At 42.4% G+C, this 47160-nt stretch carries 43 protein-coding genes and 2 pseudogenes; 30 read left to right on the top strand and 15 right to left on the bottom strand.

All coding sequences use genetic code 11. The annotated features are described in order from the left end of the window. Window positions 1–665: 665 nt before the first annotated feature. From glmM to ABLT31_RS32805, 4 genes are all read left to right on the top strand, one after another. Window positions 666–2027, top strand: coding sequence for a phosphoglucosamine mutase (glmM, locus tag ABLT31_RS32820; RefSeq protein ID WP_367759662.1), 1362 nt, complete (start codon window positions 666–668; stop codon window positions 2025–2027). Window positions 2028–2499: 472 nt separating this feature from the next. Then, window positions 2500–2850, top strand: coding sequence for a hypothetical protein (locus ABLT31_RS32815; RefSeq protein ID WP_367759660.1), 351 nt, complete (start codon window positions 2500–2502; stop codon window positions 2848–2850). 367 nt (window positions 2851–3217) lie between these two features. After that, window positions 3218–3373: a hypothetical protein gene (locus ABLT31_RS32810; RefSeq protein WP_367759658.1), complete on the top strand. Its 156-nt coding sequence runs from the start codon at window positions 3218–3220 to the stop codon at window positions 3371–3373. A gap of 922 nt (window positions 3374–4295) precedes the next feature. Beyond that, window positions 4296–5945 (top strand): glycerol-3-phosphate dehydrogenase/oxidase, encoded by a 1650-nt coding sequence (locus ABLT31_RS32805; protein ID WP_367759656.1) that lies wholly within the window; start codon window positions 4296–4298, stop codon window positions 5943–5945. A gap of 68 nt (window positions 5946–6013) precedes the next feature. On the opposite strand, the pseudogene ABLT31_RS32800 reads toward ABLT31_RS32805, so the two are convergent. The 6 genes and pseudogenes from ABLT31_RS32800 to ABLT31_RS32775 form a co-directional block, all read right to left on the bottom strand. Beyond that, window positions 6014–6478, bottom strand: a pseudogene (locus ABLT31_RS32800) (asparaginase domain-containing protein); the annotation flags it as partial. Between the two features lie 323 nt (window positions 6479–6801). After that, window positions 6802–7203: a CBO0543 family protein gene (locus tag ABLT31_RS32795; protein ID WP_367759668.1), complete on the bottom strand. Its 402-nt coding sequence runs from the start codon at window positions 7201–7203 to the stop codon at window positions 6802–6804. 404 nt (window positions 7204–7607) lie between these two features. Next, window positions 7608–8888 carry a LysM peptidoglycan-binding domain-containing protein gene (locus ABLT31_RS32790; RefSeq protein WP_367759655.1) on the bottom strand — a complete coding sequence of 427 codons (1281 nt, stop codon included), beginning with the start codon at window positions 8886–8888 and terminating at the stop codon, window positions 7608–7610. Between the two features lie 1339 nt (window positions 8889–10227). Continuing rightward, window positions 10228–10647, bottom strand: coding sequence for a CBO0543 family protein (locus ABLT31_RS32785; RefSeq protein ID WP_367759666.1), 420 nt, complete (start codon window positions 10645–10647; stop codon window positions 10228–10230). After that, window positions 10628–10771, bottom strand: coding sequence for a hypothetical protein (locus tag ABLT31_RS32780; protein WP_367759670.1), 144 nt, complete (start codon window positions 10769–10771; stop codon window positions 10628–10630). The genes ABLT31_RS32785 and ABLT31_RS32780 overlap by 20 nt, the downstream gene beginning before the upstream one ends. Window positions 10772–10951: 180 nt before the next feature. Continuing rightward, window positions 10952–11140, bottom strand: coding sequence for a hypothetical protein (locus tag ABLT31_RS32775; protein ID WP_367759653.1), 189 nt, complete (start codon window positions 11138–11140; stop codon window positions 10952–10954). 181 nt (window positions 11141–11321) lie between these two features. Between ABLT31_RS32775 and ABLT31_RS32770 the strand changes: the two genes are divergently transcribed. Then, complete coding sequence (locus ABLT31_RS32770; protein WP_367759651.1) at window positions 11322–11864, top strand: hypothetical protein; 543 nt, start codon at window positions 11322–11324, stop codon at window positions 11862–11864. Window positions 11865–11916: 52 nt separating this feature from the next. After that, the gene (locus ABLT31_RS32765) at window positions 11917–12171 is read left to right on the top strand and encodes a hypothetical protein (RefSeq protein ID WP_367759649.1); all 255 of its coding nucleotides are present in this window, start codon (window positions 11917–11919) and stop codon (window positions 12169–12171) included. Window positions 12172–12460: 289 nt separating this feature from the next. Here the strand turns inward: ABLT31_RS32765 and ABLT31_RS32760 are convergent, their stop codons facing one another. Further along, a complete protein-coding gene (locus ABLT31_RS32760; protein WP_367759647.1) occupies window positions 12461–12631 on the bottom strand; it encodes a hypothetical protein in 171 nt (56 codons plus the stop codon). 407 nt (window positions 12632–13038) lie between these two features. Here ABLT31_RS32760 and ABLT31_RS32755 point away from each other — a divergent pair, with 407 nt between their 5' ends. Beyond that, window positions 13039–13569: a CBO0543 family protein gene (locus ABLT31_RS32755; protein ID WP_367759645.1), complete on the top strand. Its 531-nt coding sequence runs from the start codon at window positions 13039–13041 to the stop codon at window positions 13567–13569. Window positions 13570–14161: 592 nt separating this feature from the next. On the opposite strand, the gene ABLT31_RS32750 is transcribed toward ABLT31_RS32755, so the two are convergent. Then, window positions 14162–14317 (bottom strand): DUF3973 domain-containing protein, encoded by a 156-nt coding sequence (locus tag ABLT31_RS32750; protein WP_367759643.1) that lies wholly within the window; start codon window positions 14315–14317, stop codon window positions 14162–14164. Window positions 14318–15195: 878 nt separating this feature from the next. Then, window positions 15196–15765 carry a hypothetical protein gene (locus ABLT31_RS32745; protein ID WP_367759641.1) on the bottom strand — a complete coding sequence of 190 codons (570 nt, stop codon included), beginning with the start codon at window positions 15763–15765 and terminating at the stop codon, window positions 15196–15198. A gap of 1001 nt (window positions 15766–16766) precedes the next feature. Between ABLT31_RS32745 and ABLT31_RS32740 the strand changes: the two genes are divergently transcribed. The 6 genes from ABLT31_RS32740 to ABLT31_RS32715 all read left to right on the top strand — a co-directional run bounded on the left by ABLT31_RS32740 (window position 16767) and on the right by ABLT31_RS32715 (window position 21595). Next, entirely contained in the window at window positions 16767–17423 is a 657-nt protein-coding gene (locus tag ABLT31_RS32740; RefSeq protein ID WP_367759640.1) for a phosphatase PAP2 family protein, read from the top strand. Window positions 17424–17507: 84 nt separating this feature from the next. After that, window positions 17508–18188: a serine/threonine protein kinase gene (locus ABLT31_RS32735; RefSeq protein WP_367759664.1), complete on the top strand. Its 681-nt coding sequence runs from the start codon at window positions 17508–17510 to the stop codon at window positions 18186–18188. 586 nt (window positions 18189–18774) lie between these two features. Continuing rightward, entirely contained in the window at window positions 18775–19287 is a 513-nt protein-coding gene (locus tag ABLT31_RS32730) for a DinB family protein (RefSeq protein ID WP_367759636.1), read from the top strand. Between the two features lie 315 nt (window positions 19288–19602). Next, complete coding sequence (locus tag ABLT31_RS32725) at window positions 19603–20022, top strand: DUF1036 domain-containing protein (RefSeq protein ID WP_367759634.1); 420 nt, start codon at window positions 19603–19605, stop codon at window positions 20020–20022. A gap of 637 nt (window positions 20023–20659) precedes the next feature. Continuing rightward, window positions 20660–21172 (top strand): DUF1036 domain-containing protein, encoded by a 513-nt coding sequence (locus tag ABLT31_RS32720; RefSeq protein ID WP_367759632.1) that lies wholly within the window; start codon window positions 20660–20662, stop codon window positions 21170–21172. A 117-nt stretch (window positions 21173–21289) separates the two neighbouring features. Continuing rightward, complete coding sequence (locus tag ABLT31_RS32715) at window positions 21290–21595, top strand: LysR substrate-binding domain-containing protein (RefSeq protein ID WP_462976565.1); 306 nt, start codon at window positions 21290–21292, stop codon at window positions 21593–21595. A gap of 419 nt (window positions 21596–22014) precedes the next feature. On the opposite strand, the gene ABLT31_RS32710 is transcribed toward ABLT31_RS32715, so the two are convergent. Beyond that, window positions 22015–23109, bottom strand: a complete 1095-nt coding sequence (locus tag ABLT31_RS32710; protein ID WP_367759603.1) for a chymotrypsin family serine protease — start codon at window positions 23107–23109, stop codon at window positions 22015–22017. 278 nt (window positions 23110–23387) lie between these two features. Here ABLT31_RS32710 and ABLT31_RS32705 point away from each other — a divergent pair, with 278 nt between their 5' ends. The 12 genes from ABLT31_RS32705 to ABLT31_RS32650 all read left to right on the top strand — a co-directional run bounded on the left by ABLT31_RS32705 (window position 23388) and on the right by ABLT31_RS32650 (window position 35915). Beyond that, the gene (locus ABLT31_RS32705; protein ID WP_367759630.1) at window positions 23388–23648 is read left to right on the top strand and encodes a hypothetical protein; all 261 of its coding nucleotides are present in this window, start codon (window positions 23388–23390) and stop codon (window positions 23646–23648) included. 159 nt (window positions 23649–23807) lie between these two features. Further along, the gene (locus tag ABLT31_RS32700; protein WP_367759628.1) at window positions 23808–24836 is read left to right on the top strand and encodes a LacI family DNA-binding transcriptional regulator; all 1029 of its coding nucleotides are present in this window, start codon (window positions 23808–23810) and stop codon (window positions 24834–24836) included. An 18-nt stretch (window positions 24837–24854) separates the two neighbouring features. Beyond that, window positions 24855–25787 (top strand): dihydrodipicolinate synthase family protein, encoded by a 933-nt coding sequence (locus tag ABLT31_RS32695; RefSeq protein WP_367759627.1) that lies wholly within the window; start codon window positions 24855–24857, stop codon window positions 25785–25787. Next, the gene (locus ABLT31_RS32690) at window positions 25784–27574 is read left to right on the top strand and encodes an L-fucose isomerase (RefSeq protein WP_367759625.1); all 1791 of its coding nucleotides are present in this window, start codon (window positions 25784–25786) and stop codon (window positions 27572–27574) included. Before ABLT31_RS32695 ends, ABLT31_RS32690 begins: the two co-directional genes overlap by 4 nt. Window positions 27575–27607: 33 nt before the next feature. Next, window positions 27608–29287, top strand: coding sequence for a ribulokinase (locus tag ABLT31_RS32685; RefSeq protein ID WP_367759623.1), 1680 nt, complete (start codon window positions 27608–27610; stop codon window positions 29285–29287). A 1-nt stretch (window position 29288) separates the two neighbouring features. Further along, window positions 29289–30353: a sialic acid TRAP transporter substrate-binding protein SiaP gene (locus ABLT31_RS32680; RefSeq protein WP_367759621.1), complete on the top strand. Its 1065-nt coding sequence runs from the start codon at window positions 29289–29291 to the stop codon at window positions 30351–30353. 68 nt (window positions 30354–30421) lie between these two features. Beyond that, window positions 30422–30949 (top strand): TRAP transporter small permease, encoded by a 528-nt coding sequence (locus tag ABLT31_RS32675; protein WP_367759619.1) that lies wholly within the window; start codon window positions 30422–30424, stop codon window positions 30947–30949. Between the two features lie 19 nt (window positions 30950–30968). Next, window positions 30969–32258 (top strand): TRAP transporter large permease, encoded by a 1290-nt coding sequence (locus ABLT31_RS32670; protein WP_367759617.1) that lies wholly within the window; start codon window positions 30969–30971, stop codon window positions 32256–32258. Between the two features lie 13 nt (window positions 32259–32271). Beyond that, window positions 32272–33192 carry a ribokinase gene (rbsK, locus tag ABLT31_RS32665; RefSeq protein ID WP_367759615.1) on the top strand — a complete coding sequence of 307 codons (921 nt, stop codon included), beginning with the start codon at window positions 32272–32274 and terminating at the stop codon, window positions 33190–33192. A gap of 18 nt (window positions 33193–33210) precedes the next feature. Next, window positions 33211–34119, top strand: a complete 909-nt coding sequence (locus ABLT31_RS32660) for a dihydrodipicolinate synthase family protein (RefSeq protein ID WP_367759614.1) — start codon at window positions 33211–33213, stop codon at window positions 34117–34119. Between the two features lie 216 nt (window positions 34120–34335). Further along, the gene (locus tag ABLT31_RS32655; RefSeq protein WP_367759612.1) at window positions 34336–35790 is read left to right on the top strand and encodes a PhoH family protein; all 1455 of its coding nucleotides are present in this window, start codon (window positions 34336–34338) and stop codon (window positions 35788–35790) included. Beyond that, window positions 35778–35915, top strand: a complete 138-nt coding sequence (locus ABLT31_RS32650) for an NlpC/P60 family protein (protein WP_367759610.1) — start codon at window positions 35778–35780, stop codon at window positions 35913–35915. Before ABLT31_RS32655 ends, ABLT31_RS32650 begins: the two co-directional genes overlap by 13 nt. Before the next feature lie 260 nt (window positions 35916–36175). Here ABLT31_RS32650 and ABLT31_RS32645 read toward each other — a convergent pair whose 3' ends face one another. Further along, the gene (locus ABLT31_RS32645; protein WP_367759608.1) at window positions 36176–37525 is read right to left on the bottom strand and encodes an FAD-binding oxidoreductase; all 1350 of its coding nucleotides are present in this window, start codon (window positions 37523–37525) and stop codon (window positions 36176–36178) included. Window positions 37526–37634: 109 nt separating this feature from the next. Further along, on the bottom strand, window positions 37635–37982 hold the full coding sequence (locus ABLT31_RS32640; protein WP_367759606.1) for a hypothetical protein: 348 nt from the start codon (window positions 37980–37982) through the stop codon (window positions 37635–37637). Between the two features lie 529 nt (window positions 37983–38511). On the opposite strand from ABLT31_RS32640, the gene ABLT31_RS32635 reads away from it, so the two are divergent. Further along, on the top strand, window positions 38512–39729 hold the full coding sequence (locus tag ABLT31_RS32635) for a D-alanyl-D-alanine carboxypeptidase family protein (RefSeq protein WP_367759605.1): 1218 nt from the start codon (window positions 38512–38514) through the stop codon (window positions 39727–39729). A gap of 503 nt (window positions 39730–40232) precedes the next feature. On the opposite strand, the gene ABLT31_RS32630 is transcribed toward ABLT31_RS32635, so the two are convergent. The 3 genes and pseudogenes from ABLT31_RS32630 to ABLT31_RS32620 all read right to left on the bottom strand — a co-directional run. Continuing rightward, window positions 40233–41327, bottom strand: coding sequence for a chymotrypsin family serine protease (locus tag ABLT31_RS32630; RefSeq protein WP_367759603.1), 1095 nt, complete (start codon window positions 41325–41327; stop codon window positions 40233–40235). 178 nt (window positions 41328–41505) lie between these two features. Continuing rightward, window positions 41506–42018, bottom strand: coding sequence for a tellurite resistance TerB family protein (locus ABLT31_RS32625; protein ID WP_367759601.1), 513 nt, complete (start codon window positions 42016–42018; stop codon window positions 41506–41508). A 363-nt stretch (window positions 42019–42381) separates the two neighbouring features. Further along, window positions 42382–42549 (bottom strand): annotated as a pseudogene (locus ABLT31_RS32620) (DNA/RNA non-specific endonuclease); the annotation flags it as partial. A gap of 479 nt (window positions 42550–43028) precedes the next feature. Between ABLT31_RS32620 and ABLT31_RS32615 the strand changes: the two are divergent. The 4 genes from ABLT31_RS32615 to ABLT31_RS32600 form a co-directional block, all read left to right on the top strand. Then, complete coding sequence (locus ABLT31_RS32615; protein WP_367759599.1) at window positions 43029–44630, top strand: glycosyl hydrolase family 18 protein; 1602 nt, start codon at window positions 43029–43031, stop codon at window positions 44628–44630. A gap of 151 nt (window positions 44631–44781) precedes the next feature. After that, entirely contained in the window at window positions 44782–45012 is a 231-nt protein-coding gene (locus ABLT31_RS32610) for a hypothetical protein (RefSeq protein ID WP_367759597.1), read from the top strand. 160 nt (window positions 45013–45172) lie between these two features. Continuing rightward, window positions 45173–45928, top strand: coding sequence for an RNA polymerase sigma-I factor (gene sigI, locus ABLT31_RS32605; protein ID WP_367759595.1), 756 nt, complete (start codon window positions 45173–45175; stop codon window positions 45926–45928). An 835-nt stretch (window positions 45929–46763) separates the two neighbouring features. Then, window positions 46764–47160, top strand: a 397-nt coding sequence (locus ABLT31_RS32600) for a hypothetical protein (protein ID WP_367759592.1), incomplete at its 3' end; no start/stop codon positions are given.

Below are 47160 nucleotides of genomic sequence, written 5' to 3'. Positions count from 1 at the left end.
AATTATATGCCTATTAACCTTTAAGTTGCCTGTCTAAAAAATATTTTACCATGGGCAACTTTTTTTATGAAGGAAAAAATTAGATTAAAGTGAAATCGCTTTTTTAAACCTAACAGGTAGAAATCATATTAGTTTAAAAAATAATCAATTTTAGTCCTTAAATTATCATATTTTTATCATTTTTTTATGATGTAATTGAGATCATTGACATATAGCCAACAAATCAAGTTGAGGTCTAAAATGTTTGCGCAAGGTTATTAACAATTTCAGCGTTATTAGATGGTTCGTTAAGAGAATAGTACATGAAGATCGGGAGGGTTCATGTTAATGAACATACTTTTTCGTTTTAGTTGCCGAGGCTGCGGAAAGGAGAAGCTTACTGATTCTGTATTATTAAAATGTTGCAATCAACTGATGGAAAACATTGGTTATGTCTTTGTAACTGACCAAGAACTGCGCAGATTAATAAATCAACATTAATGGAAAGTATAGCCTATGATAGACACAACACCAAGCTAGTATGGCCGATGTGGATGATGGGCTTTAGCTCAGAAAAGTGGTCAGTCCCTCACCCTTCTAAAGTTTAAAGCGTGAAAATAAATGAGGTATAGAGAAGTGGGGCTTAACTAGCTTGACAGTAATAGATTGATAGGAGAAGAGAAAAAATGGGCAAATATTTTGGAACAGATGGAGTAAGAGGCGTAGCCAACAAAGGGTTAACTCCAGAACTAGCATTTAAATTAGGGCGATGTGGAGGATTTGTTCTTACTAAGAATAAACAGGATAAACGTCCGAAGGTGATTATTGGTCGAGATACGCGTATATCTGGACATATGTTAGAAGTATCCTTAACAGCGGGGTTACTTTCTATCGGTGTGGACGTCATACGAGTAGAAGTTATATCCACACCAGGTGTTGCTTTTTTGACTCGTTCATTAGATGCTGATGCAGGAGTGATGATTTCGGCCTCTCATAATCCATTTCAAGATAACGGAATCAAGTTTTTTGGTGGGGATGGATTGAAGCTTTCGGATGAAATGGAAGCTGAAATTGAGACATTAATGGATGCAGAAGAGGATCAGCTTCCTCGTCCAGTTGCAGCTGCCGTTGGTACGGTTACGGATTATCGTGAAGGTGGACAGAAATATCTTTCTTATCTGAAGACAACGGTCAAGAATACTTTTCATGGTTTGAAAGTCGTATTGGATTGTGCAAATGGCGCAGCCTATGCTCTTGCTCCTCAGCTTTTGCGTGATTTAGGAGCGGAGACCATAGTTTTTGCTCATCAACCGGATGGTTTAAATATCAACGAGGGGTGTGGATCTACTCATCCCGAAAACCTACAGAAGGTAGTGGTTGAGCAGAAGGCAGATTTAGGACTGGCTTTTGATGGGGATGCGGATCGTCTGATAGCCGTAGATGAGCAGGGGAATATCGTCGACGGGGATCAGATCCTATTTATCCTGGCTGCCGCCATGTCTAAAGATCGTCGTCTAAAGCACAATACCGTCGTCTCTACAGTCATGAGTAATATAGGCTTCTTTAAGGCTTTGCAAACCAACGGACTAGAAGCAAAGCAAACCAAGGTAGGAGACCGCTTTGTCATGGAGGAAATGATGAGCGGAGGATATAACCTGGGTGGCGAGCAATCCGGTCATATTATTATGCTAGACTATAATACCACAGGGGATGGCATGTTATCCGCAATCCAGTTGTTGGATGTCATCAAGACGGAAGGGAAGTCATTGTCCCAACTCGCCTCTCAGATGCGAAAATATCCCCAACTCTTAGTTAACGTACGAGTGGAAGATAAAACGGGATGGGATACCAATGAAACCATTCAAGCAGCCATCCGCTCTGTTGAAGAAAAACTAGGGGATAGTGGGAGAGTCCTCGTCCGTGCCTCGGGAACCGAATCTCTTATCCGCGTCATGAGCGAAGGCCCCAACGAAGATGACCTCAAGCAATATGTAAATGGCATCGCCGACGTCATCAAACAAGAGCTTACACCTGGTGTTTTAGTATAGAGTGTCTGTGTTTTATGTCCTAGTGTTATTTGGGTACAGATCGTCGAAATGGAAGAAAGGACAGAAAGAATGCCCTTCATTCATTGAGTTAACTTTTTTGGCTGATATGGCATCGAAACGAGTTTCTCTACGTTTCAGACAATAACCATTGTTGTCCCCGACCTCGACCACTCCCATATGATGTAGGATATGTGTGTCTGACCTGCGTCTTTAAAATTTAAGCTATAATCAAGGCCTGATCCCATCCCTGCTTGGATGAAGATCAGGCCCTTTTCTATTCTAACGACTAAAGCTAACATTTTCCCCGGGGTCAGACCAAGACTCTGTAGTTAAACGAAGTTAAATTTCATTTTTCCTAAGGCTCTTTAAACTTGATAAAAAATGTGTGTCCTCCTAGGATATTAGCCGTTTCTATATATCTATACTTTTCATTTTATATTAATAGATTAATAGACAAGGGAGTGAACAACTGATGTCCAAAAAATACTCAACTGGCCCGATTGAAAACGAAGGGGCTCCTGGAACTACAATCGCTCAAACTATATTTGTCAAGGTCTACAATGATGGTGACGACAGAGCCAGAGTTAGGATTAAGGTTTATGCCTTAAATGGTGAAAAAGATCGGATCGCTAAAGAAACCATCAACGTAAGAGGGGAATCATCGGGATTTGTTGTAGTCGATGTATCCAATGCTTTTCAATATGTTGTTGAATTTAAAGTAGAGAGAGGAAAAGATGTTGAGCTCAGCGTATTTCCAAAGGATGCAAACAATAGCCTCATCGCTGCCCAAAGGGTATTACACTCCGAACTAAAGAGAGTATAAGAAATGAAGGTAATGACAGAAGGGCGTTATAGGAGTGCAAATCATGAGCATTAAAATTAATTGGAAGAAATAGAGGTCTTTCATCTCCTCCTGGCATACACCACTCTAGAGCTTGCCTTGGCAGGCTTATTTTTTTGCATAAAGATATCCTGCTCACATAGACGGTGGGGATTTTTAGTATTGGTATACGTCCTTCCGATCATAAATTATTTGTTGATGGAGGAGGATAGGAATCGAATAAGCAAAATTACCACTCTTGTTCGACATCATCGCTTTGCACCGATTCAAACCACTTGGGAATCCAAAAAGAAAGTGAATATTTTTTGCATTAACCCAGCAAACTATATTTTATAAAAATAAATTGGAGGTGTTTTCCATTTTAGAGAACGCTCAGGCTGATAAAGTCAACACAAGCGTAATGCTTGGTCTTGCTGAATCTTTAAAGATTATTGAACAAGCAAAAACATTGGATGAAGCGAAACAAAAAATTTTAAATTTAATGCATAAAATAGAACAAAAATAAAGGGTGGGAATACCACTCTTTATTGATGCCTTGAAACTGGCAGTACGCTAAAGTTAACGTGGCAAAGCCCGAGAAAAAAGGCAACACTACCAACGCTTTGTAGAAGAGTAGAGTGTCTGTCACCAACCGGAAAGCATCTTTTTTTAGTAAGAACCTGACAGGTTTGCCAAAATTCTATTGAAATCACCTTTTGGGAGTTAATCTGACTTTACTGTACATCATCCCTTTTTTCTTTAATTTATTTACTGCCTTGTATGGTAATTTTTTATTCATGCCTAAATCTCCTCATTTTCGGATTTAGCAAACTTATTACTCCTTTATTCCTATGCTAGCCCATCAAAAGGGTATAGATGAATGCCTACTATATCCCGGAATTAAAGTTGGCTTTTTGGGAAGTGGAGTGGATGTTTGCTATCCCGAGGAAGGAGATTGCTGGAAAAAAATAAGACCTCCCTTGAGCCTGCAAGCCGGGAGGTTTACTTCATTTGGTCTTCTGGAGCAAAAGGACAGAATTTCAAGAGATAATCGGGGTCATCCGCTTTTTCTATCTAAATCCCCGTCAACGGGGCAGTAATCCTTCCATAATTGAGCTCTAGCCTTTCGGATATTAAGCGGGTATAAAATTTTAGTTCCTTGAGATATTTAGTGACCGAGATAGCGCAACGAGGAGTGGCTATGTGGCTGCTCCTCTTTTTGTTGCTCAATACGATTTGATGCAGGACGGTGCTTCCCTCTTGAATAGTTCCGAATACATTGATTCCCCATATTTGCGACGATAGGCAGATCTTTTATTTAGAGGGAAAAATCCGCTATTAGCAGTCTCTTTAGTCCCTGGCGAATTTCCTAACAATTTTTGTATCATTTGGCGCCTCTTTTTTGCGTATAAGGAAAGTAAAGCTTTGTGAATGGAGGCGAAAATGGAGTGTTATCTTTTTCACTGAAGAATCGGGAGAAGGACCTAAAAAGACTGCATCAAGAGGAATGGGATCTCCTTGTTATCGGTGGCGGAATAATAGGAGCCGGAATCGCATGGGATGCAGCGCTTCGCGGACTGAAAGTGGGTTTGGTGGAAAAAAAGGATTTTGGCTGGGGAACAAGCGGCGGATCCGCCAAACTCATTCATGGCGGACTGCGTTACTTAAAACAAGGGCAACTTCGGCTACTCCATGATGTTGGTAAGGAAAGAGCTATTTTGCATAAATTAGCCCCTCATTTAGTCCATCCCATTCATATGATGTTGCCCCTTTATCGCGGCGGTTCCCTTGGAGAATTCTCCACCTCCCTCGGTTTGTGGATATATGATCGATTAGCAGGCGTTAAAAAAGAAGAAAGGCGGCAGATGCTGTCATGTGAAGAAACTCAGCATCTCGAACCCATGTTTCAAGCCAAAAATCTTCTTGGAAGTGGATATTATGTGGAATATATAACAAACGATGCGAGATTAACATTAGATGTTATTCGTTCAGCGTATACTGCAGGTGCAGTTTGTTTGAATTACACCCAAGCGTTGAGTTTTCATTATGAAGAAAACTGTGTAAATGGTGTCATCGTAAAAGATCTAGCTGGAATCAAAAGATTGGTTAAAGCAAAGAAAATCGTGAATGCTGCAGGGCCTTGGGCAGATCAGCTTTGGGAGATCAACAAATCAAGGAGAGGAAAAAAACAGTGGCTCATAAAAGATGTTCACATCGCAGTCAAGCTTGAAAAAATTCCGATTAAACAACCGCTTTATTTTGATACACAAGACGGTAGAATGATATTCGCTATACCGCGTGACACCATTGTTTATATCGGAGCAACGGATACCCTATACAGTGACTATACGGATCACCCTACGGTTTCAAGAGAGGATTCCCGGTATCTTCTCCAAGCGATACAGAAGGTTTTCCCTCGGGTGAAGCTTCAATCGTCGGACATTATATCCAGCTGGGCGGGGGTACGTCCTTTCACTCAGTCACGAAAAGATCAAATACTTATCGCGTCATCAGGCTTAATTACAATAGCAGGTGGAAGGTTGGCCGAATTTCGTAAAATGGCTCAAAAGGTGGTCGACCTTATATGCAGGCAGCTTCATGTTGAGGAAAATCTATCATACGGTCCTTGCATCACCGAGCTGTCGCCAATCATGGGCGGAGGGGCTGACGGAGGTGAGGGATATGCCGAGTGGAAAAAAGAATGGCTGGATCGAGTTGCGAAAGCAGGGCTTCCTGCTCACCAGGCAGAGGAATGGATTGCTGCCTACGGTATGTCTGCAGAAAATATTATTGAAGAACTGGGCATTCGTCTAAATCCCCAACGGAAGATCAGTGAAGTGGAAGCCTATGAGGCGGTTTTGCAATACAGCTGGGAACAGGAAATGATCTGCAGGGCGGATGATCTTTTCATTCGCAGAACAGGGTTTCTTTTCTCTCAACCGAATCGATTTCTGCAGCTGCTTGATCAAACGATACAATTTCTAGCAGAAAAACAAGGATGGACGGCTATAGAAAAAGAAAAAGAAGGAGAGAGACTCATTCAGCTCTACCATGAGGCAACCTTAAATAGACTAACCCTCGGAAGGTCCTATGAGTAATCAAAGGGCCTACATTTCGTAGAAAACAACGTTATGGAATTGCTGGGGTGGGAATAGTGAAATTTTAGTTAAATTTCTATTAAGATTATGCTAAATACTAGAGAAATCAGAGATTGAGAGGGTGATAGAGACCAATGGGGTCTGACCCCTGTAGAAATTTTCCCTGCAACAATGATACCTTTAGCGCCTGCGTTTATAGCCGCATCATAGAAGTAACCTCCAACGCCCGGATATTCATAAATGATATCTACTTGCGGCAACGATTCAATCTTAGATATGTCAAACACGGATTGGGTAGTATGTGTCTTTAAAGGTTCATAATGGCATTGAATTCGGTTTCCTGTAATTTGCCCCATATATCCTTGTTCTGCTGATTTAAATGTATCTACTGACGTTGTATTTGTCTTAGAAACATAACGAGCTGATGAGATACGGTCGTTCAATACAACCATAACCTCTTTTCCTTTTGCTTTCGGATGCCCTGCAACACTTACTGCATTATATAAATTGAATGGACCATCTGCGCTCATGGCCGAAGGAGGGCGGTTTTTCCTCTAAGGGGAGGCGGTGTAGGATTTGTCGAGCTGAGAAGAAGAGTAGCGGAATATAGGAGTTAGTTAAAGGACTAAATAAAAACTATGCTGAAGGGGTGGACCTTTTTCAGCGAGCCGGGAGATCCATCAATCTAGCAGGCGCTGCCAAAAAACATTACCTTTGATATCAAAAGAACGGCTATTTCTCATATGGTTGTAACTGGGAGCATTAAGATGTTTAAAAAGACCTCCATGTATGGCAGAAACTTCAATAAATCTTTATTTCAAAATAAAAAAATGAGGCAAAAAAAGGCACCCGGTAATTACGTCAGCCTTTTCGGAAGGTTCCGGACACCTGAGATAAAATGTAAATGCCACCGAATAAAGAGGAATGTAAGTATATAAATTATTGTAGAATACCAAAGTTTCCAACCGTTATATACTAGAAAATCAATTTTTACAGCGAACCATTCGTAGAAAGTAGAAAATGCTACCCAATATATAAAATACTTTATAAATTGATTCCGATTTTTAGGCATAAAGTTGGCAAAGATAATTCCAAATGATGGCGCAAGCATGATCTCGATGATTACATCAGTCATTTGCATTCCGGGCTCCTCGAAGTGCAGGAGGGTAATTTCACCCGTATGTCCAATGAGTGAGTCCACCGTGATGGATAATGCAGAAAGAAGGGGCCACGTAATGTATATTTCAAGCGGTATCATTCTTTTGGGCATGAACCAAATGATCATGATATTGATCAGTAGGGTTAATAATGGGAACCAGACCATAAAGACTCCTTTTAATGGATTTCGTATGGAAGAGGTTTTTACTTATTTTTCCATTTGAGGGTTGATTTATCCGTGCGTGTCACAGCTCGGGATTTTTTTCGATGGTGAAGTGAAAGGCCTGATCCCATCCATATCAGATGAAGATCAGGCCTTTTTCTGCTTATCGGGTTTCCGCCACTCTATGTTTCCTTCCATCCATGGATCGCTTTGGTCATCTCGGCGATCGAGTCGGTCAAGTTATCCATCTTGTTTCCCACCTTTGTGAGCAAGTACCAGGAAACAAAAATGTTCAGATTTGGCTCGAAACGGAGGTTAAAGAAGAAATAATTCGACAGGTGTCACCTGTCGAATTTGACAACCTCAAAGTTATCTTCCAGGACCAGCCAATTTTGTGGAAATGGATTTCCGAGTACCCAATAGCTAACGCCGCGCAGATTATACTGTTTCACGGTATCGAATTTGGCCTGTACGCTACGCGCATCCTCAAACCATACCTCATGCTCTCGTCCTTGTTCGTCGTAGTAATGGAAGAATGGAGACTGGGCGGCTTGGTCATACTGTATGGCAGCGTTGTATCGAATGGCCCGGCTTACAGCTTCCTGCGGGCTAATGTTCAGTGCCCACGGGCCCCCCTGGACATAAGGAAGAGTCCAGTCATAGCCATATAGCGGCATGCCCATCATGATTTTCCTGCTGGGGATCACGGAGACAGCATAGTCTAATACCTTTCGTACCTGATTAATCGGTGCAACGGCCATCGGTGGACCACCTGACCATCCCCATTCATACGTCATAAGGACAACAAAATCAAGTACTTCTCCATGGACCGGATAATCATGGGCTTCGTACAGACGGCCTTTTTGACCGGCATAGAGCTTCGGCGCCAAGGCGCTGGAGATGAGGAAGCCCTCCGATTGCAATCTCGAAGCCGCGCGGCGAATGAACTGATTGTAAAGTTCACGGTCATCCTCAAAAACATACTCGAAATCGATATTTAGCCCGATATACCCTTTATTCCGCATCGTATTTAAGATGTTATCGGTCAATCGGTCCTGAATCTCGGTGCTGGCCAGAATGGCATGGGCTAATTCTGAACGGAACATGCCTTCCTCAAAGTTTGTGATGGTCATTAAGGGTGCCACCCGTTCTGCCCTTGCTGTCTGTAGGACCTCTGTATCTTTTAAATCCTGTATGCTTCCGTCACGCCGCACTTGATAACTGAATGGGCTCAAGTAGGTCAGATGCTTGCCAACTTCCCTGACAAGCTGCTGCCCGGTACCAAACATTTTTTCCACATAGGCATTCACTTCGACCGGTGGTTTAGCTTTTGGTGGGAGGGTCAAGCGCAGACCAGGGAAAATGAGCGAAGGGTTGGGAATCCCGTTCGCCTGAACAATAGCCTGGACGGTGGTCCCGTACTTGCGGGCGATCACCCATAAGCTTTCTCCGGGCTGCACAACATGAAAGCGGTCAGGCATCGGGATAACCAACGCCTGGCCGACAGCCAAGCGATTAGGATCCGGAAGCTCGTTTGCCGCTGCGATTTGGGTATGAGGAACGCCATAGCGGCGAGACAGCAGCCAAAGCGTTTCTCCGTGTTGGACCACATGGATTTGCATGGAATGCCTCCTTATTTCATCTCTTGGTTATTCCTATTCCACAGGAGCCCAGTTCGTTTTAGGCGAATACCCAAATTCCAACTCTCTGCTTTTGATCGAAGACGCTAAAGCTACACTTTAGCTCAGCAAAGGGGTCAGTCCCTCACTTTGCTAAAGTGTAAAGTGAAAAAGCAAATACTTTCATAAATCAAGGCCTGATCCCATCCACGTTCGGATGAGAATCAGGCCTTTTGCTATTTTCGGTTTCCTTTCGACAAGTGCCTGTCACCTGTCGATTATGCTTGGGGTTTCCGCCACTCTATGTTTCCTTTCATCCATGGATCGCTATCGTTATCTCGGCGATCGAGGCGGTCAAGTTATCCATCTTGTTTCCACCCTTGTGAGGTTTTGTTTTTTCTTTGTTTTTGTATAAATAAGCCGAGATTGTTACTAGTCACTCCCATCACCTCCCTATTTTTAAATTTAATAAAGTTAGGAAAGGACAGCCTTCACGTGAAGTACTACTAATCGGTCTCTTCTCCATGTCTTCCACAAAATTGTGGCTAACCAAGGCTTGATTTTATCCCGGATGGGTGATATCAGGCTTATTTTTCTAACGGAGACCAAGATTTCTTCGTGTTTTTTCATTGTGAGAGTGGATGAGCTGCTTTGGGGTTTAGTATGTTTTAAAAATTGGAGGATTGACTTAAAAATGTAAGCCTTGTGTCATAGAGTACCTTCCACACAGAAGGCCTACAATCCAATTTCTCTCGAAATAGAAGAAAAATTTCTCGAAACATGGGTGTAATCTCTCGATCATCTCTCGAAACGGCCCTATCTTGTTAAAATACTAGACATACAACACCGTAATCTCAGAATTTGGAGAACTAGACTATTCGTGGTAAATAGGAAAGATCATGTTGATGTATTGACCCAGCTCTTATGTATTTCTCTACTGCTTAGAAATTATTAAGGCCTAATCAATCCCTGTTTAGATGAGATGATCTCCTGATTATCTTTTCGGAATACAGAAATTGGTTAGCTCGAGTAATAAACCCGAACGAATAGAGCTTTCCAAAACTAAATTTAAAAAAACATTAATAGAGTGGTTATAAAATGGTCATCTTTACTCTGTATAAATGTTATATAAAGTAGATGGAGGTAAGACTGTGAACCTAAAAAGTAAATGGCACGAGTTTTGGTTTCGGTATTATCGTCAAATTCTAGATGACTGTTTGGATGAGAGTGAAAAATACAAAATTCGAAAGAAAATTAAATATCATCAAGTTAGGCTAGAGGCATCCTGTTAGGGTGCTTTTTATTTTTAAACCAATTAACACTTTCAAACAAAAAATTCCTATTAATTCAAATTATTAATAGGAATTTTAAAGTAACTGATCACGAAAACAGAATAACCAAGACAGATCAACCATGCCCAAAGTGGTCTTGTATGATGGAGGCGTAAAGCAATGAACATGATGCACCAAAGTAAAAATGAAAAGCCAATATGCCAGCCATTGTGAAATGTTATCATCTTAGTCAACAAAAAGATATATTCAATTAAGGTCCACGTAAAGATCCAGAAAGAAATATAAGCGAACTGTTTAAGAAATCGTGATCTGTGAGGATATCGTGAGAGATAAAGCAAGACGATCAGCGGGAAGTTTGTAAATGCAATAAAAAAGTCAGCTATGGTATGGTTGGGGATCATAAACGTTTTTTTAAAATGCCATAACGAGTGCTCATAGGTAAGAATAGAGCTAAAAAAATCTAAACTTATTGTAAAAAGTATGGTTGGGTAGTATTTCTGCCAATTTCTCCAATCCCCAAAACGCCATGTTAAAAACAGGATCAATACCGTAACCACATATGGCAAACAAATACAAACCAATCGTTTTTAACATTAAAGGAGCCTCCAACGTAAATAACTTTAGTTATAGTATGTTGGCTTTTTTTCTTATATAAACCATTTCATAATACGACTGGTCTAACTAATTTGATGAACGTCGAGGGATTCATTTATTCATATACTGAGCATAGAAAAATATGTCCCCCAAAAATTGGGGGGACGGAAATTTTAATTATCATCTTTCAAGTTTCGGAATCTCTTCGTTCTGCTTAAGATGATCAGCCAGGAGATCTAAACTTTGGCTTTCAGCCAGGTCATCATAAGAAGTAATGTTACCTGATGCCTCTTGTTTTGCCTGTTGTATAGCTTTTTGTGCCGCCTGTAAAAATCTTTCTGCTTCTTCGATTTTATCACGATAGGACAAGGTCATACCCCCTTTTCGAGCTATTGTTGTTATCTTTACCTAATATTGCAGGGTTTATTGGATGGACACGAATGTTATTTTCTTTTTAAAAATAATCCTGAGTAAATGTTGTATATAAATGGTGGGTGAAATCCAAAATAACTCTTGTGCTGACGATACTGGCACAGAAAGGTGGATGTTTGTGATAACTAAACTTCCACAAGAGTATTGGCGCAGGAACATTTATGAACGTGAAGTTGCAGCAGCGAAAACAAGGGAGGAATATGAAATGGCCAAGAATGCAGAAAAAGTCGCAGAAGCAGTAGCAAAAGAGGAAATTGCAGAAGAGTTAGCCCCATTACGAAACCAATTAACTCAGATGCAACACACTTTAGGCCAGCTTAATTCAGTGAACCAAATGGGGACTCAACAATGGCAGCAAAATCAACAGGGACAACAGCAAATCATGCAAGAAATGAGGGAATTTGCAAACCAAGTACAAAGACAGCAGCAGCAAACTTTCCAGCAATTACAACAAACGGTTCAACAGGCAGCCCAAATGTTGAACCAAGCAAGTCAATCGGTTCAATCTGTTCAAATGCTGAATCAAATGAATCAAATGATTTCCCAGTCACAACAGCAATTACAACAAATGAACCAGCAACAACAAGGTCAACAACAGATGAACCAGCAACTACAAGCTCAACAACAGATGAACCAGCAAAATCAACAACAACTTCAGTAAAAGATATAAGGATTCACGTTTTTCTAGAGAAATTTAAAGGAGGTAGAGTTAGGTGGATGAAATTACTGAGAGAGTAACCAAAGCGGCTGCTAGAAAAGCAGCGGATATTGAAGCAGCCCAAGAATTAGCTTCATTCAAAAGTCAGGTAAACCAGTTGGAACAACAAATTAATTCTGCACAAAGACAACAAAATCAACAACAGCAGGGGCAAATGATGATAGGACAGCAAGGTCAACAGTTTGCACAATCAAACGGCCAGCAACAACAGCAACGTCAAATGGGACAACAGCAAATACCAAATCAATAGCGGTTATAATATTCTTTCCGATTTTAGTCCAACGATTCATATTCGTTGGGCTTTTAAAATTGTGATTCTAAATAACCTAACCAAATCCTATTCGATGTGATTTTAACCCAGCATTTTTCACAATGTTTTATTACTTGACGAAGGCTTTTCCTTAAGAGTACACAAAGAGGTGTGCTCTTTTATTTTCTAACCAAAACTAACTTTGGATTTGATTGAGCAAGAAAAAAAGGACGTTTTTTTTCGCGTCCCTATCTTTTAACAAGTGATTTATTTGGCTTTGTTCCTTATCTCAATATCCGTATGGTGCTCTATAAGAATAATAAGGATAAATGGGGAAGTATAGATAGTAGAAAGAAGGGGGAAGTGGAGAAAAATAAGGAAAAGGATATTGACGGGGAAGTGGGCGTGGATAAAATTGGCGCTCATCCGTTCCTTCGATGGATATTACTGAATCTTTCATTGATAGTGCCTCCTTGTTTTTGATAATATACTATATGCGGAGTAGGCAAGTGGTGTATAGACCGATGTCTCGATTCTATGGGAATTTAGTCTGATATTGGCAGGACATCAATTGGATCTGTCATCTTTGTACAGTATGGGGCTGGCGGAATAGAAAAAGGAATAAAAAATAACGGTTATGACAAGACCATTTCGAGGAGACGCTCGGATGGTCTTTTTATTTTCTAACCAAAACCAACTTTATTCGTAAAAGGTACCGAGCTAAATTTTTTACGAAGCATGACTTTGAAAAGTGTTATCCCAAATTAGGCAAACACGTTTGTGTATAGGTTGTATTTGGAAATAATATGCTATGTCTAAACTTGACCTTATTCGGAGACTAAACCAATGTTCTTTATAATATCTTTTATGATATCGTGGATTGTATGGCTTATTTTTGCTGACAAGAAACGATGGAGGGAATTGTTTCCTGTTAGTATTTTAGCTGGTTTTGCAGGGGCATTGTCGGATGTTTTGATGGAGAAATCAAAATTATGGATGTACTATACAAAGGGGAATGAAGAAGCTGGAATAATTGAAACGTTAGATGATCTAGGTATTTATGTTGTCGTTACCTATTTATTTATCCAATGGCTTCCCAAGAAGGAAACCTTTTGGAAAATGTTTGGTTATTGGCTAATTTGGACGACTATTGTAATTGTGATCGAATGGATATACGTTCAAACGGGTCATATGAAGCACCATAGCTGGTGGACGTTTTGGCATTCTTATATAGCTGATTGGTTTTTGTTTTTATTTTTTTATATGTACTATAAAACATTCAATTTAGAAATACAATCGCCGTATGTTAATAAAAGGAGGGTTAAGTCTTTGCCAAAAATAAATAATGCTTTTGAAGTCATTCCTTTTTTATTAAAAAAATTTTTTCGTTCTAAATAATGAGGAAGGAAAATGAAGTCCTGAATCCATAACATCCATTCTTCTCTCAATTTGAAGGACCCTATCGCGAATCTACGCGAAATGGTCTTTCGGCCGTTCCCAGGATCCCGTGGGATGCAGACGGCAACGGCCGGCACACCTCAGCAAACTATGTCTGAAAAGCCCTTATGGGGTAGGGGTGAAGTAGGATCCCTGGGGGATTTATTATATATCGGGAGGCTGTGTATGACATATGCGTAAGGATATACGCTAGTCAAGAGGGTTTAACCGTCTGACTAATGAGTTGAGGAAGGCGAGTGGGCAAGAGACAAAGAAAAAAAGTATTATATTTCCTATATAGAGGGATATGACGCTTGACATCCCTCTAAATTGATTAATATAATATGTATAAATATTGGAAAGTTTACTAATATGTAATTAGTTCGAAAATTACTTTTGGAAGGTGACAATATGACACCCATTTTTCATTGTATTGAAAGTGCTCATGATACAAAGTCCCTAATCCAACTTAAAGAGAAAATAAAAAACCAAGTTACAGACTCAAGTCTAACTTGGCAACAAAGAATTGAACTATACAAAAAAATCCAATTGATTAATGAGCGTATTCAACAGTTAACTTAGGATCAGTGGGAGTGCATAATCCAAGTGATATTTTTATGTTATTAATCAGGGTGTAGCCAGTTGAAAACACTTTATCCTCTACTCTTACTTCTCTGTGAATCTTCATGCATTTGACACAATAGTACATTACTCTTCAGTCCTGTTCACTTTTCCTATTAGCTTAAAATTCCGCCTCCATAATATTAACAGAATCTGACATGAATTTACATACTATTTAAAAAGTTTTTTAATTTGAATCTATTTTCATAGGGATAGGTCTTTTGTAGTGCATAACTGAACCATCGTTTAAGGTTTACCACTTGAATCTAACATTAATTTAGGGACAAAGTTTAATGGCTGATGTCCCTTTTTTGTTTAAAAAGAGTGAAGTAGTTCCATATTTTAAATGGTTACATATATGATAAATCAGTTTATAATATAAATGTAATAAATCAAAAACCCCCTATCTCAGCTATAAGTTGCAACTCCCCTGTTGCATATTAATGGATGTCGGTCTTTATGACTGACATCCTTTTTGTTTAATACATAGGATCATATTTCTTGCAAATTTATTGTAAGATTTCATAACGAACATTTATTCACGCATTATCCACAAGTTGAATTGTTAGTAATGTGGATAAAACGCTATTTCATCTTGAGACATTGGTTACTAAAACAAAGGAGAGTCTAATTTGACCCTCCTTAGAAACCGGTTGATGAGAGCAACTTGTTATGCATCTGGTGCATAGCGGATTTAAAGCAAGGTGGACGAAATTTAATCCTCCTTTGAAACAGGTCGTTCAGACCGACTTGTTTTAATGGTGGTTATACCATATCAGACCTGCTCTAGAAGGAGGCCACGCCTTTGCCAAGCGTACTATCCCCGAATGCCTGCTTTGCAAAGAGCGATTACTCAACTAAAGAGAGAAAGGTTTAATAAAGGAGATAGTAAACCTGCTCTCTTTAAAACATAGCTTGGAATATGGTAAAATGCCGACTAAAGAGTCGGCATTTTACACAATCTGTTTATTGAAAATTATTTTGTTGAGCTTGTGCAGTAGCTTGCGCTTGTTGGGCAGCTTGTTGAGCTTGTTGAGTTGCCTGCTGGGCTTGCTGGATTGCTTGTTGGAGTTGCTGTTGCTGTTGAGCGTTTACTTGTGCACCAAATTGAGTTTGAGCTTGTTGGAGCTGCTGTTGCGCTTGCTGTAATTGTTGCTGTGCTTGTTGGATTTGCTGTGGGTTAGCACTTGCTTGTGCTGCAGATAAAGATTGTTGAGCCTGCTGTGCAGATTGTATAGCCTGTTGAATTTGTTGTTGTTGTTGTGCCATTAAGAACACATCCTTCTTATAGAAAGTTTTTTGTCGAGTGAAAAACTCAACAGTAGTTATGATGTGTCGAATCCGCTCGGATATTACAATAATTTGATGAATATGCTTGAATATTTTTTTAAGAAAAAAGTACCTTAAAAGAAAAAGGGGGGTCTGTATGTCATTAAAAAACCAATGGTTAATCAATTTTGCAATGGTCTTATTTTCATGGCTGACACTTCCTTTATTGGGGAAACGTAACATAATGAGGTTTCTTCCAGCCTCCATATTTATCGTAATAATAGAAGGAATCCATGTTCAAATGGGAAAAAGGAGAAAATGGTGGGCGTTTTACAATAAACCTAATTCCTATATATCGGGGGAATTTCCTTTTAATATTGGCCCTCATCTAGTAGGATCTCTGTGGATACTTAAGTGGACCTACGGAAATTTCAAACGATTTATCTTACTCAATGCCATCGTAGACGCGTTTTTTTCTTTTCCGGTTACGAAATTCCTCAGAAAAATGAAAGTGGCAACTTTAATTAAGTTTAATGAATATCAGTTTTTTATTTACATTTTTTCAAAAGCGTTTTTACTGTACGGATTTCAATATCTTTTAGAAAATAAAAAGGAAATAATCCACTCCACCCATATTGACAAGAAAAATACCCTTCAGGAGACTACACTTCAAACTAATGAAGAAGAACCCTCCAATAACTAATTAGGACGTATATTGAACAAAAGGGGATCAATAGCGAAATAACAAAACCTGACCAAATTAACACCTTTCTATCTTTAAAAGAAGGATGGGTTACCATCCTTCTTTTGTAATGCTGGTTTAGCGAGGAAAGGTATTTCCTCAAAAAAACTGAGGAGGTCTTAGTAAAAAGATAGTGAAGATGACTGATTACCATAAGTATTTAAACCTAACCAAGGGATTCTCTTGATCTTGATGTAATAATTAAACTCTCTAACTGGAGTTTACTGTGAATTTTTGAAACTTTTCATTTACCTACCCGTAGATATTTAGAAAAGTTAAGGAGTGAGTATTCATGTTGAAAATAATTAAGTTGATTAAGAAATTGTTAGGAGGTAGTTCATCGTCAAATAAACATCATAAGTACAGCAGTAGTGATTACATGCACAAAAAGCACCGAAAATCACATCGCGGAAATCAGCATTCTTCTTATGGACACTCTCAATATAAGAGAAAACATTCCAGCATTTCAAGCAGTTAGGAAACTCGATCAGCTACTTTTGGGATTACCAGATAAGGAAGGAAAGTCATGATTTTTATTTTTTCAAAACAAAACGGTCGATTACTCTTGGGTTTCTTGCTTTGTGGAATATTATTTTCAGTTTTGGCCATAAATTATGATCATACCCCATTTATTTCCATTGATCATCATGTGGGAAGGACTTTATATAATTACTCAAACGATTTTTATTATTTTTTTCTTTTGATAACTTATCTAGGGTCCGGTTACTTTCTCTTTCCATTGTTAGGATTTTTGATAATTATCTTGTGTTACCAAAGACAATACACCATAGCTTTGATATTTTTGGTTAACTACTTAGGGGTACACGTTTTAAATGATTTACTGAAAGAATTTTTCGAAAGAGAAAGACCTTCTTTATATCATTTGGTTAGTGAAGATTCATATAGCTTTCCAAGTGGACATGCTATGAATTCTTTAGCTTTTTATGCCTTACTTGCTTATCACTTTTGTAAAAAACAGTATAATGAATCAGATTTATTAATTCCCCTGTGGTTATTCTCGGGCATTCTTATACTTCTCATTGGGACTAGCCGAATTTACCTTGGAGTCCATTACTTCACTGATATTATTGGAGGATATTTGTCTGGACTTACGTGGTTATTTATATCTATTTATTTATACAAGCGTGTTGAGAGAGGATCTTCACTAGTTATCCAAGGATAAAAGGGGAAAGTTGAAAAAGATCCGACAATAAGGTAAACAAGCGACGTTAAAGAACTATTAAAAGGAGAGAGGTTCATGCATTCTTTGGTACCGGATTGGAGGCTGGCCGAGCCTGCGCTTAAGCAAATCGAGGTTAGAGGGAGCAAAAAGAATGAACTTGTATCGATTACGGCTTATTCGGAGGGGTTTCGCTGTATTGGTATTGGAACGGATGCAGCCGTTTTCCTCTATGAACGGACACCAAGTTATGCTTTTAAAGTATACTCTAGCGAAGCGGCAAACAAGAAGGAAGTCGAGGAGAGTGTATATCTTCGATTGAAGGGCGCCAAATATTTTCCCCAGTATTATGGGAAAGGGGACAACTTTATTGTTCTAAGCCTAGAGCGGGGAGTTACCTTTTATGATTGCCTGATCCAGGGAATTTCCATTCCCAGACAAGCAATCCTTGATGTTGAAGAGGCGCGGGATTTTGTCCGTTTGCAAGGTTTAAATCCACGTGATATTCATTTGAAGAATATCCTTTTACAGGATGGCAGGGGCAAGGTAATTGATGTCTCCGAATATATGATGGAAGGCAATGATAACCGGTGGGAGCATCTCCTATGGGCCTACAATCATATCTATCCTTTGGTAGATGGGATGAATATACCGTCTTGGATGTTGGATACAATTAAGCATTGGTACAATCGGGTAGATAAGGCAAACTTCGCACTAGAGGAATTTTCTCAGCAAGCCATTCAGATTTTTATGGGAAAGCGGAAGTGAAATCGTATAGTTATTATTGGTGACCATTATGAGAGTATCTCAAATATGGTCTTTTTTTTTCTAACCAAAACTAACTTTGTTCAGCTAAAGGGAGGTTAGTGAAACAAGGAATTAATGAATATATCTGACCTGTTCATTTTTATGGTAAAATATAACAACAAAAAGGAGGTGCAGTTTTAATAAAAAAAGTATTTATAGGATTAACATCATTTATTGTTGTAGGCAGTATATTCTTATTAATTGGATATTTGTTTGATATTAATTTGTTAATGTTTAATTATTACGAAGAAACTTCAACAAGGATTGAAGTAGGAGGTTCAATACTTCCTTTTATTATCTGGATAATTTGTAGCTATTTTATCGGTAATTACTTTCAAAAAAGACAACATATTTATTAAACTAAAGGGTGCATTACTAGAACAACTGTAATGCTTTTTTCTTATTCAACTAACGAAGCAGGTTGGTTTAGGAAGGAAAATATGAACGAAAGCAGGATAGTAAAATAAAACTCAAAAAATACTTTTCATCGTGGAGAATATATAGAATAAGAACCTAGGTATTTACATTCTGTTGAAGGGAGAATTTTATGAGTAATTTAGTAAATGACAATCTGTATGAAACGAGAAATAACTTAGTAAAGGAGATTACTTCATTAAGTTATACTCAATTTAATGGTAGGCCTGGTATGAATAAGTGGAGTATAGCACAAGTTTGTCATCACTTAGTTTTAGTGGAACAGGCAACAATAAAGGCTATTGCATGGGGATTAAAAGAGGTTGATAATACTCAAAAAGAACGTAAAAACATTCATCTTATATTGGATCGAACGAAAAAGATTAAAGCTCCCAATATCGTTGAACCAGATGTAGAACCATTTGAAGTTCAGTCAATCATTGATTTGTTAAATGATTCGAGAAAAAAATTGCTGACTTTCCTTAGTACAATAGAGGATAAATCGATATTGGCGGAAAAATCAGTAAAGCATCCTGCCTTTGGTGAATTACCACTTGACCAATGGATTGAACAGATATATTTGCATGAAAAACGACACATAGAACAAATAAAAGAGATAAAATTACTTTTAGATGCGAGGCACTAAACTTATGGTTATCAACGGATTCCTGTTTAAGTAAAGGGGAAAATGGAATTTTAACTTTGTGAAATATTATACTTAAAGTAACGGGGCATTCCTTCAACAAGGGATGCTCTTTTCTTATTGAACGAACGGGCAGAATAGCGCAATAAGAAAAAGGGTATCCAAAGCAAGACTTGACGAGATGTTATGTCAACCTCACATGCTCACATGATAGGTAATAATATATTTTGAGACTCCACAGTTGTTGTCTATTTCCTTTCTTAATAATTTTCATATTATAAAACGTAAAATCAATATTTTAATAAAGGAGTGAAGACGATGGCTGTCTATGTACGCAACAGTACTGATGAAGTCGTCAGTGTTGCCATTGGTTTTCGTGATTCCAGTTGTGGAACAAAGGGTAAAGCCCCTTGGAGAAAGGCTGGTTGGTGGAATGTGAACCCCGGGGAGAGAAGACAGATTTTGACAGGGGATTCCGATGGTCGTCATTACTTTTTTTACGCTGAGGGAAAATTCGGAAGGCTGTGGAATGGGCCATACGGCACTTCTATCCCTAGGGATAGAAGTCCTTTCAATTGGTGTTGGGACTTAGCCTGCACGCCTGGGTGTAAGTCTGTAGGATTTAGGAGAACGCGAACAAGCAACGCGACTAACTTCACAATTACCCTTATACCGCGTAAAAAACTAAAAGCAGGAAAAGCTAAATTGGGTCAGAATCGCATGATACGATACAAGTGAGGAATTACAAATGATTCCTCAAGGTCATTGGATTGCTTATGAAGAAAATAAGCTTAACATGAGATAAGCCTCTTTTTGCTACATGTTTTTACTTATGACAATGGCATCTTTTTCGTATCCCGTTAAGTAACATAGAAAAGGTAGAAATATAAATAGAGTTTGTTTAAAACACTCTTTTTATATAACTAAACGGGATTCGATTGTTCGATAAGTTGGGCTGCGTTCGGTTTTTTATTCAGCTAAAGGGCAGTAATGCTCAATAACACCTCATTAAAGACAATACAATAAGACCACGTTTTCAATGGTCCTCATTCATTTTTATGTTTTTTGTAAATTTTACATGTAATTTCCAATGTTGGGATTCTTCTCAAATTTAACTCCTGTTAAAAGCAAGCATGCGCCAATGAATACTAGAATTTTCTAATTGCAAGTAGGGATAATACTTCAATTAATAAAGATTAATAGTTAAGGAGCCAATGTCGTGGCTCCTTTTCCCGTTGTTCAGCTATTGGGGATAGTTCGATAAATTGGGAGATTTAAATGGAATAATATTTTTTGACTTTCGTCTATTCCCCTTTTTCAAAATTTTCATACCATAATAGAGTAAGTTTGATATTTTAAAAAAGGAGTGACGACGATGGGGCTCATTTTTCGAAACAGAACCAATTCAACCGTGGATGTCGCCTACGCCTACTATGAGAGCAACTGCAGAAGTAAAGGTGGTGTCACCTATATTAAGACTGGCTGGTTCCCTGTGGGCCCTGGGCGGTCGAGGCAGGTTTGGAGCGGATGGGCCGGGGGTCGCACGTTCTTTTTCTACGCCGAGTCCGTGAAAGGAGTGACCTGGGGGGGGAATTATTTTACCCAGGTCCCTGATGATCCCTTCCGTTGGTGCTGGAACACAGGATGCAGTACCTGTACTAATGTAGGGTTTGGAAGGGTCGATGTAGGCACGTTCGACTTTAACCAGTATATCGATCTTACAGCGATACGTAGCCAAGCAAAACCTAAATCGGGTAATATCCTCGTGGCAGTACCTACAAAACTAAAAGAAGTAAAACCTAAATGGGGTAAGATCCGCATGCCGTTGAAGCTAAAAAATGGAAATCCTGTTGGTAAACCGGAAGCAAAACTTAGAAAACTGAAATAAAAGTATTATAAAAAATTGCTAGAAATAAAAAATGAAGTGAACTTAGGGAAATAGGTTGACTCCCTCCTTTTTTTATATTTTTTATTTTAAAGAAAAAAAGAATGCAGTTATCGAATCATGTTTGAAGAGTACCTTCGAGACCGTGGAATCGTACCTTCATATACAATGGAACTTTGGAGTATTGAAGCGATGAAACGTTGTGTAATGAGTGGGCTTGGTATTGCTTGTTTACCTTTAATAACTGTAAAAAATGAAATCAAGGAGGGAAGGTTAAAGATTATTCCCTGCAGAGGTGGTTTTAAACAGATTTTATCCCAAGTTACTTATCATAAAAACAAGTGGATTTCCCCTGCTTTATCAACTTTTATCGATATTACTTTGAAACATGCAAGAGACTGGTCATGTGCGGAGATTTCTTATTAAGTTAACGGGAATCTATACCTAAATAACACCGAATGATTAATGGCTGCCATTTCGATGGTAGCCTATTGTACGATTGGGCAGTTATGCTTAAAGAGGCAGTTGGTAATGATTGTAAAAATTTTTCATTTCTTTGCTTCTCTTATGCCTGCTCCATCTCTATTCATCTCCCTGGCTTTCGGGCCTCTACCTTGTTTACCTACGTTTAACCTAGCCGTTACGATTAGGATCCAAGGCTAACTACCTGTAGTTGGCTCAAACTTTTTGGGTGGATTCGCACCCACACTCACTATATGAAACGGCATTTCTCGGACGCACGGTCAGTTCCCTACCCCGAGGTGGGCATATTTTGGACGCACAAAAAAAGTCTCCTCTGAAGGGAGCTTATTCGACTATCTGCCTAGCTTCGGCGCAATTAGTCCTTATTTCGACTTTCTCACATTGACAACCCGCTGCCGCTTACGCTCGGCTGCTGTCATTGGTTGGACATAACGATAATCTCCTCTTGGTGCAGCCCCTTTTACAGAACCTACTTTGAAACCTTTTCCTGTTGAGGCAGGGATCGCGACTCGTAAGTTATAAGTTGACATCACTCGGGCAATTGGATTCGCGATAGACAGGTTTCCGCCTTCCGAAGTGGCAAAATTTAAGGCTACAGCAAATCTTCCAGGCGCTTGAAGCCATACAGACCCTGAGTCTCCTGGGAGCGAGATCGGACGCGATCCGCGGATCACCGTCTGATTGACAAAACGGAATAAACCGAACGTATACCTTATATCACCGGTCCAATTCACGTCAATCACTGTCCCAGTTACTGGACCTGTAGTACGACCTGTTTTAAATACATTTGTACCGACAGGATAGCTTAGCAGATGGCCAGGCACCGTGGTTAGAAAACCAATGTTATTGGCCAAGTAACGTGGATTCAAAAGAGCGTTGGACGTAGGGAGGGCAATACAGGAATCTTGGAAATTGTTCGCATTGGGAATAAGCGGAACAAACTGAAAAGCTCGGGCCACCCTATCAACAATAGTTCTCCCTCCGTCAGCGGGTCCAGGTTGAAGAGTCTCCGCAAAGGCCGGAGAGTTATTATTAATTAGCACATGGTTGTTACTAAGAATAAACGGCTGGCCGTTTCTAACTACAATGAGACCGGCAGTTCCCGTACTTGGTGGAAGAGTACCAATACTGACCCCCCCAGGAACAGGACGCCAGCGATTTATTGGTGTCTGGGTTATTTTTCCACCTTTTTTTAGGGGGTGAGCCCCTTCCGCATAGAATTTCCCCGACCCGATAAAACGGATAGGAGCGGTTCCACCAGATTTCAACACAGTTGATCTAATGTTTTGCTTTCTTACGGTTGGAAAATTTTTGTCCGTATAAACATAGATCGCCGCTCCTAATTCCGGCTTCAATGGATCGGCATACCCCACTCCTACCGCATGGACATCACGACGTTTAAGCAAGGTATTCGTAATCTTGTTTTTCTGCCTTACAGCCTCTTTGAATGTCGGCATTGTTCACTCTCCTTTATCATTCGGATATTGCAATCTATGCCGACTTGTTCATGAGTGACTAAATAAAAAGCATATTACCCATTCATTTCCGACATCTTTTTTTACAGTTTGACAGTACAGGCCCAGGTACTGGCTGAAACTGCCGAGGTGCGACCCGAATGTATCTTCCTCCATTAGATGGCGAACCCTCTGTTGCTATTACATCCGCATGAAGATTCATAACAAAGTTCAAAGAAGGCTTCCTATGGAAGCCTATTCGAAGATGTCAACGAGTTATTATGCCAAAGCACTTTAGCTTGGGAAGTTATTCCAAAGAGGATGCATCAGAATTTGAGAAAAACTTTGGTAAGGACTTTTCTAAACAATTATTGAGTATAGAAATGAAAAATATAGCTTTATTCATTGACGAGTGGGAGGATGGAAAAGACTATAACCACCTCGGGGGTGATACCCCCTCAGGTAGGGGTCTGACCCCTATCGGAATTTGGCGGTATTCACGAACAGCGGAGAGCGCCTGCCTTGTAAGCAGGAGGTCATAGATTCGATCCATTTTAGCTCCACCAAATTTTATTACGTTGGAATATATTAAAAATTAATTGACAATTGCGTTATATCAGCATATTATTAGGTTAAACGTTTTAGCAAATTCATTTAGCACTTGGCTATAACGTTTCAGCTAAGAGAGATGGAGAGAAGCTATGGCAAGTATTAAAGAGATTGCGAAAATGGCTGAGGTGTCGGTAGGGACGGCTTCTATTGTTCTGAACGGCAAGGGGGATCAGATGAGAATATCCCAAGCCACGCAGAAGAGAGTACTCGAAACTGCTCAGAGATTGGGGTATCAACCGAATATATCAGCAAGGCGCCTTCGCAGCGGAAGTGAAAAGGCGGTCCCTGTGATTGCGGTTCTATGGACATTGGATACGCGAGCTTCCCTTGTGAGCCGATTTCTCAGAGGGATTCAGCCTCATCTATTTAACCAAGCTCGTCCATTTGAGATGCTTGTACAGCCTTACGAGATCTCCAAGATTGATCAAATTGAAAGTTTGCTGACAGGCACGCGATTTAACGGGGCTATCATTGCAAACGCTTCCGAAAGGGACCAGAACTATCTGGAAAACACGGATTTAAACGTTCCGATTGTGCTTTACCTAAGGAATTCGAATAAATATAGTTATGTCACGGCTAATGGCTATGAGACAGGCATGAACATAGCGAAGCTATTTGCAAAAAGAGGGCATCAAAAAGTAGGGATCGTGATACCGAATATATCTTCTCAGGCGATTCATCTTCGTAAAGAGGGGTTTCTGGAAGGGGCGCGCATACATGGATTGGAGCTGTCCCCCAAGCATATTTTATTTGAAAGCTTTACAGAAGAAGGCGGATATCTTGTCGCTAACGATTTGCTGCGGGAAGGCGAATGGCCGTCAGCGTTATTCTTTATAAGCGATCAAATGGCTACTGGGGCATTGGTGGCCTTCCACGAAGCGGGGGTGAAAGTCCCGCAGGATATCGAAATGATGGGCCACGATAATTATGACCAAGCGAGGTTTACCATTCCTTCGCTGTCTACCGTTCATCTGCCGGTAGAAGAGATGGCAGGAGCTTGTGTGGATATTCTTCTGGATCACATTGAACATAAGGTGACATCCCCCGTATCCGTGTCCTTTGAAACGGAGTTAAGAATACGTCAAAGCTGCGGCGGATTCCCTGATCAGAGTTCATAAGAAAAGGAGAATAAGGGAATGACGACACAAGGTAATTCCGTCCTTAAAGGGGTTGTATCGCTGATGCTTACTCCTTTTAAAGCGGATGGAGAAATTGACTGGAAGGCGTATGATGCCTACGTCGATTGGCAGCTGTCAGCGCAGCCGGATGGGTTGTTTTCGGTATGCGGAAGCAGCGAAATGAAGTGGCTGACAAGGGAAGAGCGATACATGCTCGCACGCCAAACCGTGAATCGGGCCGAGGGAACCCCGGTGCTTGCGACTGCGAATTTGGAAAATCACCTTTCCGATCATGAAGAAGAGGTCCGGCGAATCGGAGATGCGGGGGTTTCCGGTATTGTTTTAGTCCCGCCGCCCGACATGGGAGAAGAGCAGGCGCGATTGGGGGATTACTTTGCTCAATTGGCCGAGATTTCGCCTTGTCCGGTCTACTTGTACGAATGGCCGCAAATCCATCCTTATTTCATCTCGCCAGAGATATGGGGGCTATTGAGTAAGCAATACGGGATGAAAGGGATTAAAGATACCACCTGTACCATGGAAGGAATCCAAGCGAAAATCATGAATTCCCCGGAGGATACGATCGTGTTTCAAGCGAATACTCCTTTTCTGCTGGATTCCATAACCACTGGTGCGCAAGGGATCATGGCCATTACGTCTGCCGCGTTGAATGAATTGGTGGTAGCCTTCTGGAAGGAAGCAACGAAGGATCCTTTTTCGCCTAAAGCTAAAACGTTTCAGCAACAGCTTGTATTCCTAGACAGCGTCCTGCGTTTCGCTTACCCGGCTACAGCGAAGTACTTAGCTCAATTGCAAGGGCTTCCATTAGAGCTTTATTGCCGCTGGCCGGTTGAGCTTAAGCCGGAGGCTCGAAAAGCGATATCCGTTTTCTATGAGGTGTATAAGGAATGGAAGGAATCTCATTTACATAACGAGGAGGATGGAAGATGAGTCAGAAGCAAAAAAGGTGGATTGGGGATTTTCCGAAGATCGGAATCCGTCCAGCGATTGATGGCCGGCGCGGAGGCATTCGCGAATCTCTGGAGGAAGTGACCATGAACATGGCGAAAGCCGTAGCTGCCTTTCTTCGGGATCATGTGAAGTATCCCGATGGAACACCGGTAGAATGCGTGATCGCCGATACCTGCATTGGCGGAGTGGCTGAAGCGGCTCAAACCAGTGAGAAATTTCGCCGCGAAGGGGTAACTGCAACGCTCACCGTGACTCCATCCTGGTGTTATCCGACGGAGACGATGGATCAGGATCCTCTAACGATTAAGGCGATTTGGGGATTTAATGGTACGGAAAGGCCGGGAGCGGTATATTTAGCGGCGGCTCTAGCCGCTCATAACCAAAAGGGACTTCCTGCCTTTAGCATCTACGGCCGGGATGTACAAGATATTGGGGATACCTCCATTCCGCAGGATGTTCAGGAAAAGCTTTTGCAATTTGCCAGAGGAGCTCTCGTGGTGGGGATGATACGCGGCAAATCCTATCTTTCCATGGGATCCGTATCCATGGGGATCGCGGGATGTATCGTCGATGAGGGGTTTTTCCAGAAATATCTTGGTATGAGAAATGAATACGTCGATATGAGCGAGTTTATCCGCCGCATGGAGCTGAACATTTACGATGAGGCGGAATTTGAAAGCGCACTCGCTTGGGTGAAGGAGCATTGCCGGGAAGGACGGGATGTCAATCCTCCTCATCTGCAAAGAACGAGGGAGCAAAAGGATAAGGATTGGGAAACCGTGGTGAAAATGACCTTGATTGCAAGAGATCTGATGATCGGCAACCCGAAGCTGGCGGAAAAGGGATATGGAGAAGAAGCGCTAGGGCGCAACGCGATTGCGGCGGGTTTTCAAGGGCAACGAGCATGGACTGATTTTATGCCGAACGGCGATTTTATGGAAGCGATTTTAAGCTCTTCTTTTGATTGGAATGGCATTCGGGAACCTTTTATCCTATCCACGGAAAACGATACGCTCAATGCGGTGACGATGCTGTTTGGTCATCTGTTAACGAATTCGGCTCAGATTTTTGCCGATGTTCGCACTTACTGGAGTCCGGAAGCCGTTCAGCGCGTAACCGGAAAAGAATTGACAGGATTAGCTTCCCAGGGAGTAATTCACTTGATTAATTCAGGCCCTGCTGCTTTGGATGGAACGGGGCAGCAAGCCCGCGATGGGCAGCCAGCCATGAAGCCGTTCTGGGAGATCACAGAGGAAGAGGTGAGAAAGACGCTGGAGGCGACGGAATGGTGTCCTGCGGTAGACTTCTTTCGAGGCGGAGGATTTTCCACCGATTACACCACACAAGGCGGCATGCCGGTCACGATGTCGCGTTTGAACTTGGTTCAAGGCTTGGGCCCTGTCCTTCAGCTTGCGGAGGGATATACCGTGGAGCTGCCTCAGGATGTTCACGATATCTTGGATGAACGGACCAATTCGACCTGGCCGACCACCTGGTTTGTTCCTAAGGTCAATGGAGAAGGAGCATTCAAGGATGTGTATTCGGTGATGAATAATTGGGGATCCAATCATTGTGCGCTAAGCTATGGCCATATCGGTTCGGACTTGATCACGCTGGCCTCCATGCTGCGTATACCGGTATCTATGCACAATGTGGAAGACGAGCGAATCTTCCGCCCGAGCACGTGGAGTGCCTTTGGAGCATCCGATCCGGCAGGAGCAGATTACCGCGCATGTGCTGCTTTTGGACCTCTATATAAAGCCTAGAGTTGGGTGAACCGGAAAAGGAGGGACAAAGGATTGAAGAGGAAATATAGCATTGGGATTGATTTTGGAACACAGTCAGGCAGGGCCTTGTTAGTGGATGTTCGGACAGGGGAGGAGCTGGCGGTTCATGTCACTACATACGCACATGGCGTGATGGACGACAGGCTGCCAAACGGCGAAAGGCTCGAACCGGATTGGGCCCTGCAGCATCCGGGCGATTATTTGCAGGTGCTGTTTGAAGCGGTCCCCGAGGTCCTGCGTGCGGCTCAAGTCGACCCCCAGGATGTGATCGGGATTGGAATCGATTTCACCTCATGCACCATGATGCCCTTAGATGGTGATGGGCAGCCCTTATGTTTAGATCCCAAGTGGGAAAACCATCCGCACAGCTGGGTAAAGCTTTGGAAGCATCATGCTGCTCAGCCCCAGGCGGATGAAATCAACGAGTTGGCCGAGAAACGCGGGGAAAGCTTCCTACCCCGGTATGGCGGAAAAGTTTCATCGGAATGGATGTTTCCCAAAATCCTTCAGATCGTAAGGGAGGCGCCAGACGTATTTAAGGCCGCCGACCTGTTTTTGGAAGCCTGTGATTGGATCACGCTGCAATTGACCGGAAGGCTCCTTCGCAGCAGCGGAACCAGCGGGTATAAGGGGCTTTGGCATAAAGAAGAGGGCTATCCGGATCCCGCATTTTTCAGGGAGCTGGATGATCGGTTGGAGGACATCGTGAACACGAAGATGCGCGGATCGATTGTTCCCATTGGACAGAAGGCTGGGGAGCTAACGGAAAAAATGGCTCAACGCACGGGCTTGCTCCCGGGTACACCGGTCGCCGTGGGGATTATTGATGCCCATGCCTCGGTTCCAGCCGTAGGAGCAGTGCGTTCCGGCCAACTGGTGATGGCGATGGGCACCTCCACTTGCCATATGCTTCTTTCGGAAATGGAAAAGAAGGTCGAAGGAGTTTGTGGGGTGGTTGAGGATGGCATGATTCCAGGATGCTTTGCCTATGAAGCGGGTCAGGCCGCTGTGGGAGACATTTTTTCCTGGTTTGTGGAGCAAGGCGTGCCGGAGCAAGTCAAAAGGCAAGCAGAAGAGGAAGGGAAAACCCTGCATCAGTGGCTTGAGCAGAAGGCCGCTGCTTACAAGCCCGGTGAAACCGGCCTGCTGGCGCTTGACTGGTGGAATGGGAACCGATCGGTCTTGGTCAATGCGGATCTCTCCGGTTTGATCCTAGGGTATACGCTGTCCACGAAACCCGAGGAGATCTATCGGGCCTTGCTGGAAGCCACCGCTTTTGGCACGCGAAAGATTATCGAGGGATTCGTGGCAGGCGGTCTTGCGGTTCATGAAATTTTTGCTTGCGGGGGAATTCCCCAACGAAACCGGCTATTAATGCAAATCTATGCCGATGTCACGAATCGTGAGATCAAAATCGCCGATTCTACGCAGGATCCCGCTCTTGGTGCAGCGATGTTCGGGGCGGTTGCAGCAGGAAAAGACAGTGGGGGATATGACAGCATTTTTGAGGCTGCAGAGAAGATGGCCCGGGTCAGAGAGGAAACCTACCGCCCCATAGCCGAGCATGTTACCCTATATGATCAGCTCTATAAGGAATATGCTAAACTCCATGACTACTTTGGCCGAGGGGAAAATGAGGTTATGCCATTGCTAAAGCGTTTGAAAAATCAAAAATATAAAGGGGGATGTTAGGATGAAAAAGTTTGGAATGGGAGTATTATCCACGATTTTAGCAGGTGCAATGTTGGTGGGCTGCGGGCAGCAAACGAATGAAACCGCAAAACCGGAAGCGCCAGCGGATTCGGCAGCGAAGGAAGCGCCAGCGGATTCCGGAAAAACCTTTAATCTGAAATTCTCGACGGCCAGTGTTCCGAATGATGCCCATACCAAGGCGTTAGAGGTTTTAAAGGAAGAAATTGAAAAGAGCACAGAAGGAAGAGTCAAAGTGGAGATCCATCATTCCAGCTCTTTATACAACCAGGATAATGAAAGACAGGCGCTGATGAGGGGAAATTTGGAAATGGCCTATACTTCGGCTCCCTGGATGGCTGAATTTGTCCCATCGCTTAATATGTTCACAGCCGGTTATATGTTTAAGGATTACGATCATATGACCAAAGTGCTCAATGGAGAAATCGGAAAGCAAGTATTTGAAGAAGTCGTGGAAAAAACAGGCGTTCGTCCTCTAGGAGCTTTTTATCTGGGTTCAAGAGAGATCAACTTAAGAGAAAACAAAGAAGTGAAGACGCCAGAGGATTTAAAGGGCGTAAAGCTGAGAATGCCAAATACTCCTTCTTGGCTCTTCCTGGGTGAAGCGTTAGGTGCCAACCCGACTCCGCTTGCTTTCTCCGAATTGTATATGGCGCTTAGCACGGGTGCGGTCGATGGCCAGGATAATCCGCTGCCAACGGTACAGAACGCCAAGTTTTACGAAGTGACCAAATCAATTAGTCTGACCCATCATATCATTGACTCCACTTGGCCGACGATCAATGAAGAAGTATGGCAGGAAATGGGGCCTGAGCTGCAGGAAAAAATGGTTGCTGCAGTGGAAAAAGCGAGAGAGTTTACGGATCAAACGAACCTAAAGGCAGAAGCGGAGCTCGTGGAATTCATGAAGCAGCAGGGATTAACCGTCACGGAGCCAGATCGGGAAGCGTTCAGCACCCAGGTACTGAACAAGTACTTAGAGAACAAGGAAATCACCAAGGATTGGAATATGGACTTGTATCAGCAAGTGCAAGATATGGCCAAGTAAAAAAAGATGGTGACGCCTTTCGCACCGGTTGAAGGTGTGAAGGGCGTACTTCAAATGGGGGGATGATCATGAAAAGATTGGGGATGTTCCTGCTGAATGTGGTGGAGATTTATATCCCTCTTGCCGCCTTTTTCCTGATGTTTTGCTTATTTCTTTTGCAGATTTTTTTCCGGTATGTATTAAACCAGCCGCTTACGTGGGCATTTGAATTAACGACCATGGCTTTTGTTTGGACGGTGTTATTAGGGGCGGGATATGCAAGGAGAAAGCAAGAACATGTGGCTTTTACGATGATTTACGATGTACTGAACGCCAAAAAGCAAGCGATTTTTCGGATATTGGGCAATGGGCTGATCATCGTTGCCTTTGCGCTGGCTGTATATCCTGTCTATGATTATTTGCAATTTTTGTATATTCAAAAGTCATCCGTTCTTCGCATTCCTTTCAATATCGCTTTTATGCCCTTTTTAGTTTTCTTATTGCTGATGATTGGCCATTCGGTGCATGACGTCTGGCAGGATGTAAAAAAGCTTGCCGCGGGAGAGTACAGCAAAGCCTGCTCGACTGAGGAGTGCCCGGAACAAATCATAAGCTAATGAAATGGAGGTGGAAACCTTGACCGCATTGATCTGGATACCGATAGCCATCTTTGTTCTTACCTTTATCTTGAGAATGCCGATCTCCTTAGGCATGATCTCCGCCGCTATTTTCTATTTTCTTGCCAAAGGGCAGGATGTCGCTCAAATTGTGGATAATGTGGCGATGAATTTATATGCCTCCTTTGTCATGCTGGCGGTGCCGCTCTTCATTTTTACCGCCAATGTCATGAATTCGGGAAAAGTGACCGAGATTGTGTTTACCTTTGCCAATAGCCTAGTCGGCCGATACCGCGGAGGGATGGGGCATGTTAATGTCCTGGCATCGCTTATCTTTTCTGGGATGACCGGATCGGCTGTTGCCGATGCATCAGGCCTCGGAAAGATGGAAATTGAAGGGATGAAAAAGCAAGGGTATGATGCCCCCTTCAGCTGCGCGATTACCGCGACTTCGGCGACCATTGGTCCGATTTTCCCGCCGAGTATTCCCCTTGTGATTTATGCCATGCTTTCCGGTGCTTCCATTGGGGCTCTTTTTATGGCAGGGATTGTTCCGGGGATCCTCATCGCTGCTGCGTTAATGATTTATATCGTCTATATTGCACGCAAACGGAATTATCCCAAAGGGACTCAATATGCTTTAAGAGACTTTTTGTATTATTCCGTGAAGGCTGGTCCCGCATTGCTCACCCCCATTGTGCTTCTCGGAGGCATCTATTCCGGGGTCATGACCCCGACCGAGGCGGGGGCGGTTGCTGCTCTTTATGCCTTGATCATTTCCTTTTTTGTGTACCGCACGATGGGATTGAAAAGTCTGGGAGAAATGCTGGCGGACACCGTAAGGTCGACGGGTAATCTGGGACTGCTCGTCGGAGCCGCCTATTGTTTCTCGTTTATCGTAGCTTCCGAGCAAATTCCGGCTGCGATTTCCGAGCTCTTATTAGGCATTACGGAAAATAAATACGTGTTGCTGCTGATCGTGAATGTTCTATTCCTGATCTTAGGCATGTTTTTGGATACTTCCACTATTGCCCTTGTCTTTATCCCGATGATTTTGCCCATGATCGAAGCGGTAGGCATTGATCTTGTCCATTTTGGAGTCGTGATCGTTCTGAACATGATGATTGGGCTTTCTACGCCTCCATTTGGGGTGCTGCTCTTCATCGTTTCCGCGGAATCGTATACTCCGTTAAAGGATGTCATTAAAGAAATATGGCCTATGGTCATCGTGATGATCATTGTCCTTTTACTGATTACGTATATTCCGGAGCTGGTTCTATTTGTCCCGGATATGCTAGGCCATGGATAAGGAGGGGAACGCATTGAAGAAACAGGCAAGCATTGTCGTCGTGGGAAGCTTGAATATGGACCTTGTGATTTCGGCACCAAGAATTCCGCTTCCGGGAGAGACGATCCGGGGTACATCGTTTGCTACGGTATTTGGGGGCAAGGGGGCTAATCAAGCGGTCGCCGCCAAACGGTTGGGTGCCGAGGTAGAGATGATAGGGGCTGTGGGCAGTGACTCGTTTGGCGAACAAATTATCGATCATTTGAAAAAGGAACACGTGGGCATCGGGCATCTCGCAAGGGTTCCAGAGACGTCTACGGGAGTAGCCATGATTACGGTCAGTGAGTCGGGGGAAAATTCCATCGCTCTGTCTCCGGGCGCGAATGATGATGTGACGCCGGAGTGGGTTCGCCAAGCAGAGGCTGCCATTGCCAAGGCGGATATGCTGTTGGTTCAATTGGAAATTCCGATGGATGCGGTTAAAACGGCCATTGAACTGGCTCACAAGCATCGGGTGAGGGTGATTCTGAACCCCGCCCCGGCCGCGGCATTGTCGGCTTCCCTACTGGAAAAAGTGGATATCCTGATCCCGAATGAGACGGAGGGGCAGCTGCTGGCTTTTAACAGCCTGGATGAGGAATGTCGTGCCGAATCGATCATTGGGAGAATCAGAGAGCAAGGAGTCGGCACGGTGGTCATCACGCAAGGGGGAAAGGGCGTTACATACGATGCGGGAGAAGGTCTGCGCCATGCCCCTGCCTATCCCGTCAAGGCGGTAGACACGACCGCTGCCGGAGATTCGTTTTGTGCAGGCTTAGCGGTAGCCTTAGCGGAAGGAGCTTCTTTTCAGGAAGCTGTGGATTTTGCCCAAAAGGTAGGCGCGATCACGGTGACGAAGTTTGGCGCGCAACAATCCTTGCCTTACCGGGAGCAAGTAAACAATATAACCAAATGAAAAGGATAGGTGGATAAAATGAAAAAATTATACGGCGTGACAACAGCGATGGTGACTCCCTTTAATCAGGAAGGGCAAGTGGATGTAGACAAGCTGAAGAATCTGACGGAGTTTCTCATTTCAAAAGGGGTTCACTGCTTGTATCCATGCGGAACGACAGGGGAAATGCTTCGCCTCTCGGTAGATGAACGAAAAGCCATTGCGGAAACGGTGGTTCGAACCGCTGATGGGCGAGTGACCGTGTTCATTCATGTTGGGGCCATGACGCAGGAAGACACGATCGAGCTGGCTAAGCATGCGCATGCAATTGGTGCAGACGGGATTGGAGTGGTCACTCCAGCCTTCTTCGGAGCCAATGATCGAGAGCTAGAGGAGTATTTTGTCAAAGTGGCTTCCAGTGTGCCGGAGGATTTTTCCGTCTACCTATACAATATCCCTCAATGTGCAACGAATGATCTAAAGACGGACGTGGCTCAGCGCGTGGCCAATCGCTGCAAAAACGTCGTCGGAATCAAATACAGCTTCCCTGATTTCTTAAGAACCAATGAGTATCTGGCTATTCATGATGGGGACTTTTCCGTTCTTCCGGGTGCAGACCGATTGTTTCTTCCTGCCTTGGCGATGGGATGCGACGGGGTCGTTTCAGGGGTTTCCTCCGTTTACCCAGAGCCGTTCGTAGCCGTCTATCAAGCTTTTCAGGAAAATGATCTGCCAAAGGCTAGAGAAATTCAAAGGGTGGCCATTCAAGTCTGTGAAACGCTGAAGAGCGGAAGCAATATGTCCTACTTTAAAGAGGCGCTAAAACTAAGAGGAGTAGATGCCGGCCATATGAAGCAGCCTCAATTGGATCTTACACCGGAAGAACTTTCTTCTCTCAAGCTGGAGTTAGAAGCCGTGGAGCGAAATCTAAAGAAGGTATTACTATAAAAGCGGGCGGAGAGGTGTCGTTGATAAGCGGCACCTTTTCTGCATTTTGTTCAAAATTAGACGGATGAACCATTTGATAATACAATAGTGAAATTTTAGTTAATTTTCTATTAAGATTATGCTAAATATGGTTCTATTCCCCCATTTTATTGCAGCCTTTGATAAAATGAATCTAACCAGGTGTTAACTGGGTAATTCATGGCTAGGAGGCATTCAATGATTAAAACCTTTATACTCGATACCTCAGCAATTATTGAAGATCCTAAATTTATTCTTTCTCTCCAGGATAACATTGTCATTATTCCCGAAGTGGTATTAGAAGAGCTGGATCATCTTAAAGAAAACAAGGGATATAAGGGACACAGTGCCCGGGAAGCTCTGCGGACCTTAGATGACCTTGCTAATCATGGGAAAACGAAAGAGGTAAAGGAATCTCTAGCCGAGGGGATACACCTGCCTGGTGGAGGAGTCATAAAGGTAGAACTGAACCACATTAAAGAAAAAATGCCTCATTCATGGATTGCTGACAAGTCAGATAACCGGATTCTGCAAGTATGCATCGGATATATAGAGGAGCATCGGCGAAAAGCAAATCCCGGCCCTGTTTTATTAGTCACAGAAGATGCGGGTTTGCGTGTCAAAGCGGATACATTACAGATCCCTTGTGAAAGCATTCGGCAAAACCGTGCTCCGAAATTGACGGATCAGTATACGGGAAGAACGGATTGTTTAGTTGATCCGAAATGGATCAACACCCTTCAGCAGGAAGAATGGTTAGATCCTCAATGGATTGGCTTAAATTCTCAAGATCTCGTTGCTAATCAATTTATCATTTTGCAGAATATATTTCAGGAGAAGCATACATATGTCGGAATGTGGACTGGCGAAGGAATTATACCGATAAAACATTTAGGCAGTCATTACCCTGCAGGAATAAAGCCCCGAAACCTATTTCAGCAACTTATGATTCACATGTGCCTATTGCCTGCTAAACAAGCTCCTTGTGTCATCATCAAAGGACCGGCAGGAACAGCAAAGACGTTAATTGGCGTCGCTTGCGGCTATCATCAGGTCAGGCACTTTGGAGGGTACAAGCGTGATGAGGTAGGATATCGAAAACTTCTAGTTTGTCGACCAGCTGTGAGCGATGAAGACCTGGGCTATCTGCCGGGAACCGAACAAGAGAAACTAGCACCGTACATGCGTCCCATCCGCGACAATTTGGAAACGATTTTACGAGCCTCATCCAAAAACAGGGAATCCGAGGAATTGCAAAAAGAGTTGGTTCTCCAATCTGAAATTAATAAATTATTCGAAAGCGGGATCATCGACTGCCAAGCTGTGGGTTTCTTGCGTGGCCGAAGTATCCCTGACCAATACATTATTGTCGATGAGGCACAAAACCTGACTGGAAGTCAGGTGGAGATGATTCTTACACGTATTGGGGAAGGCAGTAAATTAGTCTTATTGGGAGACCCCAAGCAAATCGATCACCCCTACTTGGATGAGAGAAGCAACGGGTTGAGTGTTGCTTCAGAAATTATGAAGGGTGATCCCTTATGCATTCAATTGACGCTTTCGGAATCCGAATCCGTTCGGTCGCCCCTCGCCAAATCGGCAGCAGAACGGTTTAATCGACGGAAACAGGAGACGAAAAAGTGGGACATGTAGCGATTTATCTAGGAAATGGCCATGTTTTGCATACTTTTCGAGAGGGCATTGGGGTCACGATTAGTCCGATCCACAAAGGGTCGATCTGGTATACGCGGTACCTGTTTGCTAAACGGTTGTTATAAAAAGGCTAATATTTATTGCTTCGCTATCGGGATTCTATAGTTAAATAACACCAAATAATTAATGGCTGCCATTTTTGATGGCAGCCTATTGCGCTACTTGGGAAGAATACTTCAATAACCTTTTTATCTCAATAAGGTTCACCTAAATGGCACTGGTGTTGGATATAAAAGAGGGCTACTAACAAAACACGCAGATTTCTTACTCTAAGCCGTCAACACCAAGTGTTATGCTGGGATCCTACATTTTTCATTATTTGTGCTTATGCTCTGCGAGCCGGAGGAATACTTTGGGGATTGTGAAACACATTTCTAGGGTCATATTTAGCTTTTACTCTCCGCAATCTAGGAAAGTTCGTTCCATAGTAAATCGGCCCGGAATTTTTAATCCCTTGGTCTGGAACGTTTATATAGGACCCCACGATAAAGGACTGTAATTTCCGGCGTGTATTGCGAGCTAAGGCAATATTTTTAGCAGCTTCGGATTGCTTGATCCATGAGCTGTTCCATTCTACATAAAATTTCGCTTTACGCCAGAAGAACGCGGTTGCTTTAGGTGATATACGACTTACTGCTCCGCCCCAATTGAGAAAAAAGAATCCCGCGAAGTCTCCCTCTACTTTCTTTAAGAATTCGCGCATGGCCTTAATGGCCTTATCTGGAAACGGACGTCTTGCAAAACCGGAAGAGAACTGGTTACTGAACCTTTGAGTAAGCACCGGATCGGGAGGTAATAAAAAGTTCACTGCTTTCGGGTAAGGTAACAACCGGATTATTTTCTTCGTGGGAGTTCCGACACTCGTAACGGGATTTAATAGGCGAATGGCCTCCGTTCTTGGTCCGAGGAACAGCCCTTCCATAGTGACATTGCCTCCTTTTTTCGGACCGATATTTAATTCGGTGCCCAGTCTGGGATCGACGGAAGGAGCCCATTGTTGCCATGCTTTGAATACCTTTTCGAATTGATTCCATGGCCAGGTGATCTGAAATACGGTTGCTCTGGCTGGAGCGCGATGCACTTTAAATTTGTATCGGGTGTATATCCCAAAGTTACCGCCGCCACCTCCGCGGGAAGCCCATAGGAGATCAGCGTTACGATTTTTATCAGCACGAATCACTTTTCCCTTCGCGTCAACCATTTCAAGTCCGATCAGGTTATCGCAGATGAGGCCGACCGACCGCTGGAGCGGCCCGATTCCCCCACCGACTGTGATTCCGCCGATCCCAACCGAAGGGCTGTCACCAAAGGGAGATATAAACCCTTGCGGTGCAAGTGTTTTTGCGATTCTTCCTACTCTATTGCCAGTCTCAACAATGACAGTTCCATTTTTTTTATTTAGCTTAATTTTCTTCATCTCACTTACATCGACTACAATGCCACCATTGACCTGTGAAAGATCGGTTTCCAGCGCATGTCTTCCACTTCTGGCCCGGATGGGGACATTATTCTCGCGGGCCCATTTGATGGCGTTTGCCACATCTTGTGTTCTTTGAGCAAAAACAAACACTTTGGGGAATCTGTTAGTATGGGGATCCCAATTCTTACGTGCTAATTCATAACCCGGGTCTCCTCTAAGGATAACTCGCCCGGTAAGCTGTGTTTTTGATTTCACTAATCCCAACTCCCTATAAGTAAATTATTACACTGTAATCCAACAAATAAGGCACCATATATCATAGTAGGAACGAATCGGCTCTTTTAAAAGAACGAATCTGTAAATGTTATCTCCATCTAAGGTACATTGTTAATCTACAACATTGTGAACCTTGAGTATCGGCATGAATTGTTAATAAAACACCATCGGGGGTATAGCTAGTGGTAACTGGTGTGGCTGTTCCAATCGACTTTATTAGACGGTCTACTTCTCGTTGGTTTCCTGCCTGTGCAGCAGACATTAATTGATGAGCAAATGGCGATTGCGCAAGCTTACTCAATATAGTTGCCGATTCATTAGCTATTTTTTGAAAAGCAACTACCGAATGGTGGAATGTGGCAGTGTCAACTGGAGGGTATTGTCGACTCCAATCATAATGGGGAAATGGATAATACATTTCGTAGTAAGACATCATAAAATGTAGCCTCCTTGTTTTATGTCATAAAGTGATGATAAACAACATATTCGGAGTAGGTAAATGGTGTATAGACAGATGTCACGATCCTACGAAATGAAAGTCCAATTCATCTGCTGAGTCGATTCGATAGTTACGTAAAAACCTAAACCAAATAACACTTTGTTCAGCTATCGGGATTCGATAGCTAAATAGCATCAAAAAAATCATTGGCTGCCCCTTTTGATGGCAGCCTATTGCGCTATTGGGATAGCGGAATAAACAAGTCTTAATCAAAGCACGATCTTATTAAATTTTTTATAAAAGACGGGTACAATCATATATAACAAATCTTAGATAGATGGGAGATTGATTATGTAAACAAGCCTCTTTTTTTCTTTATTTATTTTTCAGTAATTTTTGTGTATTCAATGGATTGCCTTTTTTAAATTTTGATCTGATTGCAATAAAATCACTAATTAGACAGCAATAGTGGTTTTTAATTCCTTAATTAGGAAATGGTAAGAAAAAAGAATAAGGGGTTTTGATCTTGTTCTCTCATCATCTCTTAAAGGAAGAGTTTAACGGTTTTGTGGTTATTTTATACATGAACTCGTTCCAAATGGAGTTCGCTCGTGAATTCGGGAACAAAGAAGAGTATCGACAATGGATCCAACAATCTGTAAAACAATATGTTCAGGAACATTTACCCGGCGTAAAATTAAAAGCTGCCAAGGTTATGCTTGGATCATTGTTAATTGCTACGATCCCTATCGATACAGGAAAAGTGTTTGCTCAAAATGAGCACAACATTTCTTCTCATCGTGTGGTTAAAGGTGACACTTTAGCCCTTATCGCTCAACGGTATCAGACCACCACTGAAGAAATTAAGTACACCAATCGTTTGGTGAGTGATGAAATTTATATTGGCCAAATCTTACACATCCCATCCTCCATTATAAGGGAATTACCTAATGGAATCCTGAAATGGGGTTCACGGGGAGAGGCGGTACGGAAGCTCCAAGAGGTCCTCCTCCTATTGGGATATCGAATTGAAGCAGATGGAATTTTTGGTCCAAAAATGCACCAAGTCATGCTGCATTTCCAGCGGGCTCATCATTTACAGGCTGATGGCATATACGGTCTAGCGACACGCCAACAGTTGAAAGAAAGATTGTTCCATGTCGTGCGTGAAGTCAGGAATCCATTGGATCGACTTGTTTTGGTCAACAAACGGAATGCGCTCCCTTCAGGATTTGTCCCGCCTGATTTAGTGATCCCAAATGTTCCGTTTTCCTTCGCAGGATTCGATCCCAAAAAACAGATGCGTGAAGAGGCCGCTCGTGCGCTCTCGGAACTTTTTAAACAAGCTGAAAAGGAAGAAATCTACCTGTATGCAGCTTCAGGATACCGTTCTTATGATCGGCAAAAAAGTATCTTTGCGTCCAGTGTTAGTCGAAACGGATGGGATCTTGCCACAAAATATAGTGCAAAGCCTGGACAAAGTGAGCACCAAACAGGTTTAGCAATGGATGTTACCAGTCGGTCGGCAAACTTTGCATTAACCAGCTATTTCGGTGAAACCCCAGAGGGGAAGTGGTTAGCACAAAACGCTCATGAGTTTGGATTTATTGTTCGTTATCCTAAAGATAAAGAGAATTTAACAGGATATGAATACGAACCCTGGCATATCCGTTATATCGGAAAGCAAGCTGCCAAATATATCTTTGAAGAGGATTTAACCTTAGAGGCATACATCGGAGGTTGACAGAAACGGCTAGAAAAATTGATACTTAAACAAGAAACTGTTGCTGCACGACGGGAGTCTTTAGTTGAATAAAGAAAGTGATCAAAGCCCCAGTGAGGGCTTTTATTTTTTATCCCAATAGGGTAAACCCTTAAACACCACCAATGACGATGAACTTAAAGGTATGTTAAAAGATGCAGTGAAGGTATGCTCTGACCATGCAAAACAATTGGAGCAATTTATGAGGAAGGAAGGGGTTGCTTTACCACCTGTCTCAGAACCCAAACCTTTTTAACCTAGCCGTTACGATTAGGATCCAAGGCTGACTACCTGTAGTTGGCTCAACCTTTTTGGGTGGATTCGCACCCACACTCACTATATGAAACGGCATTTCTCGGAAGCACGGTCAGTTCCCTACCCCGAGGTGGTTTATCCCCGAGGTGGGCATATTTTGGACGCACAAAAAAAGTCTCCTCTGAAGGGAGCTTATTCGACTATCTGCCTAGCTTCGGCGCAATTAGTCCTTATTTCGACTTTCTCACATTGACAACCCGCTGCCGCTTACGCTCGGCTGCTGTCATTGGTTGGACATAACGATAATCTCCTCTTGGTGCAGCCCCTTTTACAGAACCTACTTTGAAACCTTTTCCTGTTGAGGCAGGGATCGCGACTCGTAAGTTATAAGTTGACATCACTCGGGCAATTGGATTCGCGATAGACAGGTTTCCGCCTTCCGAAGTGGCAAAATTTAAGGCTACAGCAAATCTTCCAGGCGCTTGAAGCCATACAGACCCTGAGTCTCCTGGGAGCGAGATCGGACGCGATCCGCGGATCACCGTCTGATTGACAAAACGGAATAAACCGAACGTATACCTTATATCACCGGTCCAATTCACGTCAATCACTGTCCCAGTTACTGGACCTGTAGTACGACCTGTTTTAAATACATTTGTACCGACAGGATAGCTTAGCAGATGGCCAGGCACCGTGGTTAGAAAACCAATGTTATTGGCCAAGTAACGTGGATTCAAAAGAGCGTTGGACGTAGGGAGGGCAATACAGGAATCTTGGAAATTGTTCGCATTGGGAATAAGCGGAACAAACTGAAAAGCTCGGGCCACCCTATCAACAATAGTTCTCCCTCCGTCAGCGGGTCCAGGTTGAAGAGTCTCCGCAAAGGCCGGAGAGTTATTATTAATTAGCACATGGTTGTTACTAAGAATAAACGGCTGGCCGTTTCTAACTACAATGAGACCGGCAGTTCCCGTACTTGGTGGAAGAGTACCAATACTGACCCCCCCAGGAACAGGACGCCAGCGATTTATTGGTGTCTGGGTTATTTTTCCACCTTTTTTTAGGGGGTGAGCCCCTTCCGCATAGAATTTCCCCGACCCGATAAAACGGATAGGAGCGGTTCCACCAGATTTCAACACAGTTGATCTAATGTTTTGCTTTCTTACGGTTGGAAAATTTTTGTCCGTATAAACATAGATCGCCGCTCCTAATTCCGGCTTCAATGGATCGGCATACCCCACTCCTACCGCATGGACATCACGACGTTTAAGCAAGGTATTCGTAATCTTGTTTTTCTGCCTTACAGCCTCTTTGAATGTCGGCATTGTTCACTCTCCTTTATCATTCGGATATTGCAATCTATGCCGACTTGTTCATGAGTGACTAAATAAAAAGCATATTACCCATTCATTTCCGACATCTTTTTTTACAGTTTGACAGTACAGGCCCAGGTACAAATTATATAAAAAAAGCCCCCCAGTACGTTCCTGGAGAGCCGTGTTATTAAACTGATAACTGAACTTTATATCCAGCTTGATTTTTCGTGTGGTTTTGATTCGTGAATACAGAACGATCGTTTTTCAGCACAATCACTTCGAAGAAAGGACGGAAACGCTCTTCTGAAATTCCAAATCCATTTAAGAACTTACCGAACAATTCTTGCTCTTCACGCTCAGCTTCTCCATCTGAAAGAGAGGAGTCGATAAGATTTACTAGGATACACATTTTTTGTGCATCCGTAAGGACTGGAGTAGCTTCAGCAAGGAATTGGTCGATAGAATTTTTACGGATATATTTCGTAACCCTATCTAATAGGTCACTATTGTTTCCACCGATATAAACGGTACCGCCCTTTTTTTCTCCGCCGATAACAGCAAGTAATTGTCCTAATTCTTCCTGGTCATATTCGCCATCTGCACCCATCATGTAAAAAAGGGAAGTGGCAAATGCAAAATGTGGCGTCATTCCATTTTGATTTTCTCCCTTGTCACCTTTAAACATATCAAATAAACCCAATTGTCCCAACTCCTTAATAGATTGTTATGTATTTCAACCTTTGAGGCTTGAAATATTATACTTTACGAATTGAAAGTGAAAAAGTTGCACCTTTTTGAGAAGTTGTAGTGAGATTCAAATAAATGCCAATTTCCGATAGCTTCTTTTATTGTTGATTTTGGACCAAATAAAAACTGCCCATGATAAAAGCTGTTTATTGAAAGAAACGGAGATCTATAGCAAAGCAGTAAGATAAGTAGCTCCTCCGTTATTTTATTACCAAACACAAGTCTTCTTCATCGATTGCACTTCTTCTATTTAATAGATAATTTATTTACATAAAGTCAATATTCTATTAACATCCATGAGCTAATCTATCAATGTTGGGGAACAGTTCGTATAATGGAATGTATCTTTATTTGCCTCTTCTGCTGAGCTTCCCCATACAGGATCGAGTCTGCGTACTAGGTGTCCTCTGTCTAATTCGTTATGGTCATATAGGTCCGGACCACATTGATATTTCCGGTCGATTCTCGGATCAAAATACCACCTGGGTTCAACGAATTTGGGCATTGGGAGCTGGAATCTTAGTTGTAGTTCCCCATGATCTTTCCAATATGGCAGGGGTCGTATTGATAATTTTGCTTCTCATGGTGTCTAGAAAGCAAAGACAGGTTAAAGTGAGCAAAAGGATAGTGGAGACGTAAGTTGTGTTTGATAGTTATGCCTTATCCTATGTGGGATAAGGCATTTCTTATGTATATCCAGGGATCACTTTATTGCTTACGACCGTTTGAATTCATCAACTCATCCTCCATAGAAAGTAAGCATAACTATTTATTCCTATTTTCTGATTCTGTTAAACGGACTATATGGATATTTGCTCTACCATTCGGGCGGTTTGGGCCATTAGGCATTTTTTCCACCCTAATAAAATATTACCATAGCCTAAAAATTCCTTTTGCTATAAAGTGATGGGTGTACATAGAAAAAGTAGGCAACATAGATAGAACTATGAAAAGGTGGAACAAATGGTCAGGAAAACGTGGTTGAAAAGTTTATTTTCCATGTGCTTAATTGCTTCATTAAGTACGGGATCACCGGCCGCTCCAAGCAGTGCAGGTGCTTTGTCGCTGCCTTTTAAGGATATTTCTAGCAGTTATGCAAAAGAGGAGATTACAGAGTTGTATCATCAACAGGTGGTCATAGGGGTCGGAGATGCTAGATTTGAACCGAAACGGCCCGTTTCGAGAGAGGAATTCATGACCATGCTGGGCAAGTCTCTCAGTCTGGAGCCTCTCTCCAGTGAAGTGGCTGCCTTTTCAGATGTCCCTAAACCATCCTGGTCTTACGGGTGGGTTCAAGCGGGGAATGCATTAGGACTCATTAAGGGGACGAGCGAAGTGACATTCACCCCCAAGTCTTCGATTCGTCGCGAGGAAGCGGCTGCGATTCTTGTAAGAGCTATACATAAAGGAGAAAATCCTGCTTCCAATCTAGCGTTAAATTACTTAGATTCAGCTCATGTTTCCCCGTGGGCCCATTCTTTTGTGCAAGCGGCCCGCGAGCAAGGGTTGATGAGCGGTTACGAGGGCAAATTTCGTCCGCAAGACCCTGTCACCCGAGAGGAAATGGCCATTCTTCTAAAGAAACTCTTGGATAAACAAGAAGGAGACCCAACCGGGAAGACATCGCAAATCTTTCTAGGATGGCAGTATGCAAGCAAAGGGGACGATTTCAAGCAGAGAGTCCATCAATCTGCTCTTCTTAATACTCTATCCCCGCGTTGGTTTATGCTGAACAAAGATGGAACTATTGATGATTCGGCCGATTTATCGCTTGTCGATTGGGCCCATAAACAAGGATACAAAGTATGGGTGCTAGTGGGGAACCGTTTTGATGCGGAAGCTTCTCACCAGGTTTTATCGCAGCCGGATAAGAGAAAAGAGATGGTGCAAACGTTGACTGCCCTGGCCACCAAGTACAAGCTGGACGGGTTAAACATTGATTTTGAAGGCCTGTATCCGAAAGACCGGGATGCCTACACCGCCTTTATTTCTGAACTAGGCGCTGCCTTAAGACCACTCCATATCACTTTATCGGTGGATATTCCTCCTGATTTGGATCATGAATGGAGTGACCCGTTTGATTATGCGGCACTAGGCAAGCATGCGGATTATCTGGTTCTCATGGGGTATGATGAGCACTGGGCCACGAGTCCGGCTGCGGGTTCTGTTGCTTCTCTTCCTTGGTTAGAAAGAGGGATAGAGCGATTGATTTCTGATGTTCCGGCCTCCAAGGTCATCGTAGGACTTCCGCTTTATACCCGGGATTGGACGAAAGAAAATAACAAAGTAAAATCCTCCGAGCTATTGCTTCACCAGCAGTCGCAATTATTATCCGGCCAGCCAACCCAAACCAAATGGGACCCTAAAACGGGTCAATATGTTGCGACCTATCAAAAAAATGGAGTGACCCATACCATTTGGACAGAAGAAAGCCGCTCTCTAGCCCTAAAATATCAAACGGCCATTGAAAAAGGGGTTGCAGGTGTAGCCTTCTGGTCCATCGGCGGAGAAACGCCGGATGTTTGGACGAGCTTGAGGAATGTATTGAAGTTTTATAGCAAATAAAAAAGCTGGGGAATAAACCCCAGCTTAAACGATAAGCCGGGCATATAATTTTTTCGTTTTGGTCATAAAATGGACATATCTATACTATAAAATCAGAAATATAGTTTTTTCCATTATATCTGATGGTGTTGTTAGAGGAAGGGTGTCAATCGTGTCGTCCATTGATGTCAAAGAATTTAGGCTGATTGGTTTAAAGCTTGTATACAAAACGGATCTTCAAACCAAGTGGCTTTTAGAAGTACATATAGCTGGAAAAAAAGAAAAAATACCGATTTATCTTTCTCGTCCGGCTAATGAAACGGAAAACCAACTCATGTGTTTTATTGAAAGCTGCAATCATTTAAGTGATCTTATATTCAAGAACTGTTCAATCCCTCATTAGTCTTTAGGAAAGATAATCGTTATGCTAGAAAGAATGATAGATAAAAGCAAAAGGAATAACCATATTTTTACGGTATCCCTTTGGTTCTCTCATTGGTAGTCTAAAATATAGAAATCGGCGTAATCCTTTAGATGGTTTACAATATAAGTGAGGGATCGGTATGTCTCTAAGATCTTTTCTTGAGAAGCGTTCTTCCCATTCTCTCCTGAAGAAGGGGGAACTAGAGAAAAAAGTCAAGCTTGCCCAAGAAGGTAATCAAGAAGTACGCAATATGTTAATCCGGCAATCTGCCACATTTATATCTCAGGTAACTAGTAAAGTTTGCAAGAGATATATTGACCCTGCTAAGGATGATGAGTTTAGTGTAGCTTTAGCAGCTTTTGATGAAGCGATCATGCAATATACAAAGGAAAAAGGAAAATCGTTTCTTTCATTTGCAGATCTGGTGATCAGGCGTCGCGTGATTGACTTTATACGTAAGCAAGTTAGGCATTGCGGCCAGCTTTCGTTGGAGCATTCTGTTGAAAGAGTAGATAAATCAGACTTATCTCCTTTAGAAATTCAGATGTCTTTACAACAGTATAAGCTTGACCGTGAAGCGAGCTTGCGACGGGAAGAAATCCAACATTATAAGGAAAAACTGAAGGAATATAACATTGATCTTATGGCTCTAGCGGACCGATCACCGAAACATTCTGATGCTAGAGAAAATGCCATCCAAACCGCTCGCTTGATAGTCGGCAATACAAAATTAAGATCACTCTTTTTAGAAAAAAGAAAACTCCCTATAAACGAATTGCTGAAACAAGTGACGGTAAGCAGAAAAACGATTGATCGCAATCGAATGTATATTGTTGCTATTGTGCTACTACTCATCGAAGATTATCAATATCTTCAGTATTATTTATATCGATAAAAAAGTTGATAAAAAAGCAAACAGAGAAGAAGCGGCTGCCGCCGGTTCTTTTTTGCTGTTTAACAAAGTTCACTAAAGTATTAAAGTAATTAGAACGGAGGGTTTACCCCTTGATGCAAGTTAGGGAAAAGCTTCCGCTAAAGAAGAATTCGACTACATCTCCGAAAGGTCATTAGCCTTAATAGAAGCGTTCTTCCCATACCTATTATGGGGTATTTTTGAAGACATTTATCTAAAAAGTCTATTGAGGGTGGACTGAGAGCCGGCCCGGAATTAGTATAGTGGGAGAATCGCTAACTATTCTGAAAAACGATGAGAAAGAAGGAGGAATAGTTGGAAAAGATGCCACTAAAACTAAAAAACAATTTATGAAAGCGGTTCCGATATTGAGTAATGGTATATTTTCCAACTAAACGAGGCCAGCTAAGCCAAAAATAAAATTTAGTGGGATAAAATCCCATTAATCAACTAGAGCTAGTCAATGGAGCGGCTATTTCGCTCCTTTTATTATTGCCTATTATGGAGTTGATAGATGATCTTGTCCTTTTGGGTGAAGATCAGCATTTTTTAAATCAAAGGATATTCTTGCACATACCACGGATTACAATAATAAGACGGTCTGGGATGGGGACTAATCGATTAGCAGTCCACAGGAAGCAGAAAAAGGTCATGCGGGAATTAATCGGCACATATAATCGGAGTTGGTTTATCTTACCAAACTTTTAACTTTTTCATCATATTTCTTCTTAAACTCAACATAAACTGATTATATTCTCCATTTAAAGTATACCTATGCGGTTGGACAAGCCGTAAAAAATGGAATGGAGGAGAAATCATGAACCAAAGGAAGAAAAAGTCCGAAAGGAAATGGGTTCCCCTTGTCATGTCCACGAGTTTATTGACTGCTGCTTTTATTAGTGCAGGAGCACCGGCTTCTGCAAATGAGTTGGGGAAAGCAGAACAGCTGGAGGAAGCCCTTACTTACAAAAATCATGGACAGCAAGTGTCAGAGGTTGCAACAACAACCGATGGAGGTCCTGGAAAAGGCGCTGTGGTAAATGAGGCTGCACAAAATAAAGGTGAGGGTACCGTTGATGCTGAAGAACTAGCAGCTGATGCTGAACAACCTGTAGAACAAGAACCAGCAGATGATACTGAACAACCTGCAGATCAAGACCTAGCAGCTGATGCTGAACAACCTGTAGAACAAGAACCAGCAGATGATACTGAAC

The organism is Ammoniphilus soli (assembly GCF_040813775.1).
This window is presented reverse-complemented; position numbering and strand designations above follow the sequence as displayed.

Excerpts from the sequence above, each read along its gene's own strand:
- glmM (WP_367759662.1), top strand. The coding sequence starts at position 666 with ATGGGCAAATATTTTGGAACAGATGGAGTAAGAGGCGTAGCCAACAAA.
- ABLT31_RS32690 (WP_367759625.1), top strand. The coding sequence starts at position 25,784 with ATGAGTCAGAAGCAAAAAAGGTGGATTGGGGATTTTCCGAAGATCGGA.
- ABLT31_RS32725 (WP_367759634.1), top strand. The coding sequence starts at position 19,603 with ATGGCTGTCTATGTACGCAACAGTACTGATGAAGTCGTCAGTGTTGCC.
- ABLT31_RS32745 (WP_367759641.1), bottom strand. The coding sequence starts at position 15,765 with ATGGAGGCTGGAAGAAACCTCATTATGTTACGTTTCCCCAATAAAGGA.
- ABLT31_RS32640 (WP_367759606.1), bottom strand. The coding sequence starts at position 37,982 with ATGATGTCTTACTACGAAATGTATTATCCATTTCCCCATTATGATTGG.
- ABLT31_RS32700 (WP_367759628.1), top strand. The coding sequence starts at position 23,808 with ATGGCAAGTATTAAAGAGATTGCGAAAATGGCTGAGGTGTCGGTAGGG.
- ABLT31_RS32795 (WP_367759668.1), bottom strand. The coding sequence starts at position 7,203 with ATGATACCGCTTGAAATATACATTACGTGGCCCCTTCTTTCTGCATTA.
- ABLT31_RS32705 (WP_367759630.1), top strand. The coding sequence starts at position 23,388 with ATGCCAAAGCACTTTAGCTTGGGAAGTTATTCCAAAGAGGATGCATCA.
- ABLT31_RS32660 (WP_367759614.1), top strand. The coding sequence starts at position 33,211 with ATGAAAAAATTATACGGCGTGACAACAGCGATGGTGACTCCCTTTAAT.
- ABLT31_RS32655 (WP_367759612.1), top strand. The coding sequence starts at position 34,336 with ATGATTAAAACCTTTATACTCGATACCTCAGCAATTATTGAAGATCCT.
- ABLT31_RS32630 (WP_367759603.1), bottom strand. The coding sequence starts at position 41,327 with ATGCCGACATTCAAAGAGGCTGTAAGGCAGAAAAACAAGATTACGAAT.
- ABLT31_RS32695 (WP_367759627.1), top strand. The coding sequence starts at position 24,855 with ATGACGACACAAGGTAATTCCGTCCTTAAAGGGGTTGTATCGCTGATG.
- ABLT31_RS32815 (WP_367759660.1), top strand. The coding sequence starts at position 2,500 with ATGTCCAAAAAATACTCAACTGGCCCGATTGAAAACGAAGGGGCTCCT.
- ABLT31_RS32615 (WP_367759599.1), top strand. The coding sequence starts at position 43,029 with ATGGTCAGGAAAACGTGGTTGAAAAGTTTATTTTCCATGTGCTTAATT.
- ABLT31_RS32790 (WP_367759655.1), bottom strand. The coding sequence starts at position 8,888 with ATGCAAATCCATGTGGTCCAACACGGAGAAACGCTTTGGCTGCTGTCT.
- ABLT31_RS32710 (WP_367759603.1), bottom strand. The coding sequence starts at position 23,109 with ATGCCGACATTCAAAGAGGCTGTAAGGCAGAAAAACAAGATTACGAAT.
- ABLT31_RS32750 (WP_367759643.1), bottom strand. The coding sequence starts at position 14,317 with ATGTACTATTGTGTCAAATGCATGAAGATTCACAGAGAAGTAAGAGTA.
- ABLT31_RS32730 (WP_367759636.1), top strand. The coding sequence starts at position 18,775 with ATGAGTAATTTAGTAAATGACAATCTGTATGAAACGAGAAATAACTTA.
- ABLT31_RS32780 (WP_367759670.1), bottom strand. The coding sequence starts at position 10,771 with ATGTTAAAAACGATTGGTTTGTATTTGTTTGCCATATGTGGTTACGGT.
- sigI (WP_367759595.1), top strand. The coding sequence starts at position 45,173 with ATGTCTCTAAGATCTTTTCTTGAGAAGCGTTCTTCCCATTCTCTCCTG.
- ABLT31_RS32675 (WP_367759619.1), top strand. The coding sequence starts at position 30,422 with ATGAAAAGATTGGGGATGTTCCTGCTGAATGTGGTGGAGATTTATATC.
- ABLT31_RS32680 (WP_367759621.1), top strand. The coding sequence starts at position 29,289 with ATGAAAAAGTTTGGAATGGGAGTATTATCCACGATTTTAGCAGGTGCA.
- ABLT31_RS32720 (WP_367759632.1), top strand. The coding sequence starts at position 20,660 with ATGGGGCTCATTTTTCGAAACAGAACCAATTCAACCGTGGATGTCGCC.
- ABLT31_RS32760 (WP_367759647.1), bottom strand. The coding sequence starts at position 12,631 with ATGAAAGATTCAGTAATATCCATCGAAGGAACGGATGAGCGCCAATTT.
- ABLT31_RS32715 (WP_462976565.1), top strand. The coding sequence starts at position 21,290 with ATGTTTGAAGAGTACCTTCGAGACCGTGGAATCGTACCTTCATATACA.
- ABLT31_RS32755 (WP_367759645.1), top strand. The coding sequence starts at position 13,039 with ATGATATCGTGGATTGTATGGCTTATTTTTGCTGACAAGAAACGATGG.
- ABLT31_RS32740 (WP_367759640.1), top strand. The coding sequence starts at position 16,767 with ATGATTTTTATTTTTTCAAAACAAAACGGTCGATTACTCTTGGGTTTC.